Origin of the sequence: Sphingobium olei (genome assembly GCF_042678845.1) — a bacterium.
In the GTDB taxonomy this organism is placed as follows: domain Bacteria; phylum Pseudomonadota; class Alphaproteobacteria; order Sphingomonadales; family Sphingomonadaceae; genus Sphingobium; species Sphingobium olei.
The window spans coordinates 163305-209072 of record NZ_JBHTLS010000133.1; the positions used below are offsets into that span (position 1 = coordinate 163305).

At 66.3% G+C, this 45768-nt stretch carries 48 protein-coding genes (1 of these 48 cut by a window edge); 24 read left to right on the forward strand and 24 right to left on the reverse strand.

Features of this window, described 5'->3' with window-relative positions:
• Positions 1-2169, reverse strand: partial view of a TonB-dependent receptor plug domain-containing protein gene (locus ACFQ24_RS17665; protein WP_380913608.1) — the 5' portion only. It extends 456 nt beyond the left edge of the window; 2169 of the gene's 2625 nt are visible here — the first part of the coding sequence; its start codon is at positions 2167-2169; its stop codon lies beyond the left edge, outside the window.
• A gap of 235 nt (positions 2170-2404) precedes the next feature.
• Here ACFQ24_RS17665 and ACFQ24_RS17670 point away from each other — a divergent pair, with 235 nt between their 5' ends.
• Complete coding sequence (locus ACFQ24_RS17670; protein ID WP_380913610.1) at positions 2405-2917, forward strand: GNAT family N-acetyltransferase; 513 nt, start codon at positions 2405-2407, stop codon at positions 2915-2917.
• A 4-nt stretch (positions 2918-2921) separates the two neighbouring features.
• Here ACFQ24_RS17670 and ACFQ24_RS17675 read toward each other — a convergent pair whose 3' ends face one another.
• Both ACFQ24_RS17675 and ACFQ24_RS17680 read right to left on the reverse strand, forming a co-directional pair.
• Positions 2922-4196, reverse strand: a complete 1275-nt coding sequence (locus ACFQ24_RS17675) for an MFS transporter (RefSeq protein WP_380913612.1) — start codon at positions 4194-4196, stop codon at positions 2922-2924.
• A 99-nt stretch (positions 4197-4295) separates the two neighbouring features.
• A complete protein-coding gene (locus ACFQ24_RS17680) occupies positions 4296-5093 on the reverse strand; it encodes a TrmH family RNA methyltransferase (protein ID WP_380913614.1) in 798 nt (265 codons plus the stop codon).
• A gap of 126 nt (positions 5094-5219) precedes the next feature.
• Between ACFQ24_RS17680 and ACFQ24_RS17685 the strand changes: the two genes are divergently transcribed.
• A complete protein-coding gene (locus tag ACFQ24_RS17685; protein ID WP_380913616.1) occupies positions 5220-6293 on the forward strand; it encodes an AI-2E family transporter in 1074 nt (357 codons plus the stop codon).
• 4 nt (positions 6294-6297) lie between these two features.
• Here ACFQ24_RS17685 and ACFQ24_RS17690 read toward each other — a convergent pair whose 3' ends face one another.
• The 6 genes from ACFQ24_RS17690 to ACFQ24_RS17715 all read right to left on the reverse strand — a co-directional run bounded on the left by ACFQ24_RS17690 (position 6298) and on the right by ACFQ24_RS17715 (position 10703).
• Entirely contained in the window at positions 6298-6570 is a 273-nt protein-coding gene (locus ACFQ24_RS17690) for an HPr family phosphocarrier protein (RefSeq protein ID WP_380913618.1), read from the reverse strand.
• Positions 6567-6971 carry a PTS sugar transporter subunit IIA gene (locus ACFQ24_RS17695; protein WP_066765728.1) on the reverse strand — a complete coding sequence of 135 codons (405 nt, stop codon included), beginning with the start codon at positions 6969-6971 and terminating at the stop codon, positions 6567-6569. The genes ACFQ24_RS17690 and ACFQ24_RS17695 overlap by 4 nt, the downstream gene beginning before the upstream one ends.
• Positions 6972-6999: 28 nt before the next feature.
• Positions 7000-7926: an RNase adapter RapZ gene (gene rapZ, locus ACFQ24_RS17700; RefSeq protein WP_380913620.1), complete on the reverse strand. Its 927-nt coding sequence runs from the start codon at positions 7924-7926 to the stop codon at positions 7000-7002.
• Entirely contained in the window at positions 7923-8372 is a 450-nt protein-coding gene (locus ACFQ24_RS17705) for an HPr kinase/phosphorylase (protein WP_380913622.1), read from the reverse strand. The genes rapZ and ACFQ24_RS17705 overlap by 4 nt, the downstream gene beginning before the upstream one ends.
• Positions 8373-8434: 62 nt before the next feature.
• Entirely contained in the window at positions 8435-10030 is a 1596-nt protein-coding gene (locus ACFQ24_RS17710; RefSeq protein WP_380913624.1) for a sensor histidine kinase, read from the reverse strand.
• A complete protein-coding gene (locus ACFQ24_RS17715; RefSeq protein ID WP_380913626.1) occupies positions 9999-10703 on the reverse strand; it encodes a response regulator in 705 nt (234 codons plus the stop codon). Before ACFQ24_RS17715 ends, ACFQ24_RS17710 begins: the two co-directional genes overlap by 32 nt.
• Before the next feature lie 265 nt (positions 10704-10968).
• On the opposite strand from ACFQ24_RS17715, the gene ACFQ24_RS17720 reads away from it, so the two are divergent.
• The 3 genes from ACFQ24_RS17720 to ACFQ24_RS17730 all read left to right on the forward strand — a co-directional run bounded on the left by ACFQ24_RS17720 (position 10969) and on the right by ACFQ24_RS17730 (position 13958).
• Complete coding sequence (locus tag ACFQ24_RS17720) at positions 10969-12573, forward strand: phosphoenolpyruvate carboxykinase (RefSeq protein ID WP_380913628.1); 1605 nt, start codon at positions 10969-10971, stop codon at positions 12571-12573.
• Between the two features lie 109 nt (positions 12574-12682).
• Positions 12683-12994 (forward strand): hypothetical protein, encoded by a 312-nt coding sequence (locus ACFQ24_RS17725; RefSeq protein WP_380913630.1) that lies wholly within the window; start codon positions 12683-12685, stop codon positions 12992-12994.
• A 145-nt stretch (positions 12995-13139) separates the two neighbouring features.
• Complete coding sequence (locus ACFQ24_RS17730; RefSeq protein ID WP_380913632.1) at positions 13140-13958, forward strand: ferredoxin--NADP reductase; 819 nt, start codon at positions 13140-13142, stop codon at positions 13956-13958.
• 150 nt (positions 13959-14108) lie between these two features.
• Here the strand turns inward: ACFQ24_RS17730 and ACFQ24_RS17735 are convergent, their stop codons facing one another.
• From ACFQ24_RS17735 to ACFQ24_RS17745, 3 genes are all read right to left on the reverse strand, one after another.
• Positions 14109-15155, reverse strand: a complete 1047-nt coding sequence (locus ACFQ24_RS17735; protein ID WP_380913634.1) for an acyltransferase family protein — start codon at positions 15153-15155, stop codon at positions 14109-14111.
• 115 nt (positions 15156-15270) lie between these two features.
• A complete protein-coding gene (locus ACFQ24_RS17740; protein WP_380913636.1) occupies positions 15271-17103 on the reverse strand; it encodes a DUF885 domain-containing protein in 1833 nt (610 codons plus the stop codon).
• Between the two features lie 89 nt (positions 17104-17192).
• The gene (locus ACFQ24_RS17745; RefSeq protein ID WP_380913638.1) at positions 17193-17729 is read right to left on the reverse strand and encodes a hypothetical protein; all 537 of its coding nucleotides are present in this window, start codon (positions 17727-17729) and stop codon (positions 17193-17195) included.
• A 106-nt stretch (positions 17730-17835) separates the two neighbouring features.
• Here ACFQ24_RS17745 and ACFQ24_RS17750 point away from each other — a divergent pair, with 106 nt between their 5' ends.
• Positions 17836-18654, forward strand: a complete 819-nt coding sequence (locus tag ACFQ24_RS17750) for an HpcH/HpaI aldolase/citrate lyase family protein (RefSeq protein WP_380913640.1) — start codon at positions 17836-17838, stop codon at positions 18652-18654.
• 98 nt (positions 18655-18752) lie between these two features.
• Positions 18753-19565 (forward strand): DUF1206 domain-containing protein, encoded by an 813-nt coding sequence (locus ACFQ24_RS17755; protein ID WP_380913642.1) that lies wholly within the window; start codon positions 18753-18755, stop codon positions 19563-19565.
• Between the two features lie 15 nt (positions 19566-19580).
• Here ACFQ24_RS17755 and ubiG read toward each other — a convergent pair whose 3' ends face one another.
• Both ubiG and ACFQ24_RS17765 read right to left on the reverse strand, forming a co-directional pair.
• Entirely contained in the window at positions 19581-20312 is a 732-nt protein-coding gene (gene ubiG, locus ACFQ24_RS17760) for a bifunctional 2-polyprenyl-6-hydroxyphenol methylase/3-demethylubiquinol 3-O-methyltransferase UbiG (protein WP_380913644.1), read from the reverse strand.
• A 32-nt stretch (positions 20313-20344) separates the two neighbouring features.
• Positions 20345-20527: a hypothetical protein gene (locus ACFQ24_RS17765; RefSeq protein ID WP_380913646.1), complete on the reverse strand. Its 183-nt coding sequence runs from the start codon at positions 20525-20527 to the stop codon at positions 20345-20347.
• A gap of 174 nt (positions 20528-20701) precedes the next feature.
• On the opposite strand from ACFQ24_RS17765, the gene ACFQ24_RS17770 reads away from it, so the two are divergent.
• The 3 genes from ACFQ24_RS17770 to ACFQ24_RS17780 all read left to right on the forward strand — a co-directional run bounded on the left by ACFQ24_RS17770 (position 20702) and on the right by ACFQ24_RS17780 (position 24280).
• Positions 20702-21967: an aspartate kinase gene (locus tag ACFQ24_RS17770; RefSeq protein ID WP_380913648.1), complete on the forward strand. Its 1266-nt coding sequence runs from the start codon at positions 20702-20704 to the stop codon at positions 21965-21967.
• Positions 21968-22126: 159 nt separating this feature from the next.
• Positions 22127-23140 carry an NAD(P)H-dependent flavin oxidoreductase gene (locus ACFQ24_RS17775; RefSeq protein WP_380913650.1) on the forward strand — a complete coding sequence of 338 codons (1014 nt, stop codon included), beginning with the start codon at positions 22127-22129 and terminating at the stop codon, positions 23138-23140.
• Positions 23141-23224: 84 nt separating this feature from the next.
• Positions 23225-24280 (forward strand): hypothetical protein, encoded by a 1056-nt coding sequence (locus tag ACFQ24_RS17780; RefSeq protein ID WP_380913652.1) that lies wholly within the window; start codon positions 23225-23227, stop codon positions 24278-24280.
• Between the two features lie 9 nt (positions 24281-24289).
• Here the strand turns inward: ACFQ24_RS17780 and ACFQ24_RS17785 are convergent, their stop codons facing one another.
• Positions 24290-24721, reverse strand: a complete 432-nt coding sequence (locus ACFQ24_RS17785; RefSeq protein WP_380913654.1) for a winged helix-turn-helix transcriptional regulator — start codon at positions 24719-24721, stop codon at positions 24290-24292.
• A 99-nt stretch (positions 24722-24820) separates the two neighbouring features.
• On the opposite strand from ACFQ24_RS17785, the gene ACFQ24_RS17790 reads away from it, so the two are divergent.
• Positions 24821-25558 (forward strand): SDR family oxidoreductase, encoded by a 738-nt coding sequence (locus tag ACFQ24_RS17790; protein ID WP_380913656.1) that lies wholly within the window; start codon positions 24821-24823, stop codon positions 25556-25558.
• Here ACFQ24_RS17790 and ACFQ24_RS17795 read toward each other — a convergent pair.
• Positions 25542-26222, reverse strand: a complete 681-nt coding sequence (locus ACFQ24_RS17795) for a winged helix-turn-helix transcriptional regulator (protein WP_380913658.1) — start codon at positions 26220-26222, stop codon at positions 25542-25544. The genes ACFQ24_RS17790 and ACFQ24_RS17795 overlap by 17 nt on opposite strands.
• Before the next feature lie 119 nt (positions 26223-26341).
• Here ACFQ24_RS17795 and ACFQ24_RS17800 point away from each other — a divergent pair, with 119 nt between their 5' ends.
• The 8 genes from ACFQ24_RS17800 to ACFQ24_RS17835 all read left to right on the forward strand — a co-directional run bounded on the left by ACFQ24_RS17800 (position 26342) and on the right by ACFQ24_RS17835 (position 32381).
• Complete coding sequence (locus ACFQ24_RS17800) at positions 26342-26785, forward strand: VOC family protein (RefSeq protein WP_380913660.1); 444 nt, start codon at positions 26342-26344, stop codon at positions 26783-26785.
• 16 nt (positions 26786-26801) lie between these two features.
• Positions 26802-27164: a DUF1428 domain-containing protein gene (locus tag ACFQ24_RS17805; RefSeq protein WP_380913662.1), complete on the forward strand. Its 363-nt coding sequence runs from the start codon at positions 26802-26804 to the stop codon at positions 27162-27164.
• Between the two features lie 18 nt (positions 27165-27182).
• On the forward strand, positions 27183-27983 hold the full coding sequence (locus ACFQ24_RS17810) for a VOC family protein (RefSeq protein WP_380913664.1): 801 nt from the start codon (positions 27183-27185) through the stop codon (positions 27981-27983).
• Positions 27980-28474: a VOC family protein gene (locus tag ACFQ24_RS17815; RefSeq protein WP_380913666.1), complete on the forward strand. Its 495-nt coding sequence runs from the start codon at positions 27980-27982 to the stop codon at positions 28472-28474. Before ACFQ24_RS17810 ends, ACFQ24_RS17815 begins: the two co-directional genes overlap by 4 nt.
• Entirely contained in the window at positions 28471-28938 is a 468-nt protein-coding gene (locus tag ACFQ24_RS17820; RefSeq protein ID WP_380913667.1) for an SRPBCC domain-containing protein, read from the forward strand. The genes ACFQ24_RS17815 and ACFQ24_RS17820 overlap by 4 nt, the downstream gene beginning before the upstream one ends.
• Before the next feature lie 171 nt (positions 28939-29109).
• The gene (guaB, locus tag ACFQ24_RS17825) at positions 29110-30567 is read left to right on the forward strand and encodes an IMP dehydrogenase (protein WP_380913669.1); all 1458 of its coding nucleotides are present in this window, start codon (positions 29110-29112) and stop codon (positions 30565-30567) included.
• Between the two features lie 44 nt (positions 30568-30611).
• Positions 30612-31790, forward strand: coding sequence for an RsmB/NOP family class I SAM-dependent RNA methyltransferase (locus ACFQ24_RS17830; RefSeq protein WP_380913671.1), 1179 nt, complete (start codon positions 30612-30614; stop codon positions 31788-31790).
• Between the two features lie 72 nt (positions 31791-31862).
• Positions 31863-32381 carry a tetratricopeptide repeat protein gene (locus ACFQ24_RS17835; RefSeq protein WP_380913673.1) on the forward strand — a complete coding sequence of 173 codons (519 nt, stop codon included), beginning with the start codon at positions 31863-31865 and terminating at the stop codon, positions 32379-32381.
• 57 nt (positions 32382-32438) lie between these two features.
• Here ACFQ24_RS17835 and ACFQ24_RS17840 read toward each other — a convergent pair whose 3' ends face one another.
• The 5 genes from ACFQ24_RS17840 to ACFQ24_RS17860 all read right to left on the reverse strand — a co-directional run bounded on the left by ACFQ24_RS17840 (position 32439) and on the right by ACFQ24_RS17860 (position 38795).
• Positions 32439-32987 carry a pseudouridine synthase gene (locus tag ACFQ24_RS17840; RefSeq protein ID WP_380913675.1) on the reverse strand — a complete coding sequence of 183 codons (549 nt, stop codon included), beginning with the start codon at positions 32985-32987 and terminating at the stop codon, positions 32439-32441.
• A 152-nt stretch (positions 32988-33139) separates the two neighbouring features.
• Positions 33140-33988, reverse strand: coding sequence for a 16S rRNA (adenine(1518)-N(6)/adenine(1519)-N(6))-dimethyltransferase RsmA (rsmA, locus tag ACFQ24_RS17845; RefSeq protein ID WP_380913677.1), 849 nt, complete (start codon positions 33986-33988; stop codon positions 33140-33142).
• Positions 33981-35003, reverse strand: a complete 1023-nt coding sequence (gene pdxA / locus ACFQ24_RS17850; RefSeq protein ID WP_380913679.1) for a 4-hydroxythreonine-4-phosphate dehydrogenase PdxA — start codon at positions 35001-35003, stop codon at positions 33981-33983. The genes rsmA and pdxA overlap by 8 nt, the downstream gene beginning before the upstream one ends.
• Positions 34981-36399: a peptidylprolyl isomerase gene (locus tag ACFQ24_RS17855; protein WP_380913681.1), complete on the reverse strand. Its 1419-nt coding sequence runs from the start codon at positions 36397-36399 to the stop codon at positions 34981-34983. The genes pdxA and ACFQ24_RS17855 overlap by 23 nt, the downstream gene beginning before the upstream one ends.
• Positions 36400-36485: 86 nt before the next feature.
• On the reverse strand, positions 36486-38795 hold the full coding sequence (locus tag ACFQ24_RS17860; protein ID WP_380913683.1) for an LPS-assembly protein LptD: 2310 nt from the start codon (positions 38793-38795) through the stop codon (positions 36486-36488).
• Between the two features lie 164 nt (positions 38796-38959).
• Here ACFQ24_RS17860 and ACFQ24_RS17865 point away from each other — a divergent pair, with 164 nt between their 5' ends.
• The 3 genes from ACFQ24_RS17865 to ndk all read left to right on the forward strand — a co-directional run bounded on the left by ACFQ24_RS17865 (position 38960) and on the right by ndk (position 41545).
• The gene (locus ACFQ24_RS17865; RefSeq protein ID WP_380913685.1) at positions 38960-40405 is read left to right on the forward strand and encodes a leucyl aminopeptidase; all 1446 of its coding nucleotides are present in this window, start codon (positions 38960-38962) and stop codon (positions 40403-40405) included.
• Complete coding sequence (locus ACFQ24_RS17870; protein WP_380913687.1) at positions 40405-40842, forward strand: DNA polymerase III subunit chi; 438 nt, start codon at positions 40405-40407, stop codon at positions 40840-40842. The genes ACFQ24_RS17865 and ACFQ24_RS17870 overlap by 1 nt, the downstream gene beginning before the upstream one ends.
• Before the next feature lie 280 nt (positions 40843-41122).
• Complete coding sequence (gene ndk, locus ACFQ24_RS17875; protein ID WP_380913689.1) at positions 41123-41545, forward strand: nucleoside-diphosphate kinase; 423 nt, start codon at positions 41123-41125, stop codon at positions 41543-41545.
• Between the two features lie 66 nt (positions 41546-41611).
• On the opposite strand, the gene ACFQ24_RS17880 is transcribed toward ndk, so the two are convergent.
• From ACFQ24_RS17880 to ACFQ24_RS17890, 3 genes are all read right to left on the reverse strand, one after another.
• Entirely contained in the window at positions 41612-42463 is an 852-nt protein-coding gene (locus ACFQ24_RS17880; RefSeq protein WP_380913691.1) for a sulfite exporter TauE/SafE family protein, read from the reverse strand.
• A 67-nt stretch (positions 42464-42530) separates the two neighbouring features.
• On the reverse strand, positions 42531-43175 hold the full coding sequence (locus ACFQ24_RS17885; protein ID WP_380913693.1) for a hypothetical protein: 645 nt from the start codon (positions 43173-43175) through the stop codon (positions 42531-42533).
• A gap of 17 nt (positions 43176-43192) precedes the next feature.
• Positions 43193-43867, reverse strand: a complete 675-nt coding sequence (locus tag ACFQ24_RS17890) for a glutathione S-transferase family protein (protein WP_380913695.1) — start codon at positions 43865-43867, stop codon at positions 43193-43195.
• 108 nt (positions 43868-43975) lie between these two features.
• On the opposite strand from ACFQ24_RS17890, the gene ACFQ24_RS17895 reads away from it, so the two are divergent.
• Both ACFQ24_RS17895 and ACFQ24_RS17900 read left to right on the forward strand, forming a co-directional pair.
• Positions 43976-44836 (forward strand): Rossmann-like and DUF2520 domain-containing protein, encoded by an 861-nt coding sequence (locus ACFQ24_RS17895; protein ID WP_380913712.1) that lies wholly within the window; start codon positions 43976-43978, stop codon positions 44834-44836.
• Positions 44837-44878: 42 nt separating this feature from the next.
• Positions 44879-45496: a hypothetical protein gene (locus tag ACFQ24_RS17900; protein ID WP_380913697.1), complete on the forward strand. Its 618-nt coding sequence runs from the start codon at positions 44879-44881 to the stop codon at positions 45494-45496.
• The last annotated feature ends 272 nt before the right edge of the window (positions 45497-45768 follow it).

The following is a 45768-nucleotide window of genomic DNA, read 5'->3' on the forward strand; positions in this document are numbered from 1 at the left end:
CGAACCATCACCCAGACCCGTCCTGTAGGTGCCGACAAAGTCGATACCCGCAGTCCGTGAGTCGTAGGCGCTCGTGGGGTAATTGACGTCGCCGCCGACCCCCACCGCCAGCAGGGCGGGCTGGGCAGCGATGTCCGCGGCGGTGACGCTATAGGTCTGCGACGTGCCGATACGATCCTTGATCTTGATCCAGTAACCGTCGACCGTCAGAGTCAGATTGGGCAAGGGCTTGAACACGAAGCCCAGACCGTAGTTGGTGGACTTTTCCGGCTTCAGAGGGGTTGCGCCGAAATATTGCGCAATCGGATTGCTGACGGGATAGGTGCCCGTCTGCACCTGAATACCGTTGGTGAAGGCCGTCGTCAGAATCTGGACGTTGCTCTGGCCCGGCGACGGCGCGTGATAGCCGGTGCCGATCGTACCGCGTACCGAGACTGCCGGCGTGATCTTCCACAGCGCGTTGACCTTGCCCACCGTGGCGGACCCGAAGGTGCTGTAATGTTCATAGCGACCAGCGGCGCCCACCGACAGCGTGTCGGTCAGGTCGACTTCCGCGCTGAGATAGCCGGCATAGGAATGTTGCGAAAAGCTCTCGGCCGCATCCGGGCTGGTGCCGCCATAGCCGCTCGCACCGGGGGGCATGGTGACGGTGGAATCCAGAGCGTACACGCCGGGCGCCGTTTCGACATACAGCACCTGAGTGGCATACGGCCCGATGCCATAGGATTGTGGGTCGCCTTCGGTCGCCTCGTAGGTTTCCTTGCGATATTCGCCGCCGAACGCGATGGTGACCGGGCTGGCCAGGCCGGCATCAAGCGAATAGACGAAATCGGCGTTCAGATTGGTTTCCCTCTGGATCAGCGAACCGAATTCAAACTCCGTCTGCGAGAGCGGCCCATAGGAGGGGCTGAGCGAGTCGAACATGGACAGGGTCAGCGCGTTGCGGCTGAGCGATCCCGACACGTCGAACGTCAGGTTCTCGATCAGGTCACCCTTGATGCCCAATACGCCGAATGCCTGATCCTTCACACCCACGAACTGGGGGGTAAAGCCCGCCGGATACAATGAGGAGAAGGAGAAGGTATTGTTGTCCTTCACGAACCCGCCTGCGGCGCAGGTCTGGCTGTTCGCCGGGCAGGGGGTCAGGTAGATCGGATGGCTGAACGCCGTGTTGCGTGACTGCGGACGCACGACGCCGGCCGTGTCGGTCGCAGAATAGGTGATGGGCGGACGATAGTTGAAGCTTTGCGTAATCTTGGAATGCGCGAAATTGCCGAATGCGTAGAGCTGGGTCGCGTCGGTTACGTCATAATGGGCGTTGACCGTGGCCTTCCATCCTTCGGCCGGCGAATTGCCGAAAATCTGCACCGGGTCGGGATAGTTGGGCAGTTGCGACGCCAGACCGGGATTTGCCTGCGCAAACAATACGGCGCTGGGCCGGGTCGCGTTGCGGATGGTGCCATCGTCCTTGTTATATTCGCCCGCGACCGAGATGAAGCCACGGTCGCCCAGCTTGACGCCGGCATAGGCCGCGATCTGCCGCGATATGCCGTCGCCGCCATTGTCGTAGAACTGGCCGTAGCGGGTGTTGACTTCCAGTCCTTCGTCCTCGCGCAGCGCATAGTTCAGCACGCCGGCGATGGCGTCCGAACCATATTGCGCGGTCGCGCCTTCACGCAGGATTTGCAGGTTGCCAAAGGCGATGGATGGCAGCACCGCAATGTCGGAGCCCTGCGAGAGATTGTTGGTCGGGTCGCCGGCCGCGACCTGCACCAGCGCGGAGCGGTTGAAGCGCTTGCCGTTGATCATGACCAGCGCCATGTCGCCCGCAAGGCCGCGGATGGACGGAGCGCGAACGAAGGTGGAAGCGTCGGAAATCGCGTTCTGCGCGACGTTGAAGCTGGGCACGAGGTTTTTCACGACTTCGAGCATGTCGGCCGCCGGCTGGGTCGCCAGTTCCGCTGCCCCGATGACGTCGATGGGCGATGCCGAATCGGTGACGGAACGATCGGTGCGCCGCGTTCCGATGACGACGATCGTTGGCTGCTCCGCATCCTCCGCCGCGGGGGGGGCAGGCTCTTGCGCGAAGGCTGGCGAGGCCATGGCGCCCAGCATCGTGGTAGCGAGCAACGCCGCGGTCAGGCCACGGGCGAATATGTGTTCGGTCATAGATTAAGCCCCCTTTTTTGATCGTATCAGGGCCCTTCAATCCATCCTCTGACGTCCCGAGTTTTGTTGCCAGCATATGTCGAGTACCGCTTGGCTCAAGGTGGCTTGTTGCGACTGCGAAGGGGCGACGCAGGATTTGGCCAATGTGTTACATAAAAGCTACACACGGAATTTTTTTATTGCGGATTGATGGCGTTCGTTCGTTGTAGCTACCTCCACAATCTGAATTGGACCCATGCTTAACCACCGCCTTGCCCTGCCATCGGACGAACCCGTCCTTTCCACTGTGATGACCCTCGCCATCGACCGGTTGCAGGACGCCTTTCTCAGCCCGGCGCAGGTGCGCGCGTCCCATGGCTTCATGGGGCTGGATCGGCGACTGATCGCGGACGGCACTTATTTCGTGGTGGAGCGGGACGGCGCGATCGCGGGATGCGGGGGATGGAGCCGGCGGGCGACGCCTTATGGCAATGACGGCAGCGCCGGGCGCGACGATCGGTTGCTCGACCCGGCGCGTGAGGCGGCGAAGGTTCGGGCGATGTACACCCACCCTGATCATGTGCGGCAGGGCGTGGGGATGCTGATTCTGTCCTTGTGCGAAGCAGCAGCGCGGGCGGAGGGCTTCTGGGCGCTCGAACTGTCCGCGACGATGGCGGGTTTGCCGCTCTACCGCCGCTTCGGCTTTGAGGACGTGCGCGCGTTCGAGGACAGCGGCGTGCCGCTGATCCTGATGCGCAAGCCGATCTGACGCGTCAGGGGTAGCGACTGGTCCACCATAGGCCGATGAGGCTGATGGCGGCGGCGACCGACATATAGAGGCCGACGAGCGCGACGCCCTGGGTGGCGATCAGCCAAGTCGCGACGATCGGGGCAAGCGCGCCGCCGAGAATGCCGCCCAGGTTGAAGGCGAAGGATGCCCCCGTATAGCGCAGCTGGATCGGAAAAAGGGCGGGGAGATAGGCGCCCAGCGGCCCGTAGACGAAGCCCATCAGGAACAGCGCCAGCGCAAGCGCGAGGAAGATCGGAAGCAGCGTGCCCGCGCCGATCAGGGGGCCGAAGACGATGCCCATCAGCACCGCGCCGCCGCAGCCCCAGGCCAGAACGCGGGTCGGGCTGGCCCGGTCCGCCCACCAGCCGGCGAGGACGATGCTGACCGCCATGAAGAGGATCGCGCCGAGTTGCAGCGAGAGGAAGGTGCTGCGGTCGATCCCCAGCGTCGTGGTGCCGTAGCCGAGCGCGAAGGCGGTCGCGATATAATAGATGGCGAAGCAGGCCGCGCAGGCGAAGGTGCCGGCGATCGCCGCGCCCAGGTGCGAGGAGAGCAAAGTCGCGAGCGGGACGGCAGGCGGCGGCGCTTCCGCCTTTGCGGCGGCGAACTCCGGCGTTTCGGTGAGCTTCAGCCGCACCCAGAGGCCGAGGAAGACCAGCACGCTGCTGCCAAGGAAGGGCAGGCGCCAGCCCCAGGCATAGAAATCCGCATCGGACAGCATCGTCCCGAGGACGAGGAACAGACCGTTGGCCGCGATGAACCCGACCGGAGCGCCCAGCTGCGGGAACATGCCGAAGCGCGCGCGCCAGCCGGGTGGGGCGTTTTCCACCGCCAGCAGCGCCGCGCCGCCCCATTCGCCGCCAAGGCCAAGGCCCTGGCCGAAGCGCAGGAGACAGAGGATGAGCGGCGCCCAGAAGCCGATCTGCTGATGCGTGGGCAGGAAGCCGATCGCCAGCGTGCAGCCGCCCATCAGCATGAGCGACGTGACCAGCGTCGCCTTGCGCCCGATGCGGTCGCCATAATGACCGAACACCGCAGCGCCGAGGGGACGGGCGAGAAAGGCGAGTGCGAGGCTGCCATAGGAAGCCATCAGTTGCGCGCTGGGCGATGAAGAAGGGAAGAACAGCGCGGGGAAGATCAGGCTGGCGGCCGTCGCGTAGATGTAGAAGTCGTAGAATTCTACCGCCGTGCCGATGAGGCTCGCGGCCAACACGCGCTTGTGCCGCCACATTTCGCCGATGCCACTCGTCCCCGCCATGTCTTTTCCCCGTTCCGTCATGCCAGCGGAGGCTGGCATCTCTCTTCTCTCTCTCGCAGCAAAAAGCGAGATCCCAGCCTGCTCTGGGATGACGATGATCTATGACTTTCGTTTCTGATTCAGCAATTCATAGGCCATGACCGCCGTCGCCACCGCGGCGTTCAGGCTGTCGGCCTTGCCTAGCATCGGCATCTTCACCAGGAGGTCGCATTGCGCCTCATAGTCTTCGGGCAGGCCCTGCGCCTCGTTGCCTACAAGCAGGAAGGACGGGCTGCGATAGCGCGGCTGCTGATAATCCTGGGTCGCCTTGAGGCTGGTGCCGATCAATTCGCCGGGGCCGGAACGCAGCCAGGACAGGAATTCCTCCCACCGCGCCTGCGTGATCGACTGGGTGAAGAGCGCGCCCATGCTGGCGCGAACCGATTCGACCGAGAAGGGATCGACGCAGTCGTCGATGAGGATGAGGCCGCCCGCGCCCACGGCATCGCCGGTGCGCAATATGGTGCCCAAGTTGCCGGGGTCGCGCAGCGACTGGGCGACGATCCAGATGTCGGCCTTCGTCCGGTCCAGCGCGGCAAGTGGGGTGAGGCGATCGCGATATACGCCGACCACCGCCTGGGCGTTGTCCTTGCCGCTGATCTTGGACAGGATGTCGGGCGTGGTTTCGATGACGTCGCCGCCGGCCTCTTCCATCGCGGCGATCAGGTCGACCGCCAGAGGATGAGTGGACCCAGCGTGAAAGAGCATTTCGGGTAGTACGCCTTCCTCGCGCGCTTCGGTCAGGATACGCAGCCCCTCCGCCAGGAAAAGCCCCTCCGCCTTGCGGAACTTCTTTTCGCGCAGGCTGCGGACGCGCTTTACTAGCGGGTTGGAAAATCCGGTAATCTCGCGTGCCACGACCGATGCTGCATCCCAGAGAGAATAAGCGGCCTCTCTATCGGGCAAGAGCGCAAAAGGACAGAGGGGACGGAACCCGCACGCGATCCCATGGATTTGGCCTGCAAACTTGCTTACGGGGGTGGAATGACCGGACCTAAGACGCACCGCATCGAGGATGGCTTTTTCCTGAGCGTCGTCGTGCTGGTGTCGATCGCCTTCGCCGCGGTGCTGGAGCCTTTCTTCGCCGCGGTGCTATGGGGCGTGATCGTCGCCATCCTGTTCTGGCCGGTGAACCAGCGGCTGCTCAAGGCGATGCCGACGCATCGCAACAGCGCGGCCTTGATCAGCCTGACCCTCATCATCGCGATCGTGATCGTGCCCGCGATCCTCCTGACCTTCGCGCTGGTGCAGGAGGCGGCGCATTTCTATGGCCTGATCCAGTCGGGCCAGATCAATTTCGAGCGGATGTTCGGGCAGATGGTCGCCGCGCTGCCAGATTGGGCGCACAGCATCCTGCGGCGCCTGGGCTTCAGCAATTTCGACGCGGCGCGGATCACCGTGACGCGCGGCCTCACCAGCAGCTTCCGCTCCTTCGCCGGGCAGGCGCTGCTGATCGGGCAGGGGGCGTTCAGCTTCGTCATCGCGCTCGGCGTCATGCTCTACCTCGCCTACTTCCTGCTGCGCGACGGGGATCGGCTGGCGCAGCGCTTCGCCGAGGCTGCACCGCTGCGCCCGCATCAGCGCGAGGCGCTGCTCCAGCGTTTCGTTGTGGTGATCCGCGCGACGGTGAAGGGCAGCATCGTCGTCGCCATCGTGCAGGGGTTGATCGGCGGCGTCGTCTTCTGGCTGCTCGATATCCCCGGCGCGCTGCTGTGGGGCGTGCTGATGGGCGTCTTCTCGCTGCTGCCCGCCGTGGGCGCAGCGATCGTCTGGGGGCCGGTGGCGCTCTATCTCTTCGCCACGGGCGCGATCTGGCAGGGCGCGGTGGTCGTCGGATCGGGCGCGGTCATCATCGGATCGGTGGACAATCTGCTACGGCCGATCCTAGTCGGGCGCGACACGCGGATACCCGATTATGTGGTGCTGATTTCGACGCTGGGCGGCATCGAGCTGTTCGGGTTCAACGGCATCGTCATCGGGCCGGTGATCGCCGCGCTGTTCCTGGCGACGTGGGAGATTTTCACCGAGATGCGCAAGGAAGGTCAGGTCGGGAGCTAAGCGCTCACTCCTCGCCGAACTTGTCCTCGACCAGGGTGACGAGCTTGCCCAGAGAATCGGCCGCTTCCGGGCCGGACGCCTTGATGACGATATGGTCGCCCATCGCGGCGCCCAGCATCATGAGGCCCATGATCGACGTGCCGGTGACGTGATTGCCGTCCTTGCTGACGGTGATGTCGGCGGGCAGGCCGCTTGCCAGCGTGACGAACTTCGCACTGGCGCGGGCGTGGAGGCCGCGCCTGTTGCTGATCCGTACTTCCTGGCTGATTTCATTCATGTGGTGCTGCCCAACAATTCTGATGCGACGCTGATATATTTCTGACCCGCCTCGCGCGCGGCGGCGACGGCGGCGCGCACGTCCATGACCTTGCGCGCGCTTTCCAGGCGGATGAGCATGGGGAGGTTGATACCGGCGATCACCTCTATCTCGCCGGCCTTCAGCAGCGATATGGCGAGGTTGGAGGGCGTGCCGCCGAACAGGTCGGTCAAGAGGATGACGCCCGACCCGTCATTCACGCGGCCCACGGCAGCCGCGATGTCCGCGCGGCGCAATTCCATATCGTCTTCCGGCCCGATGCAGATCGTCGCGATCTGCTGTTGGGGACCCACCACATGTTCCATCGCCACGACGAATTCCGTCGCCAGCGACCCATGGGTGACGAGGACTAGTCCGATCATCTGTTTCTTCGGCCCACCTTTGTCATGATTATGCTTTCGGGCCTCCCGGACGGCGCTTCTCCAGGCTGTCCTGGGGCGCCGATTCAATATTGCGGTGCAGGACCGTGGGCGAAAAGCCGGCGGCTTGCAAGTATTTCGCGACGCGCGTCGCGACGTGGACGGAGCGGTGCTTGCCGCCCGTGCAGCCGAACGCGACGGTGATGTAGGTCTTCCCGCCCTCGGCATAGCGGGGGAGGAGCGTGGCGAGCAAATCCTCGATCTTGCTCACCGTCTCCTCATAGGCGGGGTCTTCGCGGATATAGTCGGCGACGGCCGGATCCAGGCCGGTCAGCGGCCGCAGACGATCGTCCCAATGCGGGTTGCGCAGGAAGCGCATGTCGAACATCAGATCCGCATTGCGGGGGACGCCCCGCGAATAGCCGAAGGACAGGATGGTGAGGACCGGTTCCGACAGGCCTTCGCGCGAGAAGCGGTTGCGGATTTCCTGTTGCAGCGCGTTGGTGGTGAGGCCGGTGGTGTCGATCACCTGGCTTGCCCAGCGGCGTAGCGGCTCGGTCAGTTCGCGTTCGCGGGCGATGCCGTCGGCAGCGGGCCGGTCGAGCCCAAGCGGGTGACGGCGGCGCGTCTCCGCAAAGCGGCGCTCCAGCTCCGCGCCCGAACAGTCGAGGAACAGCGTTTCAATGTCATGGCCGTGCCGTTCGCGCAGCGCCTTGATCCGCTGGACGATCGCTTCGGCGTCGAAGCCGCGGGTGCGCGCGTCGATGCCGAGCGCGAGCGGGCGCTCGTCCTGCGCGTCATGGCCGGCGGGAAGGGGCGTGTCGAGCAGTCGGTCGAGCAGGAGCAGCGGCAGGTTGTCGACCACTTCCCACCCCATATCCTCCAGCGTCTTGAGCGCGGTCGTCTTGCCCGCGCCCGACAGGCCGGACAGGAGGAGGATCGTCTTGGGCTGGCTCATACCGGCCCTGCGCCGTTCAGCCCGAGCGACTTGAGCGCGAGTTCGACCTTGATCGCGGCGGAGATTTCGAACGGGGCGACCCGCGCGATGGGCACGTCGATTCCGGCCAGCGTCCTGCGCCGCATGTCGAGCGGCATACGATCGATCGTGTCGAACAGGTCGACGAGCAGGGCCACGGGCGCTTCACTGGCGGCGGGCAGATCGACGATGCCTATCCCCCGCACCTCCATCTTGCCCGCGATCGTCGCGGGCGCGGTGGCGATCAGGGTGCCGTCGACACGCTTCACCAGCGTATAGTCGTCGCTGACCAGCAGGGCGCCGCGGTCTATCAGGCGCAGCGCGAGGTCGGACTTGCCGCTGCCGCTCGGCCCCGTCAGGAGCACGGCGCGGCCGCCGATGGCGACGCTGGTCGCGTGAAGCGTTTCGGATGAAAGTGCGCGTGCCATGCCCTGGCCAGTTCTAGCCGCTCCCCCCGCGGAATGGAATGCCGATCAGGGCGGAGGCAGTCCTATTCCGACACGATGCCGGGATCGCGCGCCACTGCCATGGGCAGGCGGACGACGAAGCGGGCGCCGTGCCGCGCGTCTTCACGGTCACCGATAGCGATGCGACCCTGATGCCCCTCCACTATCGAACGGGCGATGGCGAGGCCAAGGCCGGAATGCTTGCCGAAGGCTTCCCCTTCCGGGCGTACGCTGTGGAACCGGCGGAAGATGTGTTCGCGCTCGGACTCCGGGACGCCCGGCCCTTCATCCTCGACCGCGACGAGCACCTGGTCGTCGGCGACCGTGGCGATGATCTGGACCAGCCCGCCATCGGGCGAGAAGGACACAGCATTGTCGATGAGGTTGTCGAGCACGCGGATGAGGCGGCCTTCCTCCCCCAGCACCACCGCGACATCCTTGCGCGGGCGGGCGAAGGCGAGCCGGACCCCGCGCGGCACCCCACGCGCCTCTCGGGCGATGACCATGCGTTCGATCAGCAAGCCAAGGTCGATCGGCTCGAACCGGGTGCGCGACAGCTCCGCGTCAACGCGGGATGCTTCGGCGATGTCGGTGACGAGCCGGTCGAGCCGCATCACATCGTCCTGCGCGATCGCCATGAGCTGCGCGCGCAGATCGGGCCGGTCGACCCGATCCAGCGAGTCCAGGGCGGATCGGAGCGAGGCGATGGGGTTCTTGAGTTCATGGCTGACATCGGCGGCGAAGGCATCGGTCGCGTCGATCCGCTGGCGCAGCGCGTGGCTCATGTCGGACAGGGCGCGGGCGAGCATTCCGATCTCGTCCCGCCGTTCGGGCAGGCGCGGGACGGTCACCTCCCGCGCGCGGCCCAGGCGCACCCGGACGGCAGCGCGGGCGAGGCGCTGGAGCGGCTGGACGATGGTGCGGGCAAGGAACAGGGAGAGGAGGATCGAGGCAAGCACGGCGACGGCCAGCACCATGCCCAGGCGCAACCGCTCGGCCCGTACCGTGCGGGTGATATCGCGCGCATTTTCTGTCGCGAGCAGCAGTGTGCCGTCGCGCAGCGGCACTGCCGCCGAGATCATGAAGGTGCGGTCGGGCGCATAGCGGTTCATCGCCTGCGGCTTGCCCGTCTTGCGTGCGAGCATCAGTTCCGGCCATGCCTGCGCCCGGTCGATCGCGGGTTCCTCGAAGTCGGGCGGACGGTCGGCCGACACCACCTTGTCCACGACCTTGTCGAGGAAGCGGGCGACATGGCGTTGCCATTCCTCCTGCGCGGGCGAGCGCAAATGATAGAGAGGGCCTCCGAGGACGAAACTGTCCGCCACCAGCCGTCCGTCGGGCGCATAGCGCCGCACCCGGTCCCCGGTTTCGCTGGCATAATCGGAAATAAGCGGTGCGCTGCGGTTGGCCGGGGCATTTTCAAGGCCGATTGCGAGCAGGTTGAGCTCCCGCGCGGACTGGTCGAGCCGGGCATCGACGATGCGCGTCCGGTAGCTGTCGAGATAGAAGAATCCGCCGGCGAGCAGCGCCAGCGCAAAGACGTTCACCGCCAGGATGCGCGGCGTCAGGCTCATCCGGCCCGACCAGCGCACCGCAAGCGGCGCGTCGTTATTCCTCCGAGAATCGGTAGCCGGCGCCATAGAGCGTGTCGATTGCGTTGAATTCAGGGTCCACCTCGCGAAACTTGCGGCGCAGTCGCTTGATGTGGCTGTCGATCGTGCGGTCGTCGACATAGACGTCGTCCTGATAGGCGGCGTCCATCAACTGGTTGCGGTTCTTGACCACGCCGGGCCGCTGGGCCAGCGTCTCCAGGATCAGGAATTCCGTTACCGTGAGCGTCACGTCGCGCCCGTCCCACTTCACCCGGTGGCGGGCCGGATCCATTTCCAGCCGGCCCCGCTGGATCGGATCCGCCACCGGCTCGTCGGGCGTTTCGGGCGCGGCGCGCATTTCGGACCGGCGCAGGATCGCGCGGATGCGGGCGATGAGCAGGCGCTGCGAGAAGGGCTTGGCGATATAGTCGTCCGCCCCCATGGCAAGGCCCAGCGCCTCGTCCAGTTCGTCCGCCTTCGATGTCAGGAAGATGACGGGCATCTGGCTCTTTTCGCGCAGGCGACGCAGCAGTTCGAGGCCATCCATGCGCGGCATCTTGATGTCGAAGACGGCAAGGTCCGCCGGATTGTCGATCAGCGCCTTCAGGGCGCCTTCGGCATCGGAATAGATGCGGGTCAGAAAACCCTCCGACTGGAGCGCGATCGACACCGAGGTCAGGATATTCTTGTCGTCGTCCACCAGGGCGATGGTTGCGGTCATGCGGCTTCCCGAAGGGCGGATAAATGTGTCGGTCCAGCGTTAGACGAGGACAGGCGGTGCCGCAAGGACGCCGCTGAACAGCGAATCCTTAACCTGAGTGCACTAATTCGGTACGATCCGATCAATGCGCGCATTTGACGCTGTGCGTACAACCCCCTATGCCTTAAGTCGTCTGCGTAGAATGACGCTGCGACACAGCGCACAAAGCGGAACGGACGCGGTCGTCATCGACCGTGGCCGACAACCATATATCAGGAGCAAAGGCGTGCAGGCCGTATCCTCTATCACCCTGGCCGACCAGGGCATTTCCACCCATGCCACCCAGCATTGGAATCTCGGCACCGCGGCGCTCGTGGAAGCGGCGACCCGCAACGGCGAGGGCAAGCTGTCGAAGGACGGTCCGCTGGTCGTCAAGACCGGCAAGCACACCGGCCGCAGCGCAAAGGACAAGTTCATCGTCCGCGACGCAGAGACCGAAAGCACCGTGTGGTGGGGCAACACCAACGTCCCCATGACGCCGGAGCATTTCGCCGCGCTGAAGGAAGACTTCTTCAAGGCGCTGGGCGAGAAGGGCACACTCTATGTCGCCGATCTGTTCGGTGGGTCGCAGCCCGAACATCGCGTCAACGTGCGCGTCATCAACGAATTCGCCTGGCACAACCTGTTCATCCGCACCCTGCTGGTCCGCCCGACCGCCGATGAGCTGCCCGGTTTCGCGCCCGAATATACGATCATCGACCTGCCGAGCTTCCGCGCCGACCCGGCGCGCCACGGCAGCCGCACGGAGACGGTGATCGCGGTCAACTTCACCGAGAAGCTGATCCTGATCGGCGGCACCGCCTATGCCGGCGAGATGAAGAAGTCGGTGTTCGGCATCCTCAACTACCTCCTCCCGGTGAAGGGCGTGATGCCGATGCACTGTTCGGCCAATATCGGCCCGGACGGCGACACGGCGGTTTTCTTCGGCCTTAGCGGCACCGGCAAGACGACCCTGTCGGCCGACGCCAGCCGCACGCTGATCGGCGATGACGAACATGGCTGGTCGGACACGGCGGTCTTCAATTTCGAGGGCGGCTGCTACGCCAAGATGATCAACCTGTCGGCCGAGGCCGAGCCGGAGATCTTCGCCACCACCAAGCGGTTTGGCACGGTGCTGGAAAATGTCGTGATGGACGAGGAAAGCCGCGCCATCGACCTGGACGACAACAGCCTCGCTGAAAACAGCCGCGGTTCCTACCCGATCGATTTCATCCCGAACACGTCGGAGAAGAATCTGGGCCCGGTGCCCAAGAACATCATCTTCCTGACCGCCGACGCCTATGGCGTGCTGCCGCCGATCGCGCGGCTGACGCCCGAGCAGGCCATGTATCACTTCCTGTCCGGCTACACCGCGCGCGTCGCGGGGACGGAGATCGGCGTGACGGAGCCGACCGCCACCTTCTCGACCTGCTTCGGCGCGCCGTTCATGCCGCGCCACCCCAGCGTCTACGGCAATCTGCTGAAGGAGCGGATCAACAAGGGCGGCGTCACCTGCTGGCTGGTCAACACCGGCTGGGCGGGCGGCAAGGCGACGATGCCGGGCATCAAGCGCATGCCGATCAAGGTGACGCGCGCGCTGCTGAACGCCGCGCTCGACGGCAGCCTGAACAGCGCCGAATTCCGCACCGATCCGAACTTCGGTTTCGAAGTGCCGGTGGCGGTGAACGGCGTCGATTCGACCATCCTCGATCCGCGCGCCATGTGGGCGGACAAGGCCGCCTATGACGCGACGGCGGCGACGCTGGTCAAGGCGTTCGTCGACAATTTCGCCCAGTTCGAGGATCATGTGGACGACGGCGTCCGCAGCGCGGCGCTGGTCGCCGCCGCCTGATCCGGCCGACAGGACAAGCAAAGGGGCCGGGGGAGCGATCCTTCCGGCCTTTTGCTTTGGGGCGAGCGGACTGCTATCCTCCGGCGCAGAATATGATGGAGTGACGGGCATGTTCGACGATCTGATCGGGAAGCTGGGGGGGCTTGAAGCAGTGGCGGCGCAGGTCGGGCTTGAGCCTGCGCAGATGCAGGCGCTGATGAGCGAGATTGCGGCAAAGATCGGATCGGGGGAGACGAGCGTTGCAGCGCTGGCCGAAGTGGCGGCCGAGCATGGCGTGTCGGCGGACGCGCTCCAGGGGCTGCTCGGCAACCTCACCGGACCGGAGGGGTTGCTGGGCCAGATCGGCGGCATGTTCGACCGGGACGGCGACGGCAATCCCCTCAACGAACTGGGCGGCATCGCCAAGGGGCTGTTCGGCTGAGGCGGGGCGGCGGTTTAGCGACCCCAAGTTTTTTTGGCCTTGCCTTGGCGGCGCGGACGGGCCAATTCGCGGACATCATCATTATTGCGAACGATCCGCAACTGGTCGCGGGACAAGCGGCCGGCCAAGTGCAAGGACAGACCTGTTGACCGACGTGACGACCGACAAGCCGGCATTGGAACCGACCGGCGCGCTTTCCGTGGAGACCGTGCTGTCGGTCAAGCATTGGAACGAGCATCTTTTCAGCTTCCGCATCACCCGGCCCGCCAGCTTCCGCTTCCGCTCGGGCGAGTTCGTGATGATCGGCCTGCCCGGCGACAATGGCAAGCCGCTGCTGCGCGCCTACTCGGTGGCAAGCCCGAGCTGGGACGAGGAGATCGAGTTCCTGTCGATCAAGGTGCAGGACGGGCCGCTGACTTCGAAGCTCCAGTTGATCCAGCCGGGCGACCAGATTTACCTCGGCCGCAAGCCGACCGGCACGCTCGTCACCGACGCGCTGCTGCCGGGCAAGCGGCTCATCATGCTGTCGACCGGCACGGGCCTTGCGCCCTTCCTCAGCCTGTCGCGCGACCCCGATGTCTATGAATTTTACGAGCAGGTGGTGATCGTCCATTCGGTGCGCCGGGTGAGCGATTTGGCGTTCCGCGAGGAGCTGGAAGGCAAGTGGGCGGAAGACCCGCTGGTGTCGGAACAGGCGCCCGCGCAGTTCCACTATGTGCCGACCGTGACCCGCGAACCGTTCGAGGGCAACACGCAGCGCATCGACAAGCTGGTCGAGAGCGGCGCCCTATTCGAGGGCATTCCGGGCGCGGCGAAGTTCGACCCTGAGACCGACCGGATCATGATGTGCGGCAGCATGGAGATGATCAAGCAGTTCGCGGCCTTCTTCGAGAGCGAAGGCTTCACCGAAGGCAGCAACGCCGCGCCGGGGCAGTTCGTTATCGAGCGGGCGTTCGTCGGTTAAGGCCTGACGACGCGGAGATAGGGAAGGCCGGGGGAGCATGTCCCCCGGTCTTTTTGTTCCCCCTCCCGCGAGGGGAAGGAGAGCAGTCAGTCCATCAGCTGCCTACACCCACGCGTCCGTATTGCCCGTCAGAACGGTCATTGGCGTGTATCAGGCGGACGCCGGTGCTGCCCGCGGTATCCGACGATTGGGTCCAAGAGCGAGATAGGGAAGCAGCCGCAGGCGGTTGGCGACCAGGTAGATCGTCACCGGCACCATGGTCGTGATCGCCAGCACTGCGATGAACAGCAGCAGCCAGTGATCCATGCCGGCCTTTATCATGGCGGACCGCGATACGGCGGCAACCATGGGGTTCATCAGATAGATGACCAGCGATCCCTGAGCGACGAGCGCGGCGCATCGGCCTCCCAAGCTTGTGGGCGCGGGCAGCGAGAGGCTCAGCGTGATGGCGGCGTAGATCCCCAGCGCCGGTTCCACGATCGTCTGGGCCACACCGGCCAGCAGCGGCAAGCGGGGCATCAGGAATGCTAGGTCGATATACCGGACGCAGATGAAAGCGATCGCCGCGACGGCGAAGCGAATGGTGGCCGCCCGCAGGCTGGGAGCTTTGAGCAAGTCGATATTGTAATGACGGGCGAACCACAGGCCGCCGATGAAATAGGTCAGCCCGCGCGTCAGCGACGACCACAGTCCCTTGGGCATGAGGTCTACGCGGGTGAGATAGTAGAAGGCCAGGCTCGCGACGAAGACGGCAAGGATCACATAGCCCTTGCGATCGTCCAGCCTGCCGACGAGGCGAGCCACGATCAGGGCGTAGATGAACCAGAAATGGTCGATCGGCGCCCAAAGAATCGCCAGGAGGTCCGACCCCGTCACTGGATTGGCCGTGCTTCCGGGCATCATCATCTTTCCAACGCCCTGAACGAAGCTCCATGCCAAATAGGGGATCGCCAGTCCCACCACCAGATTGCGCCAGAAGTCGGATTTGCCCTGCTCGAAGACAAGATGGAACAGGATGCCGGATACGAAGAAGAAGACCGGCATCCGGACGGTAGACAGGGCGCGATTGACTTCCATGATGGCAGCCGGAACGGGGACGCCGCTGTCGTTGATCGACAGCAGGACATGATAGATCACCACCAGCATGATACAGGTCGCGCGAATATAGTCGAACGCATGGATGCGCGACTTCTGCATGTCATTTCCCCCGTGTCGGTCCGCTCAGGAACCGGGACGGTTATCCAGCCATGACCGCGTAAGTCAATCGCGCACCGCGCCTGTTGCGACCGGACTGTCCCGATTGCCGTGGTGCCTAGCCCATCCTCCCCTTCACCCACGCATCCACATTCGCCGCCAGCACCGTCATCGGTACGCCGCCTCCCTTCACCACGGTGTCGTTGAACAGGCGGAAGTCGAATTTGCTGCCGAGGGCCTGTTGCGCTCGCGCCCGCAGGCGGACGATTTCGCCGTGGCCGACCTTGTAGCCGCAGGCCTGACCCGGCCAGGCGCAGTAGCGGTCGACCTCGCCCTGCACGTCCTCGACCGTTGAGCCGTTGGTGGTGGCGAACCAGTGGATCGCCTGGTCGCGGGTCCAGCGTTTCGCATGGAGGCCGGTATCGACGACGAGGCGGCAGCAGCGATAGGCGATGGACTGGAGATAGCCGAGCCGTCCCGCGACATCGCCGTCATAGGCCCCGAGTTCATCGCCCAGTTGTTCGGCATAGAGCGCCCAGCCTTCCGAATAGGCGTTGAAGGCGAGGAGAGAGCGGATGAGCGGCAGTTTGTAGGTATATTCGCCCTGCCAGATATGGCCGGGGATGCCCTCATGATAGCAGAGCGTCGGCAGCGAGTAGCGGGGCCAGATGCTGGTATCGCGCAGGTTGGTATAATAGTTGCCGGGGACTGAGCCGTCGATCGTGCCCGCGCCGGCATAAGCGCCGGGCGCGCCGGCTTCGATCTCCACCGGCACGCGCTTGACGATCAGTTTGGCGGGCACCAGCGTCGCGAAGGCGCGGGGCAGGCGGGCGCGGATGTCGGTGAGGCGGCCGTCGATATAGGAGAGGATCTGCGCGCGGCCCTTGTCGTCATTGGCGAAGAGGTAGCGCGGGTCTTTCCCCATGGCGGTCATGCGTTCGCCCACGGTGCCCTTCGTCAGCCCAAGGCTTTTGAGCAGGCCGTCCATCTGGCCCTGGAGCGCGGCGAGCTGGTCGAGGCCGAGCCGGTGCACCTCGTCCGGGGACATGCGGGTGGTGGTGCCGGCCTGGAGCGCCCAGGCGTAATAGTCTTCGCCCTGAGGCAATTTCCAGACGCCCGCATCCATGGTCGCGGTGGCGCGCTGGCGCTGGAGTTCCGCCACCTGCGCGGCAAGTGCAGGCGCAACCTTGTCTTTCACGATGGCGGCGGCCTTCGCGGCGTAATCGCCGGGCATGTCCTTCGTGCGGCGGGCGATGGAAGCGACGGGCACCCATTGATCGATCGGCTGCGCCTGCACGGCCGTCATCTGCTTCAATGTCTTGTCGAGCAGGAAGGCCGGGGCGACGACGCCGATGCCCGCGTCATGCTTCAGCCGTTGGGTTTCGCCGGCGAGATTGGCGGCATAGGCGGACAGGCGGGCAAGATAGGCGTCGGCGTCGGCGCTGGTCTTGATCGCATGGTTGCTGTCGAGGAAGTCGGGCGTTTCGACGAAGCTGCCGGTATTCTGCGCCACCGCATAGGGGCTGTTGCGGTAGGACCAGTTGCTGTTCATCGTCGCCATGTCGCCGAAGGGGAAGGCGAAGCCTTGTTCGGCAAGCTCGTGCGCGGCCAGGACGACGTCGACATCGTTGCGCACCCCGGCAGAGAGCGCGTTGCGATCGACGGCGCGCAGCCGGGCGAGGCGGTCCTTCACATGGGCGGCGATCTGAGCCTGGCCGGCGGGGCTCTTGTCGCCCAGCCGTCCCTTGAGCGCGGCGCGCGCGCCGGTGTCGATGCCAAGGCCGCTGGCGGTTTCGGGCGCGTCGGCCAGCATCGCTTCGGCCATGTCGGCCAGCATCGCTTCCGCCCTGGCATCGGGCGTGTCGGTGGCGGCGGCCAGCCGGCTGGGGAGGGCGGAAAGGGCGAAGGCGGAAGAGCCGGCGATCAGGAAGTCGCGGCGATTGGTCGGCATGGGAAGGGGCGCTCCGTAGGAATTCTTCCCCTTAACTTCGCATATTTCCCGTAGAATTCGACATAGAATTTCCTACCCGCGACAGATCGTTACGTCGCCGGCCGAGGAGGGTCTTCTCCAATGGCCCCGGCGAGCTGCGGGCCGAGCATCGCCCATTCCTCCGGCGAGAAGGGGCCGGCATCGAGCAGGCGGCGCATGATGTCGCGCAGGCCGATGCGCTGGCGATGGGGCATGGCGGCGCGGTGCCCGCTGCGTTCTGCATCCAGCGAGCGCATCGCGGCATAGAGCAGGCGCAGGTCGGTATCGATCCGCACGCCGACCTGTCGCCCGCGCCGCATGATCGGCCGTTCGCGCCGGCCCTTTGCCAGGGCCACCGCCTTGGCGCGGCTTTCGTCGAGGCCCATTTCCAGCGCCCAGTCCCAGGCGGCGGCGAAACTGTCGGCCCCCGCCCTTTGCCGCAGATGATAGGCGGAACGCGGCGAGCAGCCGACGCTGCGCGCCGCATGGGCGACGACGCCGCAGCGGGCGAGCATGGCGATGAAGGCGCGCTGCGCCGCTTCGGTCCAGCCGCGGGCGCGGCGCTGGTGCGGGACGGGGGAGAAGTGGAGCGGGTCGGTCTGGGTCATGGGGGCAGGCTATCGCAGGCGACGGGCGATAGGACAGGCGGGGAATCGAAAGCACTTTCCCTCCGCGGCGGGTCCGCTAGAGGGGGGCGAGCCAAGGAGAGACGATATGCTGTTGCGCCATGCCCGATCGCTGCTGTTCCTGCCCGCGTCCAATGCGCGCGCCGTCGCCAAGGTGCGGACGCTCCCGTGCGACATGGTGATATTGGACCTGGAGGATTCGGTGCCGGACGACGCCAAGGAGGCGGCGCTGGACGGTGCGGTCGCGGCGCTGGCCGAAGGGTTCGGCGGCCGGCTGGCGGCGGTGCGCATCAATGTGGAGGGCACGCGCTGGCATGGGGCCGAGATGGTGGCGCTGAAAGGCACGGCGGCGGATTATGTAGTGCTGCCGAAGGTGGAGCATCCAAAGCAGGTGCGCGACGTGTTCAGCGTGGCACAGAAGCCGGTGATCGCCATGGTCGAAAGCGCGAAGGGCGTGCTGAATGCCCCCGCCATCGCGGCGGGCGAGGGATGCGCGGGGCTGTTCATGGGCGTCAACGATCTGCGCAAGGATCTGGGCATCCCGCCATCCGCCGACCGGACCGGCCTGTCCCACGCGATGCAGGCGGTGGTCCTTGCGGCGCGAGCGGCGGGCATCGCCGTGTTCGACGGGGTGTTCAACCGGCTGGACGACGAGATCGGGCTGGAGGCGGAATGCGCGGAGGGGCATAGGCTGGGCTTCGACGGCAAGACGCTGATCCACCCCGGACAGGTGCCCGTCGCCAACCAGGTCTTCGGCCCGGATGTGCAGGCGGTGGCGGACGCGCGGCGGCTGGTCGAGGCGGCGACCGGCGGGGCGGAGCGGTTCGAGGGCCGGATGATCGAAACGATGCATGTCGAGGAAGCCCACGCGCTGATCGCGCGGGCGGAGGCTGTTTCGTCGCGATAGGATGGTTGACCGCTATCTCTGGTCCGCGCTTCTCCCAAGTCGTCTTTAGGGAACGGACCGCGTCGCGAGGCATTGGCACCGCGACAGGGAGAGTGTGGATGAATTTCGAACGCAGGATGACGCTGCTGGCCCGGATCGGCTTTGCGGCGAGGGGACTCGTCTATATCCTGATCGGCTGGTTCGCCCTGGATGTCGCAATCCATGGCGGGCAGCCGATGGACAATCAGGGTGCGCTCGGCACGTTGGCGAGCGCGCCGCTTGGCCATGCGCTGCTGGCCGTGTGCGCCGCGGGGTTCCTGGGCTATGCGATCTGGCGGTTGACCGAAGCGGCGACGGATCCCGAAAACCGCAGCCGCGATTTCAAGGGGCGGTTCGAGCGGGTGGGCTATGCCGTGAGCGGTCTCACCCATCTTGTGCTGACGGTGGCGGCGGGGCGGATCGCTTTGCGGCAGGCGAGCGCGCAGGGCGGAAGCCCCGGCGACCAGAAGGCGGAAAGCTGGTCGGGATGGCTGATGCAGCAGCCGGGCGGTCCTGCCTTGCTGACTTTGGTGGGCGTCGGCTTCTTAGCGGTGGCGGCGGCGCAGGCGATCAAGGCCTATAAGGCGCGGTTCGATGAGCTGGATAGCCGTGCCCCGGCGCCGCACTATGTCCGGTGGATCGGCCGGTGCGGCTATGCCGCGCGCGCGATCATCTTCGCCATCATCGGCTGGTTCCTGACCGATGCCGCGATGAACCAGGATGCGGACCGGGCCGGCGGGCTGGGCGAGGCGCTCCGGCAGTTGCGCGCCCAGCCGGAAGGCGGCGTGGTGATGGCGACGGTCGCGGTCGGGCTGCTGCTGTTCGGGCTCTTCAGCCTGATCGAGGCGCGCTATCGCCGCATCAGCGTCGAGAAGCCCAGCCTGTTCCGATAAGGGGCGGGCTGCCGATCAGGCCCGGTGACGGGCGGTCAGCAGATAGTTGATCGCCTTGTTTTCCGAGAGGGTGAAGCCGCGCGCCGGATCGAAGGAGAGGCCGCTGCTGTCGATCACTTCGAGACCGGCCGCTTCGAGCAGGGCGGTGAGTTCGTCGGGCGTCAGGAACTTGCCCCAGTCGTGCGTCCCCTTGGGTATGCCGCCGATGCTTTCGCCGATGGTGATCATGGCGAGGCGGGAGAGCGGCGTGCGGTTGGGCGTTGAGAGGATCAGCAGGCCGTCGGGCGCGAGCGTCGCGGCGAGGGCGGCGACGAAGGCCGCGGGGTCGGCCACATGCTCGATCACTTCCATCGAGGTGACGAGATCAAAGGTGCCTTCGCTGAGCTGCTCGACCGGCGTGGCGCGATAGTCGATGGCGAGGCCCTGCCGCTGCGCATGGTCCTGCGCCGCTGCGATATTTTCGGGCGCGGCGTCGAGGCCGGTGACGTGCGCGCCGAGGCGGGCGAGCGGTTCTGCGAGCAGGCCCGCGCCGCAGCCGACGTCAAGCGCGCGCTTTCCCTCCAACGGGCGGAATTGCTGCTCGCGCCCCGGCCAATGGCGGTCGATCGCGGCGCGGATATAGGCTAGGCGCACCGGGTTCAGCTTGTGCAGCATCGCGCTCGACCCGGCGGGGTTCCACCAGTCGGCGGCCATCTCCCCGAAATGCGCGGCTTCCTTGGGGTCGATGGTGGCGGTGGGCTGGGTCATGACGCCCTTTATAGCGGTTGCATCGGCCCTGCCTAGCTTCCGCCGGCCTTGTCCTCCGCGTCCAGTTGCCGGTGCAGGTCGCGCGTCGCCTGCTCGGTGTGGGCGATGTCGCCCGGGCTGCTCTTGCGCTTGTTGCTGACGATCACGAAGATCAGCACCAGCCCGAGCAGGATCGGGCCGCCGATGATGACGAAACCCCAAAAGCCTGTTTCCATGCTATCCTCCTATGCCATGGAGAAGGGAAAGATCGGCGCGGCGCGATGTTCCCGATGGCGCGCCGCAAGGGGACGGCGATTGCTTGCCATATTTGCCGCGGCTGCTAATAGGAGCGCCGTTTTTGCCCCTCCGGGACATTTTCTTTCACGCAACTAGGGTGGTTCGACAAGCAAATGGCGCGCATCGTGATGAAATTCGGCGGCACCTCCATGGCGGGGATGGAGCGAATTCGCAACGTGGCCGCGCGCGTCAAGCATGTCGTGGAGCAAGGGCACGAGGTCGCCGTGGTCGTGTCCGCCATGGCGGGCGAGACGGACCGGCTGGTCGGCTTCTGCAAGGAAGCATCCCCCCTCTACGACCCGGCGGAATATGATGTCGTCGTCGCCAGCGGCGAGCAGGTGACGAGCGGCCTCCTCGCCATGACGCTCAAGGCCATGGGCGTGGAGGCGCGCAGCTGGCTGGGCTGGCAATTGCCGATCCGCACGATCGAGGCCCATGCCAAGGCGCGCATCTCCACGATCGAGACCGACGCGCTGGTCGCCGCGATGCAGTCGGGCCAGGTCGCCGTCATCCCCGGTTTCCAGGGCATGATGGACGATGGGCGCGTATCGACGCTGGGCCGGGGCGGGTCCGACACGTCGGCGGTCGCGGTGGCGGCGGCGGTGAAGGCCGACCGATGCGACATCTACACCGATGTCGACGGCGTCTATACCACCGACCCGCGCATCGTGGCGCGCGCCCGCAAGCTGGACCTCGTCACCTATGAGGAAATGCTGGAACTGGCGTCGGTCGGCGCCAAGGTGCTTCAGACCCGCTCGGTCGGCCTCGCCATGAAGGAAGGCGTGGTCGTGCAGGTGCTTTCTTCCTTCGACGATCCCACCCAGGACGACCTCCCCGGCACGCTGATCGTGAGCGACGAGGAACTGGACGCCAAGCTCAAGGAAACCAAGATGGAACGGCAACTCATCACCGGCATCGCCCATGACAAGAATGAGGCGAAGATCATCGTCACCCGCGTGCCCGACAAGCCGGGCGCCGTCGCCAGCATCTTCGGCCCGCTGGCGGACGCGGCGATCAACGTGGACATGATCATCCAGAACGACAGCAAGGAGAAGGAAGAGACCGACGTCACCTTCACCGTGCCGCGCGCCGACCTCGCCCGCAGCGTCGACATATTGGAAGCGAACAAGGACAAGATCGGCTTCCGCCGCATCATCACCGACGTCGAAGTCGCGAAGATCAGCGTCGTGGGCGTGGGGATGCGCAGCCACGCGGGCGTCGCCGCCACCATGTTCAAGACGCTGGCCGAACGCGGCATCAACATCGAGGCGATCTCCACCAGCGAGATCAAGGTCAGCGTGCTGATCGACGAGGACGAGACGGAACTGGCGGTGCGCGTGCTGCATACCGCCTATGGCCTCGACGCGCCTGCGGCTTGACATATATCCTCCCCTCCCTTTCAAGGGAGGGGCCGGGGGTGGGTGGCGAGCGTAGCGAGCCTCCTGCATCATCGCACGGGCTGCCGCGCCGCTGCGCGTCGCACCCACCCCAACCCCTCCCTGAAAGGGAGGGGCTTTTGATTCTTGAAGGCTGACACCATGACCCACCCCAAGCTCGCTTCCCTCATGGCCCGTGGCGCTGAATTTCTGGGCTGCGATACGGCGATCCTGTGCGGGGCGATGAGCTGGGTCAGCGAGCGCAACCTGGTCGCCGCGATATCCAACGCCGGCGGGTTCGGCGTGATCGCGTGCGGGGCGATGACGCCCGACCTGCTGGACAGGGAGATCGCGGCGACGAAGGCGCTGACGGACCGGCCCTTCGGCGTCAACCTCATCACCATGCATCCGCAGCTGTTCGACCTGATCGAGGTGTGCGCGAAACATGATGTGGGCCATGTCGTGCTGGCCGGCGGTCTGCCGCCGAAGGGCAGCATCGAGGCGATCAAGGAAAAGGGCGCGAAGCTGATCTGCTTCGCGCCGGCGCTCAGTCTGGCGAAGAAGCTGGTGCGGTCGGGCGTAGACGCGCTGGTGGTGGAAGGCATGGAAGCGGGCGGCCATATCGGCCCGGTGTCGACCAGCGTGCTGGCGCAGGAAATCCTGCCCGACATGGCGAGCCAGCTTCCGGTCTTCGTCGCGGGCGGCATCGGCCGGGGCGAGGCGATCGCCGCCTATCTGGAAATGGGCGCGGCGGGCGTGCAGCTGGGCACCCGCTTTGCCTGTGCGACCGAGAGCATCGCGCACCCCAATTTCAAGAAGGCATTCTTCCGGGCGTCGGCGCGCGACGCCATCGCCAGCGTGCAGATCGACCCGCGCCTGCCGGTGATCCCGGTGCGCGCGCTCAAGAATGCGGGAACCGAGAGCTTCACCGCCAAGCAGCGCGAAGTCGCCAACCTGCTGGACAGCGGCGCCATCGAGATGATGGAGGCGCAGTTGCAGATCGAACATTATTGGGCAGGCGCGCTGCGCCGCGCGGTAATCGACGGCGATGTCGAGGGCGGGTCGCTGATGGCCGGCCAGTCGGTCGGCATGGTGACGAAGGAAGAGCCCGTCGCGGCGATCATCGCGCAGCTTCTGGACGAGGCGGAAGCGGCGCTGGCGCGGCGAGCCGCCTGAAGGCTTGCGACGAACCGAGCGGCAAGGTTATTTCCTCCGGCACGATTGCCCGGCATGACGGGCCGTCCCCCTTCGGAGAAGTTGATGTCCGCAACACGCCGTTTTCTCGGGCGAATTTCCCTGGTGTCCCTGGCGGCGATCGCGGCCTGTACCACCCCGCCGCCACCGCCTCCGCCGCCGACACCCCCGCCGCCGGTGGTGCCGACCATCCGCCCGATGCCGCCGGACAATGCGGTCGAGGGAATGAGCATTCCGGAGAAGGACGCGGACGGCAAATATCAGACCGCCAATCGCGGCGTCACGTCGAACACGGCGCTATGGCATGTGCGCATGGCGTTGAACGTCGCGGCGCTCAACTGCGACAAATATGGATCGACCGCGCGGCTTCAATATAATCAGATCCTGTCGGTGCATCGGGACATATTGGACAGTGCCAATGACGCGGTGGACCGCAACTATACCGTCGCCTATGGCCGGTCGGCGGTAGGGACACGCGAACGGTTGAACACCGTCGTCTATAATTTCTTCGCGCTGCCGCCGGTGATCAAGCATTTCTGCCCGGTCGCGGTGACGGTTGGCGCCAAGGTGCTTTCGACGCCATCGTCCCAGCTTCTGCTGAACGCGCCGCAATGGCTGGCGGAGCTGGAAAAGCCGTTTCAGGAATTTTACGCCGCCTATGCGGACTATCTGCGCCGCCTGGCCGAATGGCAGTCGCGCTTCGGCGGGACGGTGACGTTGCGGCTGTCGCCCACGCCGCTGCCGCCGCCGCCGGTGCCGCCGGGCGAAGCGCCGGCCGGGTGGAAGCCGGGGATGCCGACGCCGAGCAGCATGACGAGCGGCGCGCCCGCCAACGTCCCGCCAGCCAATGTGCCGCCCACTGGCGTTCCGGCCCCGGCTGCGCCCGTGCCCCCACCGCCTGTCGGTTCGGGTGCGACGGTGCAGGGTGTTCCGGGCGGTGCTCCTGCGCCTTCCGCTCCGGCCGCTCCTTCACCCTCCGTTCCGACTGCCCCCACGCCGGCCAATCCGGCGCCGACGACGCCGGGCACGGTGCCATTCGGACCGCCGCCCGTCAGCCGCACCCTGCCGGACAACAGCGCGCCCAAGCTGGTGGTGCAGCCAGTACCGGCGGACAGCGAATAAGCGGGCGGATCAGTCGCGCGCGTCGAAGGCGGTGCGCGCGGCTTCCACCTGCTCCAGGTGGCGTTCGGCCCACATCCACACCCCGCAAAACGCGGCGCTGAGGCTGTTGCCGAGCGGGGTCAGCGCATAATCGACGCGCGGCGGCACGACCGGATGGACCGTGCGGGTCAGCAGCCCGTCCCGCTCCATCTGGCGCAACGTCTGCGTCAGCATCTTCTGGCTGATGCCGTCCACCGCCCGGCCGATTTCGGTGAAGCGCAGCGTGCCGCGCTCCTCCAGCTCCTCCAGCACCAGCAGCGTCCATTTGTCCGCGACCCGGCCGATCAGGTCGTTAACGAGTCGCTCGATCCGCGGATCACTGGCGTCTCCGGGATGATCCAGATAGGCGTTCGCCTGATTTATTTTGCCGGCACTGAAAAGATTTTTGACGGATTTCTGCATTGGTCACTTTCCAGTGCCTATGGCACTTTGCGGTGCCTTCTTCCGAAAAGAGAGCGTAACGCTAGATAGGCGGGGAAGCCAGAAGAAAGGAGCTTTCCCATGCAGAATTCAGGCAACACCATCCTAGTCACCGGCGGCGGATCTGGCATCGGCGCTGCGCTGGCGCATGAATTCCATGCGGCCGGCAATCAGGTCATCATCGCAGGGCGGCGGCAGGCCGCGCTGGATGCCATGGCGGCCGACCATCCCGGCATGGCGACGATGACGCTGGACATGACGGACGCGGGCGACATCACGGCGTTCGCGGACAGGATCGTCGAGCAGTTTCCGGCGCTCAACGCCGTGCTGCTGAACGCGGGGATCATGGTGGCCGAGCAGGGCATCGACTTGGACGTCGCGGAGGCGACCGTCGCGACGAACCTGCTGGGGCCGATCCGCCTGGCCCATGCCCTGCTGCCGCAACTGGAGGCGCAGGCGAATGCGACGATCCTGACGGTATCGTCCGGGCTGGCCTTCGTCCCGCTCGCGGCGACGCCGACTTACAGCGCGACCAAGGCGGCGATCCACAGCTGGTCGCTGTCGATGCGCGCGCAGCTCAAGGGCCGGGTCGATGTGATCGAGATCGTGCCGCCGGGCGTGCAGACCGACCTGATGCCAGGCCATGCTGAAAATCCCGACATGATGAAGCTGGACGATTATATCGCCGAGACGATGGCGCTGCTGCGGCAGCAGCCAACGCCGGCGGAAATCCATGTCGAGCGGGTCAAGTTCCTGAGCGAGGCCACCAAGCGCGGCGATTTCAATCAGGTCTTCGCGGCGCTCAATCAGCAGCACTGACCGTCGACGGCGCCTTCGGGGGCAGGGGGAAGAGCCGGGCGAAGCGTTCGGCCAAGTCCCTGTCCCCTTCGACCGTCAGTACGCCCTTGAGATCGTCGAGCGACGCGCCGCCGTAGAGCAAGGCCGCCAGCGCGTTCTGGTCGCCGGCGAAAAGCAGGTCCGTGCCGGCCGCTTCCCCGCGATCCATGTGGAAGTCGCCATCTCGGACCGTGGCGCGAAATTCCTCCTCGCCGAAGCGGAAGCCGATGGTCGCGTCCATATCCCCGATGCGGTCGCGCGCGATCATGGTGCGCATCGACAGCACGACCGACGCCTGGCTCATCGGCTTGCCCGGCTCCATCGTCGGGGACCGGCAGGCCCAGCGACCCAGCACCTGAAACAGGATTTCCGACTCACGGCCCCAGGGCGTCAACTCGTAGATGCGGCTGGCGGCGGGGGGCGGCAGGCGGCGGCGGACCAGGACGCTCGCCGCCTCCAACTCCTCCAGCCGCTGCGTCAGTACATTGGCGCTGATTCCGGGCAGGCCGGCGCGCAGGTCGGTGAAGCGCTTTGGCCCCAGCATCAATTCGCGCATGATGGGCATGGCCCAGCGGTCGCCGATGATGTCGAGCGCGTGAGCGACGGCGCAGCCGTCCTGATAGGCGCGTTTGCGGGTCTGGGTCACTATTAGTTATCTTTTCTAACTTAACTGTTGCTTTAAATAATCTGAAGGCCCACAAAGTTCAAGCGGTGAGTCGGGCAAGGGACGCGCGACCACAGCAGCCATTCGAAGGGAGAGATCGAATGTCGAACCAGACGCCAAAGATGATGTTCGTCAATGTGCCGGTGCGCGACCTGCCGGCCTCCATCGCCTTCTATGAAGCGGTGGGCGCGGTGCGGAACGATGATTTCGCGGACGACAGCGCGCAGATGGTCAGCTTTTCCGACACGATCCACGCGATGCTGCTGACGCGCGAGCGCTTTGCGACCTTTACCGAGCGGCCGATCGCCGATGCGCGAGAGGTCGTGCAGCTGGGCCTGTGCCTGACGGAGGACAGTCGCGAGGCGGTGGATGCGGTGATGGCGCGCGCGCTGGCGGCGGGCGGCACGGAGCCCAATCCGGTGCAGGATCATGGCTATATGTACGGACGCGGCTTTGCCGATCCGGACGGGCATATGTGGGATTTCTGCTGGATGGACGTGGCGGCGGCGACCGAGGCGAACCGGGCCGCGACGGCCGCCGCCTGACAAGAGGAGAGGCGCAATGGCCTATATGGACGGATTCGTGATCCCGGTGCCTGCGGGCAACAAGGATCGGTACAGGGAACTGGCGGCCTATGCCGCGCCGATCTTCATCGAGCATGGCGCGACCCGCGTGGTCGAATGCTGGGCCAACGACCTCAAGCCGGGCAAGGTCAACGACTTCCGCACCGCGGTGATCGCGGAAGAGGGTGAGGAGGTCGTCTTTTCCTGGATCGAATGGCCCGACAAGGAGACGCGCGACGCCGGTTCGGCGAAGGTGATGGCCGATCCCCGGATGCAGCCCAAGGAGGGCGAGGACATGCCCTTCGTGGGCGCGCGGCTGATCTATGGCGGTTTCGAGGTGCTGGTCGACGCCAGCGCCTGACAGGAAGGGAGAGCAGCGATGGCCGATATGACAGGCAAATTCTTCTGGTACGAACTGATGACCAGCGATCCGCAGGCGGCGCTCGCTTTCTATGGCGATGTGCTTGGCTGGACGTCGCAGCCCTTCGGCGGGGAGGGGATGGACGACCCCTATCATGTCGTGTCCGGCAGCGCGGGCGCGATGGGCGGAGTGATGGCGATCCCGGCGGAGGCGAAGGATTGCGGCATGTCCCCCTGGTGGGGCGGCTATGTCGGATCGGCGGACGTGGACGCCGACGCGGCGCGGCTGAGCGCGGCGGGCGGCAAGGTGATGCGCGATCCCGAGGATATTCCGGGCGTGGGGCGCTTTGCCGTGATGAGCGATCCGGGCGGCGCGGTCTTCATGCTGCTGAAGGGCAGCAGCCCGGACGGGATGGAGCCGGCTCCGCCAATGGCGCAGGGGCATGTCGGCTGGCATGAACTCTATAGCGGCGATTTCGACCGCGACCTGGCTTTCTATACCGGACAGCTTGGCTGGACGACCGGCGACGCGATGGACATGGGAGAAATGGGTTCCTACCAGCTCGTGTCCCAGACCGGCGGCACCGATTTCCAGAGCATGACCGGCGGCATCATGCCCCGGCCCAGGGAAGTGCCGGTGCCTGTTTGGCTGTTCTACTTCGTGGTGCGCGACATCGACGAAGCAGTCGCCAAGGTGCAGGCGGGCGGCGGCCAGGTGCTGAACGGACCGATGGAGGTGCCGGGCGGCGGATGGATCATCCAGGCGACCGATCCGCAGGGTGCGATGTTCGCGCTGGTCGGTGGAAGGAGCGCGGCATGACCGACAGGATCGTGCCCTGCCTCTGGTTCGACGGACAGGCGGAGGAAGCGGCGCGCTTTTACGTGTCGGTGTTCGGCGGGTCGGTGGACCATGTCAGTTACTATCCGCAAGATAATCCGACGCCTGCGCCCGTGCCGGAGGATAGGGTGCTGCTGGTCGAATTCACGCTGGGCAGCCAGAGCTATCAGGCGCTGAACGGCGGGCCCGACTTCAGCTTCAACGAAGCGGTGTCGCTGTCCGTCGCCTGCGAGGATCAGGCCGAACTGGACCGCTATTTCGACGCGCTGACCGCCGATGGCGGGTCGCCGGGGCCGTGCGGATGGGTGAAGGACAGATATGGCCTGTCCTGGCAGCTGGTGACGCGCGGGATTCTGGCCAATTACCGGACCGGCGACCGGGCGGGCATCGCGCGGATGATGAAAGTCATGATGACGATGCAGAAGCTGGATAGCGCCGCCATGCAGGCGGCGTTCGAGGGAGAGAGCGTATGAGCGACGAAATCCATGAACTGTCGGTAAGCTGCCTCATCGCCGCGCCGCCCGAAATCTGCTGGAAGGTGTGGACGGACCTAAAAGATCAATGGTTCTGCCCCAAACCCTGGCGGGCCGAGGTGATCGAGGAGGATATGCGACCGGGCGGCCGCAGCGCGGTGCAGATGTTCGGCCCCGACGGCGAGGAGACCGGCCCGATGGAGGGCGTGTTCCTGGAGGTGCTGCCGGGCCGCCGGGTGGTGACGACCGACGCCTTCCGCGCGGGCTGGATACCGCAGACGCCTTTTCTGACCGCGATCTGGGACTTTGCGGCGCAGGAGGACGGCACCCGCTTCACAGCGACCGCGCGGCACTGGGACGCGGAGGGCAAGTCACGGCACCAGGAGATGGGCTTCGAGGCCGGCTGGGGAGAGATGATGGCGCAGTTCAAGGCGCTGTGCGAGACGTCCGCGGCGATCGCCTGAGGGCGCGGACGGAGCGGGTGGAGGCTTCCGCCGCCCCTCCGCCCGCAGGCGCAACAAAATGCGCGCGGGGGTCTGGCCGTTCGCTGCGCAAGTGGTTACATGGGCCGCCACAAATCCCCCGGACATGCCAGCGCGATCGGTGCGTCCCCCAGAAGAAAGTGGCCCTTTTCCATGGACATCCGCCTTGGCCTCACCTTTGACGACGTGCTGTTGCAGCCCGGCGAATCCGATGTGCTGCCCAGCCAGGCGGACACGTCCACCCATGTGACGCGCCAGATCAAGCTCAACATCCCGATCCTGTCGTCCGCCATGGACACGGTGACCGAAGCGGACATGGCGATCGTGATGGCACAGCTGGGCGGCATCGGCGTGCTGCACAGGAACCTGACGGTCGAGGAGCAGGCCGACGCGGTACGCGCGGTCAAGCGGTTCGAAAGCGGCATGGTGGTCAACCCCATCACCATCCTGCCCACCGCCACGCTGGCCGACGCGCAAATGCTGATGCAGCGGCACAAGATCAGCGGCATTCCGGTGGTGGAACAGTCGGGCAAGCTGGTCGGCATCCTGACGCATCGTGATACCCGCTTCGCCGAAAACCCCGGCCAGCCCGTCAGCGAGCTGATGACGAAGGACAATCTGGCCACGGTGAAGACGGGCGTTGGGCAGGAGGAGGCGCGGCGCTTGCTGCACCAGCGGCGGATCGAAAAGCTGCTGGTGGTGGACGACGCCTATCATTGCGTTGGCCTCATCACCGTCAAGGATATCGAGAAGGCCGTGACCTACCCGCAGGCGACCAAGGACGATGCGGGCCGGCTGCGCGTCGCTGCCGCGACGACGGTGGGCGAAAAGGGGCTGGAGCGCAGCAAGGCGTTGATCGACGCGGAATGCGACCTGATCGTCATCGATACCGCGCATGGTCACAGCAAGCAGGTGGCGGTCGCGGTGGAGGCGGTGAAAAAACTGTCTAACCATGTGCAGGTGGTGGCGGGCAATGTCGCCACCGCCGAAGCGACCAAGGCGCTGATCGGCGCGGGCGCGGACTGCGTGAAGGTGGGGATCGGGCCGGGGTCCATCTGCACCACGCGCGTGGTCGCGGGTGTGGGCGTGCCGCAGCTGACCGCCGTCATGGATTCGGCCGAGGAAGCGGCAAAGCAGGGCGTCCCGGTGATCGCGGATGGCGGGCTCCGCACTAGCGGCGACGTCGCGAAGGCGCTGGCGGCTGGCGCGGGTTGCGTGATGGTGGGATCGCTGCTCGCCGGGACGGCCGAAGCGCCGGGCGAAACGTTCCTCTATCAGGGTCGCGCCTACAAGAGCTATCGCGGCATGGGCAGCGTCGGCGCGATGGCGCGCGGCAGCGCCGACCGTTATTTCCAGGCAGACATCAAGGACCAGATGAAGCTGGTGCCCGAGGGGATCGAGGGACAGGTGCCGTTCAAGGGACCGGCCAAGGACGTCATCCACCAGCTGGTCGGCGGGGTGAAGGCGGCGATGGGCTATACCGGCAGCAAGACGATCAAGGATTTGCAGGAGCGGGCGCGCTTCGTTCAGATCACCAATGCGGGCCTGTCGGAAAGCCATGTCCATGACGTCACCATCACGCGGGAAGCGCCCAATTATCCGACGCGCTGATCTAATATTATTCCCCTCCCTGAAAGGGAGGGGGGAGATACTGATTGACACCTTCCGCCCGCATCCAGGCCGCGATTGATTTGCTGGACGCGATCATTGCCTCGGCGCGCGATGGCGGGCCGGCGGCGGACACGCTGATCGCGCGCTATTTCAAGGAGCGGCGCTATGCCGGGTCGCGCGACCGGCGGGCGGTGCGCAACCATGTCTATGACGCCATCCGCCGCGCGGGCGAGCGGCCGGAAACAGGGCGCGCGGCGATGATCGGACTGGCGGGCGAGCGCACCGAAATCGCCGCCTTGTTCGACGGATCGGCCCATGCGCCGCTGCCGATCGAGCCGGGCGAGGTAGGCGCTGCCGCAGGGGCGGTGCCCGGCTGGATCGCGCCGTTGATAGCGGAGCCGGTCGAGCAAGACGCGCTGCTGGGCCGTGCGCCGGTGGATCTGCGCGTCAATCGATTGAAGGCGGAGGTTGCAGCCGTTCGGCCATTGTTGCCGGAGGCAGAAGCAGTTGACGGCGTGTCCGACGCGCTGCGCCTGCCCGAGGGTTTTCCCGTCGAGCAATCGACGGCGTGGAAGGACGGGCTTGTCGAGGTGCAGGACGCGGGCAGCCAGCTGATCGTGGCGGCATGCGCGGCCCGGCCCGGCATGATGGCCATCGACCTGTGCGCCGGCGCGGGGGGCAAGACACTGGCGCTGGCCGCTGCGATGCAGGGAGGCGGCAGGCTGATTGCCGCCGACACGATCCGGTCGCGGCTCGCCCGGCTGGAACCGCGGGCGCAGCGGGCGGGGGCGACCTTCATCGAGACGCTGCTGCTGGACCAGAATCATGAGGCGCGGGGGCTGGAACGGCTGACCGGACACGCGGACATGGTGCTGGTCGACGCACCCTGTTCGGGCACGGGGACATGGCGGCGCAATCCAGAGGCGCGCTGGCGGCTGACCCCGGCGCGGCTCGACCGTCTGGTGGCGGAGCAGGCGCGGATATTGGATTTCGCAGCGCCGCTGGTGGCGCCGGGCGGCGCGCTGGTCTATGCAACCTGCGCACTGACGGATCGGGAGGGGCGCGATCAGGTGGACGCTTTCATGAGCCGCAACGTGGGTTGGACGGCTGAACCGGCGGACATGCCGGTCGGGCGGGCGCATGGGCCGGGATGGCTGCTGACGCCCGGACATGACGGGACGGACGGTTTCTTCTTCGCGCGGATGCGCCGGAAGCCGTCATAATCGGCCATGGACAAGCGGCTGCAAAATCGCGAGGATCGGGAATCAACGCCTGAAACATGGCCGGAGTTAGTGATGCGTTTTACCCCTGCCTCGATTGCCCTTGCCGCCGTTCTGGCCACCGTGTCCAGCGTCGGCCTCAGCCAGAAGCCCGATAATCAGATCAATCCGCAGTCGATCGAATGGCAGAAGGCGGGCGAGGCGGCGCGTCGGGCCGGCAACCTCAATGGCGCGACCGACGCGCTGGAAAGTGCGCTGGCGGTCGATCCGCGCAATCGCGCCGCCTATGTCGAACTGGCCGAAGTCGCGCGTGCGCAAGGGCTGCAGGGCAAGGCGATCCGCCTCTACAAGGAAGCGCTGCTGCTCGATCCCACCGATGTCGTGGCGCTGGCGGGGCAGGGCGAGGCGATGATGGAGAAGGGGGCGGTTGCGCGGGCGAAGGAGGTGCTGGCGCAGGCGCAGAAGCTATGCAAGGCCGACTGCGTGCCGGTGACGAAGCTGTCCGCCGCAATCCAGAAGGGGCCGCCGGCCGTGGCGATGACCGACAAGTCCGCCGTGCCCGCTCCGAACAAGGCGCAGACTGAGCGGCCGTAAGGGCAGGCTCGAGAAGGGGCTTCGACAGGCTCAGCCCGAACGGACTTCTATTAGGAGTCAGACCTGGATTTCCCGCCACTGGCCCGGCGATAGGCCTTCGAGCGTCCAGTCTCCGATCGACCAGCGCACCAGCCGCAGCGTGGGGTGGCCGACGGCGGCGGTCATGTGGCGCACCTGCCGGTTGCGGCCTTCGCGGATGGTAAGGCGGACCCAGCAGTCGGGCACGGTCTGGCGCACCCGGATCGGCGGGTCGCGGGGCCAGATATCCGGCGGGTCGATCCGCTCCGCCTGCGCCGGCCGGGTCATCCCGTCCTTCAGCAGGACGCCGCTGCGCAGGGAGGTGAGCGCGTCGTCGCTCACTTCCCCCTCCACCTGAACCAGATAGGTTTTGGGCAGCTTGAACTTCGGGTCCGCGATGCGCGCCTGGAGCCGGCCGTCGTCGGTCAGCAGCAGCAGCCCTTCGCTGTCGCGGTCCAGCCGGCCGGCGGGATAGACGCGCGGAATGGCGATGCGATCCGACAGGGTGGCGCGCGTGGTCGGGCTGTTCCGGTCGGTGAACTGGGACAGCATGTCATAGGGTTTGTTGAAGAGGATCAGGCGGGACATGGGCTGCCATCCTGTAGCGGGTCGCTCGGCGGAAAGTCGAGCGGGCAGCGCGCAATGGGTGCAAAGTGAGACAGCGATGTGGACAGGTAAACGGTTTTGGCAATTGCTGAATTGTTGGTCGCAATCGCAGTCATTAGTGACGTTGGCGCACGTCAGGCGCTCAGGATGCGGGCGACGTTGACGAAATCCGCGACGCTCAGCGTTTCCGCGCGACGCTGCGGATCGACGCCGAGTTGGGCCAGCGCGTCCAATGCGCCGGGCAGACCCTTGAGGCTCTGACGCAGCATCTTGCGGCGCTGGCCGAAGGCGGCGGCGGTGACGCGTTCGAGATGCTTGAGGGCGACGCCTTCGGGCGCGGGCTTGGGCGTCAGGTGGACGACCGCCGACATGACCTTGGGCGGCGGGGTGAAGGCGCTGCGATGGACCTTCATCGCAACGCGCGCATCGCTGCGCCACTGGGAGAGGACGGCAAGGCGGCCATAATGGTCCGTTCCGGGCTTCGCGACGATGCGTTCGGCAACCTCCATCTGGAACATAAGCGTCAGGCTGCTCCACCAGGGAAGCGGCGACCAGTCGGCGGAGAGCCAGCCGACCAGCAGGGGCGTGCCGACATTGTAGGGCAGGTTGGCGATGATGTGCGCGCCCTCGCCCGCTTCCGCGCGCGCATCGACCTGCATCGCGTCGCCCGCGATGACGCGAAGCTGTCCGGGAAAGGCCTCCTGCACTTCTGCGAGCGCGGGCAGGCAGCGGTCGTCGCGTTCCACCGCGACCAATCGCGCGCCGGCGCGCAGGATCGCGCGGGTGAGGCCGCCGGGACCGGGACCGACCTCGAAAGCGGGCGCATCTTTTAGCGGACCGGGAATGGCGGCGATACGGTCGAGCAGCTGTTCGTCGAGCAGGAAATTCTGCCCCAGCGCCTTGCTGGCCGCGAGGCCGTGGCGCGCTATGACGTCGCGCAGCGGCGGCAGCGCCGGCCGTTGCGCCGAGGGCGTGTCAGCCATGGGCGAGACGGGCGCGGGCGGATTCAGCCGCCATCTTGAGCGCGGCGATCATCGCGCCGGGATTGGCGACGTCCTTGCCCGCGATGCCGAAGGCAGTGCCATGGTCGGGCGAGGTGCGCACGATCGGCAGGCCAAGCGTCATGTTGACGCCCTCGTCGAAATTCAGCGTCTTGATCGGGATCAGCGCCTGATCGTGATACATGCAGAGCGCCGCGTCGTAATTTTCCCGCGCGCGGGCGTGGAACATGGCGTCGGCGGCGAGCGGGCCGACAATGTCCAGCCCGTCTTCCTGCAAGAGCGCGATCGCAGGGCGGATCACGTCGATCTCTTCCCGGCCCAGCGCGCCATTTTCGCCGGCATGGGGATTGAGCCCGGCGACCACGAGGCGGGGGCGGGCGATGCCGAAGCTGCGTTGCAGCCCCTTGGCCGTAGTGAGCGCGCGCGCCCGGATCAGGTCGATGCTGAGCGCGGCCGACACCTCCGCAAGCGGGATATGGATGGTGATCGGCACGACCCGGAGCGAGGGGCCGGCGAGCATCATCACCGCATTGTGCGGGGCGACGCCGCAGCGTTCCGCGATGAATTCGGTCTGGCCGGGATGGGTGAAGCCGACGCTGTAGAGCTGTTCCTTGCCCACCGGCGCGGTGACGATGCCGGCGGCGGACCCGGAGCGGGCGAGGCCGACCGACACCTCCAGCGCCTCAAGCGCGGTGCGCGCGCCGTCGATGGTAGGACTGCCGGGGGTGATAGGTCCGGCGTCGGCGACCTGAAGGCAGGGCAAGGCGGAAGCGAAGACGCCCGCTGCCTCTTCCGGTGCGGCGATCGGCTGGATCGGGCCGAGCCAGACCGCGCGCAGCGAAGCAGGATCGCCCACCGCGAAGAAGGGCGGCAGCCCGCGCGCTTCGCGCATTACCCAGCTTTTGGCGACGATTTCCGAACCTATGCCCGCCGGATCGCCAAGCGAAACGGCGAAGGGCACGGGCAGGGGCGCGTCAGTTATATTCAATGACGGCATCGCGGCGAAGATCGCGCAGGTAGATGCGCGCCCGCTTGTTGACTCGTTCTTCCTCCAGCTGCGCCTGGATCTGTTCGGCGTTGGGCGCACCCGCCGACTGCGGATCGTCGCGGCCGCACACCACGAGCACGCGCACGCCATCGGTAATCGAGCCGAAGGGAGGCGTCGTCTCGCCGACCTGAAGGTTGATGAGGATGTCCTGAAGCTGCGGCGGCAGGTCGCGCACCTTCACATTGTCATTGTCGACCACGTCGGCGCCGACGCGCGCGCCGATTTCGTTCGCCTGGCCGCAGCCCTTGATCTCCTTGACCGCGGCGGCGAAGCTGGCGGCCTTGGCGCTCGCCTGTTCCTTGGTCGTGCCCTGCGGGAAGAGGACCGACAGCTGCTTGAGGCTGAGCAGCGAATCACGCGGATCGGCGGTCAGCACCTTGCGCTTGTCGATGACGTAAAGGATCGAAACGCCCCCGACCGTTTCGATGGGACCGGCGATCTGGCCGACCTGCATCTCGGTCGCGGCCTGCGCCAGTTCGGCGGGAAGCTGGGCCGGGCGAATCCAGCCGAGGTCGCCGCCGACCGCCGCCGTGGACGCTTCGGAAAACTGCCGGGCATAGGCCTGGAAGCTGCCGCCCTTGCGAATCTGCTCGATGATGTTGCGTGCGTTGGCGATGATCTGCTCGCGGTTTTCGGGCGTCGCCGACAGGTAGATTTCGCCAAGGCGGAATTCATCGCTGCCCTTGGCGGCGTTCAGGCGATCGACCACCGCCTTCACTTCTTCTTCCGACACATTGACGAAAGGCTGGATGTTGCGCCGCTGGAGGCGGCTCCACGCCAGTTCGCCCTCGATCTGGCGCTTGATGCTGGCGGCGCTGCTGCCCTGGCTGCGAAGATATTCGTCGAACTGCGCGGGCGAACGCCGGAAATTGCCCGCGACCCGCTCATAGCTCTGGTTCACCTCTTCGGGGGAAATCTTGATGTCGTTGGCGGCGGCTTCCTGAATCTCCAGCGTTTCGTCGATCAGGTTGCGCAGCACCTGCACGCGCAGCCGCTCCCTTTCCTCCTCCGACACCTTGCCCCCGTTCGCGGTGATGATGAGGGCGAGCCGCTGGTCGACGTCGGTCCCGGTGATGATGCGGCCGTTGACGATGGCCGTCGCCTTGCGCACGTTGGGATCGCTCTTGCCGAAGACGGTCAGATCCTTGGGCAGGTTGAGGCCCTGAGACTGAACGTCCATGGCATCCTCATCGACCGTCTGCGCGCCGAGCGGCTGAACGACGGTGGCGGCCAGCGCGGTGGAGAGGCACAGGCCCGACAGGCAGGGGCGGATGCCCCGCAACAGGCGAGCGGGCAGCGATACGCGGGTCTGGGAAACGCGGGTGGGGGAAACCACAGGCAACATCGTCGGCAACAATCTCCACTACGGTACGGAGCGTGATGCTCCGTCGCGCCTTAACCGGCCCTGACAGGATCGCGGGAGCCTGTTCCTTATATGCCAATATTGCGGAAAGCTAGACGAAGCTGGAAGCCGTTGCCCTTTCGCGCGTCGCCATTGGCCTGGTAGTCGCGCCGCCAGGTGAAACCCAGCGTCAGGCAGTCATCCTCATAGGCGATGCCGAGGCGGTGGCGAACCGGCTGGTAGCCGTCCGACATGCTGGTCGGATCCTCGCGCGCGTCGGTGAGGTTGATGACCGTCGAGCCGAAGACGGACCAGAAGCGCGCGAACTGCACCCGGCCGCCGAGCCGCAGCTCTTCCCGGTCCTGCAAATCCTCCACCCCCGCGACGGCGTTGCGGTTGAGGCGCAGATAGCTCGCCATCGCATAGGTCGACTTGCTGCCGATGGTCGCGTCGATCTCGTTGCGGCGGACGGCCAGGCTGTCCTTGTCGAGGCGATAGCGGTGGGTGAGCGACACGAAATCCTTGTAACGGATGGTGGTGCGGCCGACGATGTCGGACAGGCGGCCCGACAGGCCGGTGCCGTCGGGCAGGATGCTGGGCCGGCGGTCGAGCCGATAGCTTTGGCCGATATTCGCCTGGATCGAGATGTTCGGGATTTCCAGGCCATATTCAAGGCCATAGGTGACGCGAGAGCTGTCTTCGAACCGATCGTAGCCGGCGAAGCGGTTCAGCGCGAAGAGGTTGCTGTCTTCCAGGTCGACGGCGCGGGCGTCCTCGTTGGGCAGCGACAGGTTGGCGAGATGCGGCGCGGCGACGAGCTGGATGCGCGGTGCGATGCGCTGCACGCCGCCCAGCGCCTCGCCCATGAAAGGCCAGCGCATATCGATCGCCGCCGCCGCGATGCCGCGCGCCTGCCAGCCGGCATCGCCCGCATAGCGCGGGATCGGGTTCAGCAGCCGGTCGTTGCTGTGATAGACGTCGCCGCGCAGATAGCCGGTGAAGGTCACTTCCTGGCCGAGGCCGGTCAGCGTCCGCAGGTTCCATTCCGCGCCGGCGAAGGCGCGCTGCGTATCCTGCCCGTTCGTGCGGGTGATGGCGAGGCTGTTCGCCTGAAGCTGGAGCACGCCGCCCAGCAACGGATCTTTGACGCGATACCGATAGTCGAGCACGGGAAGGGCGATCGGCTGCTGCCCCTGCGAATCGCCCTGGCGCAGCGTCTGCACCGCCCAGCCGCGCAGCGAGAAATAGCTGTTGTCGCCGATCCGCTGCGCGCCGATGGTCGAGCGCAGCCGGTCGTCGCGGCTGACGTCGTAGCGGCGCAGGAAGGTACGGTCGGTGGTCACGCGGACCGAGCCGTCGACGCTCCATTCCGGGGTCAGTTGCATGGCGCCGCTGGCGTCGAGATAGCCGCGCAGGTCCTTCTGCGAGTTGACGGGCAGCGTGGTGTCGATCTCGCCCGTGCCGACGCGCCGGCCGTAGGTGACATAGCCCGTCACCTGATAAGCGCCGCGATCCCACAGGTGCCGGTAGTTTGTTTCCAGCATGGGGAGAACGTTGGAATAGATGTGCGGCGTGACCGTCAGGTCGCGGTTCGGCGCGAGCTTGAAATAATAGGGCAGCGCGACTTCGAACCCGTTGTTGCGGTCGTAGCGCAGGTTGGGGACCAGGAGGCCGCTGCCGCCATCGTCGCCGACCGGGTGGGACAGGCCGGGCAGCGGAATGAGCGGCAGACCGAACAGTTCGACATTGGCGTTGGTGTAGGTCACCCGCTCGCGCGTGGGATCGTACACGACCTTGACGGCGTTGATCTGCCAGGTGGGTTCCTTGGGACAGCCGTCGCCATCCTCCACCGAACAGCCGGTATAGGCGGCACGGTGCAGCGTGTAGACGCCGTTCGTCCGCTCGCCCTTCACCGCCGCCAGCCGGCCGCCGGTCTGCAGCACCAGCAGCATATTGTCGACCGCCCCGTCCTTCAGCGTATCGGTGACGTCGAAGCGGTCGCCATAGGCGGTGTTGCCTTCGGGATCGGTGACGGAGACATTGCCCTGCGCCTCCACCTTGCCGCTGGTGCGGTTCCACACCACCCGGTCGGCGCGCAGGCGATTGCCATCGCGCACCAGCTGCACATGGCCGCTGGCGGTCACGACCTCGCTATTGCTGTCATATTCCAGGGTATCGGCGGCAAAGCCGATCTGATCGTCGCTCGCCGGAACGGGCGCGTCGGGCGCGCTGACGGGGGCCTGCGGCTCGTTGAAGCGAGGTTCGGGCGCATCCTGCGCGAGCGCATGCGGGATCGCGAGCAGTGCGACGCCACCCAGCAGCGCCGCGCGGGCGGATGAGCCAAGGCATCGGGGAAAGGGGACGTGGGACAAGCGGTTGGGCCTTATCGACGGGCGCATCTGGCCTTCCCGCCTATCGCAGAGCCGGCCCGTCCGCAATCGCTGCCGCACCGGCACGGTCAGCAAAATCGGTCGAACGGCTTTGCCTCCCTGCGAAAGCGCACTATCTGGCAGACAGCAAGGCGGTTCCCGCCGCTGGCCCGACAAGAGGAAAAAGAGCCCCGATGGATATTCAGTTCAGCCCGACCCGCCCCGACGCAGACACGCTGGTCCTTGCCGTGCAGAAGGGGGGTTTTGATGCGCTGCCGCTGAGCGCGGCGGCGACGCTGGCGGCGGGCGCGGCCGCTTCGCGCTTCACGGGCGAGGCGGGGACGAGCTTCGAGAGCTTCGTCGCGGAAGGCGAACAGACGCTGCGCGTGCTGTTGCTCGGCACCGGCGGCGGCGGCGCGCAGGACGCGGAGAAGGCCGGCGCGGCGCTGACGGCGAAGCTGGCGACCAGCGGGGCGGCCCATGCGGCGGTCGAGTTCGTCGGCGGCGCGAGCGCGGAGGTTGCGGCGGCGCTGGCGTTCGGCGCGCGGCTGCGCGGCTGGCGCATCGACACCTATCGCACGCGCCAGAGCGAGAAGGCGAAGCCCACGCTCAAGACGCTGACGATCGTGACGGAGGGCGCCGACAGCGCATGGCAGGCGCAGGCGGCGATCGCGGACGGCGTCGCCTTCACCCGCGAACTGGTGTCGGAGCCGGCGAACATCCTCTATCCCGAAAGCTTCGTCGAGCGGTGCCGGCATCTCGCCGACCTGGGCGTCAAGATCACCGTGCTGGACAAGGCGGCGATGGAGGAGCTGGGCATGGGATCGCTGCTGGGCGTGGCGCAGGGGTCACCTCGCGAGGCACGGCTGCTGGCGATGGAATGGGACGGCACCAACGGCGCGGCGGAAAAGCCGGTGGTGTTCGTGGGCAAGGGCGTGACCTTCGACACCGGCGGCATCTCCATCAAGCCGGCGGCGGGCATGGAGGACATGAAGTGGGACATGGGCGGCGCGGGCGCGGTCGCGGGCGCGATGAAGGCGCTGGCCGGGCGCAAGGCCAAGGCTCGGGTCGTGGGCATTTGCGGCCTCGTTGAAAATATGCCGGACGGCAATGCGCAGCGCCCGGGCGACATCGTCACCTCCATGTCGGGGCAGACGATCGAGGTGCTGAACACCGACGCGGAAGGGCGGCTGGTGCTGTGCGACGCGCTGACCTGGGCGCAGCGGACCTACAACCCGGAGGTGATCGTCGATCTCGCCACGCTGACGGGCGCGATGATCGTGTCGCTGGGCAATGAATATGCGGGCATCTTCTCCAATGACGATGGCCTTGCGGCCGACCTGATCGCGGCGGGGCAGGCGGTAGGCGATCCGCTGTGGCGCTTTCCGCTGTCGGCCGCCTATGACAAGCTGATCGACAGCCCCATCGCAGACATGAAGAATATCGGGCCGCGCTATGCCGGGTCGATCACGGCGGCGCAGTTCCTGAAGCGCTTCATCGAGGATGGCGTCAAATGGGCGCATCTCGACATCGCCGGCATGGTGTGGGCGGACAAGCCGGGCGGCACCTGGGACAAGGGCGCGACCGGTTACGGCGTGCGCCTGATCGACCGGTTCGTGGCGGATCATTACGAACGCTGATGCAGGTCGATTTCTACCAGTTGAGCCGCGATCCGGTGGAACAGGTGCTGCCCGCCATTGCGGGCCGCATCCTGGGGCTGGGCGCGCGGCTGCTGGTGGTGGCGGGGGAGCCCGATCGGTTGGCGCGCATTTCCGAAGGACTGTGGGCCGGGCCGCCGGAGAGCTTCCTGGCGCATGGCCGCGCGGGCGAGGGTGGCGAGAGCAACCAGCCGATCCTCCTGAGCGAAAGCTGCGACGCGGCGAACGGCGCGCGGCATGTGGCGCTGGCGGACGGGGTATGGCGTGACGAGGCACTGGGCTTCGAGCGCGCCTTCTACTTCTTCGACGCCGACACGATCGACGGCGCGCGGACGAACTGGCGCACGCTGAGCAAGGCGGAAGGGGTGGAGCCGAGGTTCTGGCGACAGGAGGGACGGAAGTGGGTGCAGGGGCCTTAGGGTTGGTTAACTAACCATCGACGTTGGCAAGGGCTGTCCTAACCTCATTCGTCATGCTGAACTTGTTTCAACATCCATTTCTCCCAATGAGCCAAAGCGTGATCCGGAGAAATAGACTCTGAAACAAGTTCAGGGTGACGATCATGGCGATGGCGGGAAGCCACCCGTTCCAGCCATTATGCAGCCCCGCGCAGCCGCACTCTCGGCACCCCCCTTGCGGCCTGGCCGTCCCGCGTCTAAAGGGCGCGCAACTTTCCAACAGTCCGGAGTATTGAGGGCCATGGCCGTCACGCGCACCTTTTCGATCATCAAGCCCGACGCCACCCGTCGCAACCTGACCGGCGCGGTCACCAAGATGCTGGAGGAAGCGGGCCTGCGCGTCGTCGCGTCCAAGCGCATCCGCATGAGCCGCGAACAGGCCGAAGGCTTCTACGCCGTGCACAAGGAACGCCCCTTCTTCGCCGACCTCGTCGCCTTCATGATCTCCGGCCCGGTCGTCGTGCAGGTGCTGGAAGGCGAGGACGCCGTGAAGCGCAACCGCGACATCATGGGTGCGACCAACCCCGCCAACGCCGACGCCGGCACGATCCGCAAGGAGCTGGCGGAATCGATCGAGGCCAATTCGGTCCATGGTTCGGACAGCGAGGAAAATGCCGCGACCGAGATCGCCTATTTCTTCAAGCCCGAAGAAATCGTCGGCTAAACAGCCGCCATCGAAGGCAAGTTGAAAAGGCCCGGCGCTCCGATGGAGCGGCCGGGCCTTTTGCCGTCAGCTATGGGTGGAGCGCGGCGCGGCGGCGTGGATGGCGGGGGCGTCCGGCGTGGCGCGCGCCTTCACGAACAATTGCCAGGACGAGACGGCGAGCACCACAGCCAGCAGGGGCTGGAGCACGCGGTCGGGCGCGTGGGAAGACAGATAGCTGCCGACGATCACGCCGGGGATCGATCCGATCAGCAGGTTGGTGAGCAACGTCCCATTGACGTCGCCCATCAGCCAGTGGCCGGTCCCGGCGATCAGCGCCAGCGGCACGGCATGGGCGATGTCCGACCCCACGATCCGCGACACCGGGAGCCGGGGATAGAGGACCAGCAGCACGGTGACGCCGATCGCGCCTGCGCCCACGGAGGAGACGGTCACCGCCGCGCCGATCAGCGCGCCCAGTATTACGGTGCTGGCGACGATTGCGCCCCGCGACCTGGGTGTTTCAAGTACGTCGCGGTGGCGGAACAGCCATTTGCGGCCGATCACCCCGACCGCCGTCAGCGCCAGCAGGCTGGCGAGCGACAGGAGGATGATCCTTTCGGTGGACTGGCCGACTTCGCCCACATGGCGCAGCAGGATGAGGGCGATGATGGCGGCGGGCACGCTGCCCATCGCCATGCGCCGCACGATGCGCCAGTCCACCGTCTCGCGCGAGCCATGGACGGCCGATCCCGCGATCTTCGTAATGGCGGCGAAGAGCAGGTCGGTGCCGACCGCCGTCTTGGCGGAAAAACCGAAGAAGAGGACGAGCAGCGGCGTCATCAGCGATCCGCCGCCCACGCCCGTCAGCCCGACGAGCGTCCCCACAAGCAGGCCGGCGACGGCGTGAAAGAGGTCGATCGATCCGAGCGCGTTCATGATCCTTCCTTCGGGCATGGCCGCAGCCGAAACAAAACGCTTTTAGGTTTCAGGCGAAGAAGCAGGGCTAGGGCCGTTTTGCTACGAGCCGCGCCCAACGGCCATCGATGGCCGATTGGGCGGTACTACGACTGAGCGTTTCCACCCGCGAGAGGCCGCGCAGCGACAGGCTGTGCCCGGCGATCCAGCCGCCCGCTATGCCATAGCCGATGTCGTACAGCGCGACGCTTTCATGCATCTCGCCGCCGGCGGTGAAGCGGGTGGTGATGGCGACCGGCAGCTTGTCGTCGCCGACGCTCTCGTCGGGCAGTTTCGCGCGATCGCGCGCCTTTTTGAGCGCGCCGTCGAACCAGTCGGCCTCGATCCGTGCGTCGCCGCTCGTATCCACAGGTGCCAGGCCAAGCGGCGTGGGGAAGAGGATGGTCTGGCTCTGGATGATCTGCGCCGAGTCTCCAGGCGCAATGGCGATGCGGTCGTCCTTCACCGAAGTGGCGCGCAGGACGAGGGACGCGGCGCGGGCGGACGCCTTGCTGCTTTCCGCCGCCTTTTCCGTGCGCTCCTCGCGCCTGTCGGCCCAGTTGAGGTAGAGGGTGAGAGCCGAGATCAGCACCGCCAGCACCGCCACGCCTTCGCCAAGGCTGATCCAGCGGCGGCGGATGGCGGCGGCCTCCGCCGCTTGGCTTTCCTTCGACTGGGGGGCTGGATCGTTCACGTCAGACGGTCTTCCTGTCACGCAGTCTGGGGCGGCATCTCGAACCGGTCGATCACCCAATCCTCCGCCTGCGCGCCGCCGATCCATTCCTGCATCCAGGGATGGGCGATGATCGCGCGCATATAGGCTTCGGCAAAGCGCGCGACGGGCAGCTGATAGCTGATGAGGCGGGTGACGACCGGCGCGAACATCACGTCGGCCGCGCCGAACTGGCCGAACAGAAATTCGCCGTCGCCGCCATGGCGGGCCCGCGCCTGCGCCCAGAGCTGCATCAGGCGCGCCAGATCCTGGGCGACCGCTTGCGACGGCGGCACCGCGTCGAAGATGCGGCGGATGTTCATGCTGTGCTCGCGGCGGAGTGCGGCGAAGCTCGAATGCATCTCCGCCGCCATCGACCGGGCCATGGCGCGCGCCGCAGGATCGGTCGGCCAGAACCGATCGCCGCCGGTCTTCTCATTCAGATATTCGACGATGGCCAGGCTGTCCCACACGACGATGTCGTCGCCGTCCCACAGGATCGGCACCTTGCCCGAGGAAGGCGCGAATTCGTCGCCCTCGCGCCGTTTCTCCCACGCCTCGTCATAGAGGGGAACGACCACCTCCTCGAACGGGAGGCCCGAGAGCTTGCAGGCGAGCCAGCCGCGCAGCGACCAGCTGGAATAGGCCTTGTTGCCGATAAAGAGCTTCATCATGGGGCCGCAGCTTAGACGGGGCACGCGGCACAAGTCGAGAGCGAAGGCACAATTGCGGCGCGGCTGGCCGGAAAGGGGCGGGCGCGCTAGACCGGGCGGGTGAGCAGCATGGTGAAAGACCGGCGCGTGGGCGTCATCGGATCGGGGCGGGTGGCGCAGGCGATGGCGCTGGGCCTTGCGCAGGCTTCGGCAGGGCCGCCGATGCTGTGGGGGCGGGATGCGGCGCGGGTGGAAGCGGCGGCGGTGCGCGTGGCAGGCATCGAGATCGCGTCGGGCATGGATGCGCTGGCGCGGCAATGCGGGATGATCGTGCTGGCGGCGTCGGACGATGCGGTGGGGGCAGTGGCGGAGGCGCTGGCCGCCCATGTGCGGCCGGGCTGTTTCGTCTTTCATGTCAGCGGGCGAAGCGGGGCGGCGATCCTGTCGCCGCTGGCGGGGCATGGCGCGCTGACGGCGGCGATCCACCCGGCGATGACCTTCACCGGCGATCCGGCGGCGGAAGTCGCCCGCATGGCCGGCGCGCGATTTGCGGTGACCGCAGCGGAGGACGATGCAATGGCTATGGCGCTGGCGGTGGTGGCGGCGCTGGGCGGCGTGGCGGTGCCCGTGGCCGAGGCGCAGCGCAGTCTTTACCATGCGGCGCTGTGCCATGCGGCCAACCATCTGGTCACTCTGATCGCCGGGGCGGGCGAAGCGCTGGCGCGGGCGGGCGTGGCGGAGCCGGGGTTGCTGATGGCTCCGCTGGTGCGCGCTTCGCTGGACAACAGCCTGCAACGGGGGCTTGCCGGCCTGTCGGGGCCGTTGCTGCGCGGCGACGTGGCTACCATCGCCGATCATCTGGCGGCGATGGGGCGCGATTGCCCCGACCTGCTGCCGCCCTATCGGGCGATGGCGCTGGCGACGCTTGGGGAATTGGGGCGCACGGGTGCCCCTGTGTCTCCGGAGATGCGTGCGCTGCTGGAGGAGTGAAGAGGCTAGGGAGCCGCCGGAGATGTGGATCGTTGTTGCGGCATGAAGATATCCATCGCCCTTTGCGCCGTGGCCGGCGCGCTTTCGCTTTGCGCCTGTTCGCAGCAGGATCGGTCCCCGCAGTCCAACGTGGCGCAGCCTGTCGCGACTGGCAATGCCGTGGAGAACAAGGCGTTGCCCGAGCCGGATAATGTCGCCGCGCCCAATGCGGCGCAGCCCTCCCCCGCGTCGCAGATGTTAGGGCTGGAGGGACTGGGCACGTTGCGCATCGGCGCGCCAGTGCCGAAGGACAGCGGCTGGGCCGAGCGCGGCGCGCAGACGGGTGACACCTGCCGAACCGTCAGCTCGCCCGCCTATCCCGGCGTCTATGCGATCGTCGGGGGCGGCAAGGTGCGCCGCATCACCGTGGGCACGCGGTCGGACGTGAAGCTGGTCGAAGGGATCGGCGTGGGATCGAGCGAGGCGGATGTGGTCGGCGCTTTTCCCGGTTTCCGGTCCGAGCCGCATAAGTATGAGGAAGCACCGGCCAAATATCTGACCGCGCCCAATGCAGCGCGCGGCGACGCGGCGCTGCGCTTCGAGATCGGCCGGGACGGCAAGGTCGCGATGATGCATGTCGGCACGATGCCGGTGCTGGCCTATGTGGAGGGATGTAGCTGAGCAGCGCTGGCTGGCCGGAAGACCGGATTTTGGAGGCCGAGCCGGAATCGAATTACTAAAATAAGATGATGGAAAATATGACAAATTTAATTGTCTGACAAATGAATCCATCAATCGGTCCATCATCGCTGGAATCAAAATGGGTTCGATTGAGGATCGGCGTGCAATAGGCCCCCCGTTCGGGGGGTGAACGGCGTGTAAAAAGGACCCCTTTCATCCCGGAGTTTTATGAGGCCGCGTGGTTTGACCAAGTGGCGAGAACGGGATGTTGA

Excerpts from the sequence above, each read along its gene's own strand:
- ACFQ24_RS17860 (WP_380913683.1), bottom strand. The coding sequence starts at position 38,795 with ATGCGCCCGTCGATAAGGCCCAACCGCTTGTCCCACGTCCCCTTTCCC.
- ACFQ24_RS17805 (WP_380913662.1), top strand. The coding sequence starts at position 26,802 with ATGGCCTATATGGACGGATTCGTGATCCCGGTGCCTGCGGGCAACAAG.
- ACFQ24_RS17690 (WP_380913618.1), bottom strand. The coding sequence starts at position 6,570 with ATGAATGAAATCAGCCAGGAAGTACGGATCAGCAACAGGCGCGGCCTC.
- ACFQ24_RS17780 (WP_380913652.1), top strand. The coding sequence starts at position 23,225 with ATGTCCGCAACACGCCGTTTTCTCGGGCGAATTTCCCTGGTGTCCCTG.
- ACFQ24_RS17815 (WP_380913666.1), top strand. The coding sequence starts at position 27,980 with ATGACCGACAGGATCGTGCCCTGCCTCTGGTTCGACGGACAGGCGGAG.
- ACFQ24_RS17685 (WP_380913616.1), top strand. The coding sequence starts at position 5,220 with ATGACCGGACCTAAGACGCACCGCATCGAGGATGGCTTTTTCCTGAGC.
- ACFQ24_RS17865 (WP_380913685.1), top strand. The coding sequence starts at position 38,960 with ATGGATATTCAGTTCAGCCCGACCCGCCCCGACGCAGACACGCTGGTC.
- pdxA (WP_380913679.1), bottom strand. The coding sequence starts at position 35,003 with ATGCCGTCATTGAATATAACTGACGCGCCCCTGCCCGTGCCCTTCGCC.
- ACFQ24_RS17855 (WP_380913681.1), bottom strand. The coding sequence starts at position 36,399 with ATGTTGCCTGTGGTTTCCCCCACCCGCGTTTCCCAGACCCGCGTATCG.
- ACFQ24_RS17745 (WP_380913638.1), bottom strand. The coding sequence starts at position 17,729 with ATGACCCAGACCGACCCGCTCCACTTCTCCCCCGTCCCGCACCAGCGC.
- ACFQ24_RS17810 (WP_380913664.1), top strand. The coding sequence starts at position 27,183 with ATGGCCGATATGACAGGCAAATTCTTCTGGTACGAACTGATGACCAGC.
- ACFQ24_RS17715 (WP_380913626.1), bottom strand. The coding sequence starts at position 10,703 with ATGACCGCAACCATCGCCCTGGTGGACGACGACAAGAATATCCTGACC.
- ACFQ24_RS17890 (WP_380913695.1), bottom strand. The coding sequence starts at position 43,867 with ATGATGAAGCTCTTTATCGGCAACAAGGCCTATTCCAGCTGGTCGCTG.
- ACFQ24_RS17880 (WP_380913691.1), bottom strand. The coding sequence starts at position 42,463 with ATGAACGCGCTCGGATCGATCGACCTCTTTCACGCCGTCGCCGGCCTG.
- ACFQ24_RS17740 (WP_380913636.1), bottom strand. The coding sequence starts at position 17,103 with ATGCCGACCAATCGCCGCGACTTCCTGATCGCCGGCTCTTCCGCCTTC.
- ACFQ24_RS17835 (WP_380913673.1), top strand. The coding sequence starts at position 31,863 with ATGCGTTTTACCCCTGCCTCGATTGCCCTTGCCGCCGTTCTGGCCACC.
- ACFQ24_RS17800 (WP_380913660.1), top strand. The coding sequence starts at position 26,342 with ATGTCGAACCAGACGCCAAAGATGATGTTCGTCAATGTGCCGGTGCGC.
- ACFQ24_RS17870 (WP_380913687.1), top strand. The coding sequence starts at position 40,405 with ATGCAGGTCGATTTCTACCAGTTGAGCCGCGATCCGGTGGAACAGGTG.
- ACFQ24_RS17755 (WP_380913642.1), top strand. The coding sequence starts at position 18,753 with ATGAATTTCGAACGCAGGATGACGCTGCTGGCCCGGATCGGCTTTGCG.
- ACFQ24_RS17895 (WP_380913712.1), top strand. The coding sequence starts at position 43,976 with ATGGTGAAAGACCGGCGCGTGGGCGTCATCGGATCGGGGCGGGTGGCG.
- ACFQ24_RS17900 (WP_380913697.1), top strand. The coding sequence starts at position 44,879 with ATGAAGATATCCATCGCCCTTTGCGCCGTGGCCGGCGCGCTTTCGCTT.
- ACFQ24_RS17735 (WP_380913634.1), bottom strand. The coding sequence starts at position 15,155 with ATGCAGAAGTCGCGCATCCATGCGTTCGACTATATTCGCGCGACCTGT.
- ACFQ24_RS17765 (WP_380913646.1), bottom strand. The coding sequence starts at position 20,527 with ATGGAAACAGGCTTTTGGGGTTTCGTCATCATCGGCGGCCCGATCCTG.
- ACFQ24_RS17725 (WP_380913630.1), top strand. The coding sequence starts at position 12,683 with ATGTTCGACGATCTGATCGGGAAGCTGGGGGGGCTTGAAGCAGTGGCG.
- ACFQ24_RS17675 (WP_380913612.1), bottom strand. The coding sequence starts at position 4,196 with ATGGCGGGGACGAGTGGCATCGGCGAAATGTGGCGGCACAAGCGCGTG.
- ACFQ24_RS17820 (WP_380913667.1), top strand. The coding sequence starts at position 28,471 with ATGAGCGACGAAATCCATGAACTGTCGGTAAGCTGCCTCATCGCCGCG.
- ACFQ24_RS17750 (WP_380913640.1), top strand. The coding sequence starts at position 17,836 with ATGCTGTTGCGCCATGCCCGATCGCTGCTGTTCCTGCCCGCGTCCAAT.
- ACFQ24_RS17840 (WP_380913675.1), bottom strand. The coding sequence starts at position 32,987 with ATGTCCCGCCTGATCCTCTTCAACAAACCCTATGACATGCTGTCCCAG.
- ACFQ24_RS17775 (WP_380913650.1), top strand. The coding sequence starts at position 22,127 with ATGACCCACCCCAAGCTCGCTTCCCTCATGGCCCGTGGCGCTGAATTT.
- guaB (WP_380913669.1), top strand. The coding sequence starts at position 29,110 with ATGGACATCCGCCTTGGCCTCACCTTTGACGACGTGCTGTTGCAGCCC.
- ACFQ24_RS17695 (WP_066765728.1), bottom strand. The coding sequence starts at position 6,971 with ATGATCGGACTAGTCCTCGTCACCCATGGGTCGCTGGCGACGGAATTC.
- rapZ (WP_380913620.1), bottom strand. The coding sequence starts at position 7,926 with ATGAGCCAGCCCAAGACGATCCTCCTCCTGTCCGGCCTGTCGGGCGCG.
- ACFQ24_RS17670 (WP_380913610.1), top strand. The coding sequence starts at position 2,405 with ATGCTTAACCACCGCCTTGCCCTGCCATCGGACGAACCCGTCCTTTCC.
- ndk (WP_380913689.1), top strand. The coding sequence starts at position 41,123 with ATGGCCGTCACGCGCACCTTTTCGATCATCAAGCCCGACGCCACCCGT.
- ACFQ24_RS17705 (WP_380913622.1), bottom strand. The coding sequence starts at position 8,372 with ATGGCACGCGCACTTTCATCCGAAACGCTTCACGCGACCAGCGTCGCC.
- ACFQ24_RS17770 (WP_380913648.1), top strand. The coding sequence starts at position 20,702 with ATGGCGCGCATCGTGATGAAATTCGGCGGCACCTCCATGGCGGGGATG.
- ubiG (WP_380913644.1), bottom strand. The coding sequence starts at position 20,312 with ATGACCCAGCCCACCGCCACCATCGACCCCAAGGAAGCCGCGCATTTC.
- rsmA (WP_380913677.1), bottom strand. The coding sequence starts at position 33,988 with ATGGCTGACACGCCCTCGGCGCAACGGCCGGCGCTGCCGCCGCTGCGC.
- ACFQ24_RS17785 (WP_380913654.1), bottom strand. The coding sequence starts at position 24,721 with ATGCAGAAATCCGTCAAAAATCTTTTCAGTGCCGGCAAAATAAATCAG.
- ACFQ24_RS17710 (WP_380913624.1), bottom strand. The coding sequence starts at position 10,030 with ATGGCGCCGGCTACCGATTCTCGGAGGAATAACGACGCGCCGCTTGCG.
- ACFQ24_RS17790 (WP_380913656.1), top strand. The coding sequence starts at position 24,821 with ATGCAGAATTCAGGCAACACCATCCTAGTCACCGGCGGCGGATCTGGC.